This is a genomic window from Anaerovibrio lipolyticus DSM 3074 (assembly GCF_900141865.1).
GTDB classification, from domain to species: Bacteria; Bacillota; Negativicutes; order Selenomonadales; family Selenomonadaceae; genus Anaerovibrio; species Anaerovibrio lipolyticus.
Window position 1 is genome coordinate 57672 of sequence record NZ_FQYW01000005.1, and the last position, 57671, is coordinate 115342.

Annotated in this window: 53 protein-coding genes and 1 pseudogene (1 of these 54 only partly in view); 6 read left to right on the top strand and 48 right to left on the bottom strand. The window is 43.5% G+C overall.

What is annotated here, in order from left to right; translation table 11 throughout:
• The 14 genes and pseudogenes from B6K08_RS02480 to B6K08_RS02545 form a co-directional block, all read right to left on the bottom strand.
• A pseudogene (locus B6K08_RS02480) lies at positions 1-896 on the bottom strand (TIGR03960 family B12-binding radical SAM protein); it reaches 1676 nt to the left of the window's first position.
• Between the two features lie 35 nt (positions 897-931).
• On the bottom strand, positions 932-2041 hold the full coding sequence (gene rodA, locus B6K08_RS02485) for a rod shape-determining protein RodA (protein WP_039207112.1): 1110 nt from the start codon (positions 2039-2041) through the stop codon (positions 932-934).
• Between the two features lie 128 nt (positions 2042-2169).
• The gene (gene minE / locus B6K08_RS02490) at positions 2170-2430 is read right to left on the bottom strand and encodes a cell division topological specificity factor MinE (RefSeq protein ID WP_080325274.1); all 261 of its coding nucleotides are present in this window, start codon (positions 2428-2430) and stop codon (positions 2170-2172) included.
• 19 nt (positions 2431-2449) lie between these two features.
• Positions 2450-3247, bottom strand: coding sequence for a septum site-determining protein MinD (minD, locus tag B6K08_RS02495; protein ID WP_080325275.1), 798 nt, complete (start codon positions 3245-3247; stop codon positions 2450-2452).
• An 11-nt stretch (positions 3248-3258) separates the two neighbouring features.
• A complete protein-coding gene (gene minC / locus B6K08_RS02500; protein WP_039207105.1) occupies positions 3259-3906 on the bottom strand; it encodes a septum site-determining protein MinC in 648 nt (215 codons plus the stop codon).
• A 48-nt stretch (positions 3907-3954) separates the two neighbouring features.
• Positions 3955-5898, bottom strand: coding sequence for a penicillin-binding protein 2 (gene mrdA, locus B6K08_RS02505; RefSeq protein WP_080325276.1), 1944 nt, complete (start codon positions 5896-5898; stop codon positions 3955-3957).
• A 20-nt stretch (positions 5899-5918) separates the two neighbouring features.
• Positions 5919-6413 (bottom strand): rod shape-determining protein MreD, encoded by a 495-nt coding sequence (gene mreD / locus B6K08_RS02510; RefSeq protein WP_080325277.1) that lies wholly within the window; start codon positions 6411-6413, stop codon positions 5919-5921.
• A complete protein-coding gene (gene mreC, locus B6K08_RS02515) occupies positions 6413-7345 on the bottom strand; it encodes a rod shape-determining protein MreC (protein ID WP_052212589.1) in 933 nt (310 codons plus the stop codon). Before mreC ends, mreD begins: the two co-directional genes overlap by 1 nt.
• Before the next feature lies 1 nt (position 7346).
• Positions 7347-8384, bottom strand: a complete 1038-nt coding sequence (locus B6K08_RS02520) for a rod shape-determining protein (RefSeq protein ID WP_027396376.1) — start codon at positions 8382-8384, stop codon at positions 7347-7349.
• A 101-nt stretch (positions 8385-8485) separates the two neighbouring features.
• Positions 8486-9172: a RadC family protein gene (radC, locus tag B6K08_RS02525; protein ID WP_039212055.1), complete on the bottom strand. Its 687-nt coding sequence runs from the start codon at positions 9170-9172 to the stop codon at positions 8486-8488.
• Entirely contained in the window at positions 9144-9731 is a 588-nt protein-coding gene (locus B6K08_RS02530; RefSeq protein WP_039212052.1) for a Maf family protein, read from the bottom strand. Before B6K08_RS02530 ends, radC begins: the two co-directional genes overlap by 29 nt.
• Positions 9732-9741: 10 nt before the next feature.
• Positions 9742-10002: a DUF4321 domain-containing protein gene (locus B6K08_RS02535; protein ID WP_039212049.1), complete on the bottom strand. Its 261-nt coding sequence runs from the start codon at positions 10000-10002 to the stop codon at positions 9742-9744.
• Positions 10003-10094: 92 nt separating this feature from the next.
• Entirely contained in the window at positions 10095-11207 is a 1113-nt protein-coding gene (locus B6K08_RS02540) for an acyltransferase family protein (protein WP_159446669.1), read from the bottom strand.
• A gap of 8 nt (positions 11208-11215) precedes the next feature.
• A complete protein-coding gene (locus tag B6K08_RS02545; RefSeq protein ID WP_080325279.1) occupies positions 11216-11923 on the bottom strand; it encodes a TVP38/TMEM64 family protein in 708 nt (235 codons plus the stop codon).
• Positions 11924-12260: 337 nt separating this feature from the next.
• Between B6K08_RS02545 and B6K08_RS02550 the strand changes: the two genes are divergently transcribed.
• Genes B6K08_RS02550 through B6K08_RS02560 form a run of 3 tightly spaced genes read left to right on the top strand, consistent with a single transcriptional unit; the run spans position 12261 to position 13651 of the window.
• A complete protein-coding gene (locus B6K08_RS02550; protein WP_027396370.1) occupies positions 12261-13214 on the top strand; it encodes a magnesium transporter CorA family protein in 954 nt (317 codons plus the stop codon).
• A 17-nt stretch (positions 13215-13231) separates the two neighbouring features.
• A complete protein-coding gene (locus B6K08_RS02555) occupies positions 13232-13462 on the top strand; it encodes a hypothetical protein (protein ID WP_080325280.1) in 231 nt (76 codons plus the stop codon).
• Between the two features lie 15 nt (positions 13463-13477).
• Entirely contained in the window at positions 13478-13651 is a 174-nt protein-coding gene (locus B6K08_RS02560) for a type II toxin-antitoxin system Phd/YefM family antitoxin (protein WP_027396368.1), read from the top strand.
• Between the two features lie 54 nt (positions 13652-13705).
• Here the strand turns inward: B6K08_RS02560 and B6K08_RS02565 are convergent, their stop codons facing one another.
• Both B6K08_RS02565 and B6K08_RS02570 read right to left on the bottom strand, forming a co-directional pair.
• On the bottom strand, positions 13706-15787 hold the full coding sequence (locus tag B6K08_RS02565; protein WP_080325281.1) for a hybrid sensor histidine kinase/response regulator: 2082 nt from the start codon (positions 15785-15787) through the stop codon (positions 13706-13708).
• 281 nt (positions 15788-16068) lie between these two features.
• A complete protein-coding gene (locus tag B6K08_RS02570) occupies positions 16069-16461 on the bottom strand; it encodes a hypothetical protein (RefSeq protein ID WP_080325282.1) in 393 nt (130 codons plus the stop codon).
• A 247-nt stretch (positions 16462-16708) separates the two neighbouring features.
• Between B6K08_RS02570 and B6K08_RS02575 the strand changes: the two genes are divergently transcribed.
• Positions 16709-17779 carry a GGDEF domain-containing protein gene (locus tag B6K08_RS02575; RefSeq protein WP_080325283.1) on the top strand — a complete coding sequence of 357 codons (1071 nt, stop codon included), beginning with the start codon at positions 16709-16711 and terminating at the stop codon, positions 17777-17779.
• 44 nt (positions 17780-17823) lie between these two features.
• On the opposite strand, the gene B6K08_RS02580 is transcribed toward B6K08_RS02575, so the two are convergent.
• From B6K08_RS02580 to cobI, 17 genes are all read right to left on the bottom strand, one after another.
• Positions 17824-18222, bottom strand: coding sequence for a 3D domain-containing protein (locus B6K08_RS02580; RefSeq protein ID WP_234985164.1), 399 nt, complete (start codon positions 18220-18222; stop codon positions 17824-17826).
• A complete protein-coding gene (locus B6K08_RS14040; RefSeq protein WP_234985166.1) occupies positions 18219-18413 on the bottom strand; it encodes a hypothetical protein in 195 nt (64 codons plus the stop codon). The genes B6K08_RS02580 and B6K08_RS14040 overlap by 4 nt, the downstream gene beginning before the upstream one ends.
• Positions 18414-18571: 158 nt before the next feature.
• Positions 18572-20458 (bottom strand): type I glutamate--ammonia ligase, encoded by a 1887-nt coding sequence (locus tag B6K08_RS02585; protein ID WP_080325284.1) that lies wholly within the window; start codon positions 20456-20458, stop codon positions 18572-18574.
• A 191-nt stretch (positions 20459-20649) separates the two neighbouring features.
• The gene (locus tag B6K08_RS02590) at positions 20650-21681 is read right to left on the bottom strand and encodes an HlyD family secretion protein (protein ID WP_080325285.1); all 1032 of its coding nucleotides are present in this window, start codon (positions 21679-21681) and stop codon (positions 20650-20652) included.
• A gap of 69 nt (positions 21682-21750) precedes the next feature.
• Positions 21751-22386 carry a hypothetical protein gene (locus B6K08_RS02595; RefSeq protein WP_080325286.1) on the bottom strand — a complete coding sequence of 212 codons (636 nt, stop codon included), beginning with the start codon at positions 22384-22386 and terminating at the stop codon, positions 21751-21753.
• A 91-nt stretch (positions 22387-22477) separates the two neighbouring features.
• Positions 22478-23470, bottom strand: a complete 993-nt coding sequence (locus tag B6K08_RS02600) for a nucleoside kinase (RefSeq protein WP_234985168.1) — start codon at positions 23468-23470, stop codon at positions 22478-22480.
• Positions 23471-23554: 84 nt separating this feature from the next.
• A complete protein-coding gene (locus tag B6K08_RS02605) occupies positions 23555-24550 on the bottom strand; it encodes an inorganic phosphate transporter (protein ID WP_080325288.1) in 996 nt (331 codons plus the stop codon).
• Complete coding sequence (locus B6K08_RS02610) at positions 24543-25172, bottom strand: DUF47 domain-containing protein (RefSeq protein WP_080325289.1); 630 nt, start codon at positions 25170-25172, stop codon at positions 24543-24545. Before B6K08_RS02610 ends, B6K08_RS02605 begins: the two co-directional genes overlap by 8 nt.
• 146 nt (positions 25173-25318) lie before the next feature.
• On the bottom strand, positions 25319-26560 hold the full coding sequence (locus tag B6K08_RS02615; protein ID WP_080325290.1) for a pyridoxal phosphate-dependent aminotransferase: 1242 nt from the start codon (positions 26558-26560) through the stop codon (positions 25319-25321).
• 226 nt (positions 26561-26786) lie between these two features.
• Positions 26787-28016 (bottom strand): aspartate kinase, encoded by a 1230-nt coding sequence (locus tag B6K08_RS02620; RefSeq protein ID WP_027396359.1) that lies wholly within the window; start codon positions 28014-28016, stop codon positions 26787-26789.
• A 206-nt stretch (positions 28017-28222) separates the two neighbouring features.
• Entirely contained in the window at positions 28223-28717 is a 495-nt protein-coding gene (ruvC, locus tag B6K08_RS02625; RefSeq protein ID WP_027396358.1) for a crossover junction endodeoxyribonuclease RuvC, read from the bottom strand.
• A 60-nt stretch (positions 28718-28777) separates the two neighbouring features.
• Positions 28778-29509: a YebC/PmpR family DNA-binding transcriptional regulator gene (locus tag B6K08_RS02630; protein ID WP_027396357.1), complete on the bottom strand. Its 732-nt coding sequence runs from the start codon at positions 29507-29509 to the stop codon at positions 28778-28780.
• 362 nt (positions 29510-29871) lie between these two features.
• Positions 29872-31095, bottom strand: a complete 1224-nt coding sequence (gene tyrS / locus B6K08_RS02635) for a tyrosine--tRNA ligase (protein WP_080325291.1) — start codon at positions 31093-31095, stop codon at positions 29872-29874.
• Positions 31096-31146: 51 nt separating this feature from the next.
• A complete protein-coding gene (locus B6K08_RS02640; RefSeq protein ID WP_080325292.1) occupies positions 31147-33231 on the bottom strand; it encodes a transglycosylase domain-containing protein in 2085 nt (694 codons plus the stop codon).
• Between the two features lie 63 nt (positions 33232-33294).
• Complete coding sequence (locus tag B6K08_RS02645) at positions 33295-35670, bottom strand: endonuclease MutS2 (RefSeq protein WP_080325293.1); 2376 nt, start codon at positions 35668-35670, stop codon at positions 33295-33297.
• Positions 35671-35690: 20 nt separating this feature from the next.
• Positions 35691-38195: a U32 family peptidase gene (locus B6K08_RS02650; RefSeq protein ID WP_080325294.1), complete on the bottom strand. Its 2505-nt coding sequence runs from the start codon at positions 38193-38195 to the stop codon at positions 35691-35693.
• 251 nt (positions 38196-38446) lie between these two features.
• Positions 38447-39145, bottom strand: a complete 699-nt coding sequence (gene cobI / locus B6K08_RS02655) for a precorrin-2 C(20)-methyltransferase (protein ID WP_080325295.1) — start codon at positions 39143-39145, stop codon at positions 38447-38449.
• Between the two features lie 178 nt (positions 39146-39323).
• Here cobI and trxA point away from each other — a divergent pair, with 178 nt between their 5' ends.
• Positions 39324-39641 (top strand): thioredoxin, encoded by a 318-nt coding sequence (gene trxA, locus B6K08_RS02660; protein ID WP_027396351.1) that lies wholly within the window; start codon positions 39324-39326, stop codon positions 39639-39641.
• A 91-nt stretch (positions 39642-39732) separates the two neighbouring features.
• Here trxA and deoD read toward each other — a convergent pair whose 3' ends face one another.
• The 10 genes from deoD to B6K08_RS02710 all read right to left on the bottom strand — a co-directional run bounded on the left by deoD (position 39733) and on the right by B6K08_RS02710 (position 50748).
• Positions 39733-40449 carry a purine-nucleoside phosphorylase gene (deoD, locus tag B6K08_RS02665; RefSeq protein WP_027396350.1) on the bottom strand — a complete coding sequence of 239 codons (717 nt, stop codon included), beginning with the start codon at positions 40447-40449 and terminating at the stop codon, positions 39733-39735.
• A gap of 26 nt (positions 40450-40475) precedes the next feature.
• Entirely contained in the window at positions 40476-41123 is a 648-nt protein-coding gene (locus B6K08_RS02670; protein WP_080325296.1) for an HAD family hydrolase, read from the bottom strand.
• Between the two features lie 249 nt (positions 41124-41372).
• Entirely contained in the window at positions 41373-42578 is a 1206-nt protein-coding gene (nrfD, locus tag B6K08_RS02675) for an NrfD/PsrC family molybdoenzyme membrane anchor subunit (RefSeq protein ID WP_039205937.1), read from the bottom strand.
• Positions 42579-42580: 2 nt separating this feature from the next.
• A complete protein-coding gene (locus tag B6K08_RS02680) occupies positions 42581-43366 on the bottom strand; it encodes a 4Fe-4S dicluster domain-containing protein (RefSeq protein ID WP_080325297.1) in 786 nt (261 codons plus the stop codon).
• A 15-nt stretch (positions 43367-43381) separates the two neighbouring features.
• Entirely contained in the window at positions 43382-44872 is a 1491-nt protein-coding gene (locus B6K08_RS02685; protein WP_080325298.1) for a [FeFe] hydrogenase, group A, read from the bottom strand.
• A gap of 197 nt (positions 44873-45069) precedes the next feature.
• Positions 45070-46290 carry a [FeFe] hydrogenase H-cluster maturation GTPase HydF gene (gene hydF, locus B6K08_RS02690; protein WP_080325299.1) on the bottom strand — a complete coding sequence of 407 codons (1221 nt, stop codon included), beginning with the start codon at positions 46288-46290 and terminating at the stop codon, positions 45070-45072.
• A gap of 1 nt (position 46291) precedes the next feature.
• Positions 46292-47710, bottom strand: a complete 1419-nt coding sequence (gene hydG, locus B6K08_RS02695) for a [FeFe] hydrogenase H-cluster radical SAM maturase HydG (RefSeq protein ID WP_080325351.1) — start codon at positions 47708-47710, stop codon at positions 46292-46294.
• A gap of 5 nt (positions 47711-47715) precedes the next feature.
• Positions 47716-48738: a [FeFe] hydrogenase H-cluster radical SAM maturase HydE gene (gene hydE, locus B6K08_RS02700; RefSeq protein ID WP_080325300.1), complete on the bottom strand. Its 1023-nt coding sequence runs from the start codon at positions 48736-48738 to the stop codon at positions 47716-47718.
• Positions 48739-49047: 309 nt separating this feature from the next.
• Positions 49048-49488, bottom strand: coding sequence for a hypothetical protein (locus B6K08_RS02705; RefSeq protein WP_159446670.1), 441 nt, complete (start codon positions 49486-49488; stop codon positions 49048-49050).
• Between the two features lie 153 nt (positions 49489-49641).
• Positions 49642-50748 carry a hypothetical protein gene (locus B6K08_RS02710; RefSeq protein ID WP_080325302.1) on the bottom strand — a complete coding sequence of 369 codons (1107 nt, stop codon included), beginning with the start codon at positions 50746-50748 and terminating at the stop codon, positions 49642-49644.
• A gap of 201 nt (positions 50749-50949) precedes the next feature.
• Here B6K08_RS02710 and B6K08_RS02715 point away from each other — a divergent pair, with 201 nt between their 5' ends.
• Complete coding sequence (locus B6K08_RS02715) at positions 50950-51183, top strand: helix-turn-helix domain-containing protein (RefSeq protein ID WP_192828008.1); 234 nt, start codon at positions 50950-50952, stop codon at positions 51181-51183.
• Positions 51184-51278: 95 nt separating this feature from the next.
• On the opposite strand, the gene B6K08_RS02720 is transcribed toward B6K08_RS02715, so the two are convergent.
• The 5 genes from B6K08_RS02720 to B6K08_RS02740 all read right to left on the bottom strand — a co-directional run bounded on the left by B6K08_RS02720 (position 51279) and on the right by B6K08_RS02740 (position 57577).
• Entirely contained in the window at positions 51279-52586 is a 1308-nt protein-coding gene (locus B6K08_RS02720) for a purple acid phosphatase family protein (protein WP_080325303.1), read from the bottom strand.
• 158 nt (positions 52587-52744) lie between these two features.
• A complete protein-coding gene (locus tag B6K08_RS02725) occupies positions 52745-54058 on the bottom strand; it encodes a (Fe-S)-binding protein (protein WP_027396336.1) in 1314 nt (437 codons plus the stop codon).
• A 1-nt stretch (position 54059) separates the two neighbouring features.
• Complete coding sequence (locus tag B6K08_RS02730) at positions 54060-55445, bottom strand: FAD-binding oxidoreductase (protein ID WP_080325304.1); 1386 nt, start codon at positions 55443-55445, stop codon at positions 54060-54062.
• Between the two features lie 221 nt (positions 55446-55666).
• Positions 55667-56164 (bottom strand): nitroreductase family protein, encoded by a 498-nt coding sequence (locus tag B6K08_RS02735; protein ID WP_080325305.1) that lies wholly within the window; start codon positions 56162-56164, stop codon positions 55667-55669.
• Between the two features lie 72 nt (positions 56165-56236).
• Positions 56237-57577 (bottom strand): pyrimidine-nucleoside phosphorylase, encoded by a 1341-nt coding sequence (locus B6K08_RS02740; RefSeq protein ID WP_200810379.1) that lies wholly within the window; start codon positions 57575-57577, stop codon positions 56237-56239.
• Positions 57578-57671 lie beyond the last annotated feature (94 nt).

Genomic DNA, 57671 nt, shown 5'->3' on the forward strand with positions numbered 1-57671 from the left:
TTACGGGCCAATTCCCGGAGATATTCACGACTTCTCTCGCGTATAGGACGATATGAGGTACCCGCCTGACAAAAACGGCACCCACGGGTACAGCCTCTAAACAGCTCCAGCATAATTCTGTCATGAACTATGCCAATGTATGGCATTACAGGCTTTTCCACGAAATGAACACTGTCCAGATCCTTAATCACTCGTTTATAAATTTTGGCCCTTGCCTCAGGCTCTTTTGGTTCTATAGAGGAAAAATATCCTTTTTCGTTATATTTGACATTATAAAAAGAAGGTACATAAATACCCTCCAGCTTTGCAACTTCCTTTAAAAATCCTTTTCTGCCACCTGGCTTCCCTTCCCTTTTCCATTTCACAAAGGTTTTCGCCACTTCAGAGATAACTTCTTCTCCTTCTCCCAAAATGAAGAAATCAAAAAAATCAGCAATAGGCTCCGTATTATAAACGGTAGGGCCACCGCCTACTATAAAAGGATCTACGTCACTACGGTCCTTGGTCCAAATTGGAATCCCGGCCAAATCCAGCATATTAAGAATATTGGAATATATCATTTCATACTGAAGAGTAAATCCCAGAAAATCGAATTTCTTAATTTCAGTAAAGCTCTCCAAGGAAAATAAAGGTATGCTTCTTTCCCGCATGATTGCTTCCATGTCGGTCCAAGGAGCATACACTCTTTCACAGGCAGTATCCTGACGGTTATTCAACACCTCATAAAGGATTTTCAGTCCAAGATTGGACATACCCACCTCATAGGTATCGGCCATGGCCAGGGCGAAGTGACAATCCACTTCGTCCCAGTCCTTATGTACAGCATTTAACTCATGACCTGTATAACGGGCAGGTTTCTCAACGGCCTGCAGGATTTCAGGTTCTAATTTAATCATTGCTCAAGCTCCTCTATTGATTCAAAACAGAAACCTTAAAATTGGAGTTTTTGGTTTCTCAGATAAATATTAAGTAAAATGGCCACAGCGAACATATTGGTTGTAAGGGCACTGACACCATAGCTCATAAAAGGCAGTGGTATACCGGTTACAGGCATAATACCAGCTGTCATGCCCACATTAACCAGCACATGGAAGGCCAGCATGGAGGTTATACCCACAGCCAACAGCATGCCAAAGCTATCCTGGGCCTGCTGTGCTATTTTGATACCCCGCCACAGCACCACAAGATATAACAGAAGTAAAATAGTCGCTCCTATAAAGCCCAATTCTTCTCCTACTACAGCGAAGATAAAATCAGTGTGGTTCTCCGGCAAAAAATTAAGCTGACTCTGGGTACCTGCAAATAGGCCCTTGCCAAATAACATTCCGGAGCCTATAGCAATTTTTGACTGAATAATATGATAGCCCGATCCCAATGGATCCACATTAGGGTCCATAAACACCATAATTCGCATTTTCTGGTATTCCTTCAGCACAAAATGCCACATCAACGGAGCACAGGCCATGGCTACACCAAACATCCAGGCCAATAGCTTCAAATTAACTCCACAGGCAAAAATCATACCAAGAAAAATAGCCATAAACACCAGAGATGTCCCCAAATCCGGCTGCTTCAGTACCAGTAAAAAAGGAAGCCCCACATAGCCAGCCAAAGGGAGTAAATCAGACCACTTGTTTATCTGCCCTATCTTATCCTGAAAGACAGAGGCCATACAGATGATCATAATTATCTTTGAAAACTCCGATGGCTGAATAGATATTGGTCCCAACTGAATCCACCGCTGGGCACCTAAAGCAGACTGTCCCAAAAACATTACGGCCAGCAGCATTATTATGTTAAAAATATACAGCTTCTTGCCATAAGCCTGTAGTGCCTTATAGTCAAAATTCATAAAGAAGAATATAACTCCTACATTCAGGAGGGTGAATATGCCCTGTCTAAGTACATACCAATATCTATCCTCAGATGGGGTATTTATATGAGTGGCACTACCAATGGTTATAAGGCTCATAATGATTATACCAGCTACCCCGGCAATAAGCTCCACATCTATTTTTCTAAATTTTTTATTTAAAATCAAGGATCCTTCCTCCAAATTTAAATTCTAGTATAGCTTATATATGTTATCACGAACCATGTGAAAGAACAACCAAATATAGCAAAATTAAAAGAAAACTGCCACACTGATGCGCAGCAGTTTCGTATTTCTTATTTATGATGTCTCATGTTCTGTACCGGAATATTGGCCACCAGTGCTACAGAATCATCAACACTCTCCAAAGAAATTTCCATGTCGGTCTTATCAATAACCATATACTTAGATATAACCTGAATAATATCATCCCGCAGCTTTGCCATCACCTCTGGCGACACGCTGGCTCTGTCCTGAATGAGAACCATCTGCAGGCGCTTCTTGGCCACCTTGCCGGATTTCTCATTACCGAATATACGCTTTAATGAATCAAGCATCTGTAAGTCCCCCTCAATATCAGTCTTTGGAAAGCTTGAAGGCCTTCATAAGTTTCTTGAAGAAGCCTTCCTTTTCAAATTCCATGAACGGGATATCTTCACCCAGGAGACGTCCCACAATATTCTCATAAGCCTTGCCAGCCTGGGAATCATTATCACCAACAACTGGCTCACCGCGGTTAGCGGAGGTTACAACCTTGATATCATCCGGAACCTGACCAATACACTTGATGGCAAGTATATCATTGATATCATCCATATCCATCATCTCACCGCTATCTACCATAGCAGGTCTGATTCTGTTAATAATGAGTTTAATATTATCCTTTTCAGAGCGGCCCAGCTCACCAATAATCTTATCAGCGTCACGAACAGCGGAAACCTCCGGCATGGTAACTACAATAGCAGTATCCGCACCAGCAATTGCAGTCTGGAAGCCCTGTTCAATGCCTGCTGGGCAGTCAATAATCACAAAATCATATTCCTTTCGAAGCTCATCACAAAGAGCCATCAAATCGGCAGGATTTACCGCAGATTTGTCCTTTACCTGGGAAGTAGGCAAAAGCTGCAGATTTTCATATTTCTTGTGACGTACCAGAGCCTTCTTAATCTCTACACGGCCCTCAACCACGTCAATCAAATCGTACATAATGCGATTTTCAAGACCAAGGAGCAAATCCAAATTACGGAGGCCGGTATCGGTATCAATCAGAACAACCTTCTTACCACGCATAGCCAGACCCACACCAAGGTTTGCGGTCGTGGTGGACTTGCCTACACCACCCTTACCGGAAGTAACAACAATAACCTCACTCATTCTTATAAATCCTACCTTTCTATCGGTTCAATAATAATTTGTCCATCTTTAATGTATGCCCTTTCGGCAAAATCACTTTTCTCCATTATATCAGGAGAACGGGCAATCATATTAGCTATACGAATCTGCGTTGGCATAAGCCTGTCAGCAATAACCACGGCACTAATATCTCCCCAGGCACCGGCGTGAACCATGCCACGACAGGTCCCCCGCACATCTATACTGCCCCCGGCAATAATCTGAGCACCAGGGTTAACATTCCCCATAACCAGCACTGAGCCCTGGCTGGTGACCTCCTCACCACCACGGACAGTGTGCTCCACCACAGTCATTTCCTGGGCTTCCACATTGCCATCATGCTGAATGAAATACTGCGGTGGCATCTGTGATTGTTCATCTGTTGCTGGTGGCGGATCCTTCTTTACAGACAGCTCCACACCCAAGCCACGCTGACTTAATATTTGATTAATCCCCTTCTTGACGGAACGGTCCAAGTCAGCTACCTCCAGCTCAAACTTGGTTCCCTCCGGGAAAAAGCCTGGATTTTCGTCGAGCTTCTTTTTAATTTCAGCTTCGATTTCCTCCATGCTGGCTGAACTATCTACCAATAAACGGAAGCCATCCTTGCCCCCCTTTATGGTTACCAAATCCCTGCTCATATTCTCCCCACCTATCTTATATTAAGATAAAATGATAAAACAATAAATTTATTTTTTGCCGTTTGCAGCACCATATCCCTTGCCTGCCCCTGGGGCATTATTTACAACAGCGGGCTGCTCCTGGGCCTTGTTATTGGAATTGGAATTATTCTTCTTGTTCTTATGGGCCTGCTCTGCCTGTTTTCTCTGACGCTCCAGCTCCGCCTGCTTGGCAGGGTCCGGAATATTGAAGGCCGCCTCCAGAATTTTTCTGCCGATTGGAACCGCTGAAGCAGCACCATAACCGCCCTGCTCCACGATAACTGCCACAACAACACTTGGATTATCAAACGGTCCATAGGCCACAAACCAGCCGTGATCACGGCCATGAGGGTTCTCCGCAGTACCGGTCTTACCAGCAATTTCAATAGGAAAGCCTCTAAAAACAGATGCCGCAGTACCATATTTCGTTACGCCCTTTAAGCCCTGCTGAACCAGTCTTATATGTTGAGGCTCAACTTCCAGTTGCCCCACTACTTCCGGCTTGAATTTCTTTACGGTTTTGCCATCTGGATCCACAATTTTATCCACCAGATATGGCTTATACCGCTTGCCGTCAGCAGCAATTTCGCCCATTACCATGGCCGCCTGAATAGGCGTAACATTGTTAAAGCCCTGTCCAATGGCAGCATCAAAGGTTTCCGCCAAATACCAGTCTTCATCAAATACTTTGCGCTTGTACTCCTGAGACGCCACCAGCCCCTCTGCCTCAAACAGCAGATTTATGCCAGTAGGCTTTCCAAGGCCAAACATGCGGGCATATTTTTCAAGGCGATCAATACCGAGACGGTTACCCATCTCGTAGAAATATACATTATCGGAGTGGGCCATGGCCTCTTCAAAGTTGATATAACCAAGAGCCTCTCCGTCTGCATTTCCCTTATCTACTATCCAATGCTTACCAGAGTCAAAGATTTTTTCCTCCGGGGTAACCACATGCTCTGCCAAAGCTGCAGTACCAGTGACAATTTTAAAGGTTGAGCCCGGTGGATATTCACCAGTAATAGCCTTATTGTCCATTGGATGATTTGGATTATTATTAATGGCATTCCAATTTTTAGAGGAAATACCACCTACAAACAAATTAGGGTCAAAGGATGGACGGCTGACCATGGCCAGCACCTCTCCAGTCTGTGGATTCATAACCACCACAGCTGCTGCTTTGGCACCTACAGCCACCAGTTGTTCATCCACAGCCTTTTCTGCGGCTGCCTGAATATCCTTGTCAATGGTCAGATAGAGATCAGAACCAGGAACAGGATTTTTCTTACCAAGGATTTCCACAGGCTTACCAGTAACATCTACCTCCACCTGCTCGCCGCCGTCTTCACCGCGCAGCTCCAAGTCATATACCCGTTCCAAACCGGCCTTACCAATGATATCACCCATCTTGTATTTGTGAGGAGAATCTTTTTTGGCCTCCAGCTCAGCATCGTTAATTTCACTAACGTAACCAAATACGTGTACAGCCTGTTCCTTGTAAATATATTCCCGGATTGGCAGAACCTCCACCACTACTCCGGGATAAAGATCCTTCTGCTCAGCGATAATACTGAGTATTTCAGGACCTACATCTGTCTTTATACGAATAGGATCAAAGCCTATATGGGCATCAATCTTTTCATTTATAGTCCCCTTGGGAACCTTCAGAAGCTCTGATAGGCGATTTATAACATCATCAGAAATTGGCTCCGTCAATGGCAGCAAGGACACTGCAAAACCAGGTCTGTTAGTTACCATCATATTGCCATTTCTGTCATAAAACGTTCCACGGGGAGCTACTGCAGGCACTATACGAATGCGGTTACCATCAGCAAGACTTGCATAATGGTCACCATCATATAGCTGCAAATAACCAATGCGGCCTATCAGCACTGCAATAACCAGCACAATAATATAGCCAATTACCCGCAGGCGGCCGCCAAACTCTATATTATTTGTGTTTGTGTTCACTCAAAAAACTCCCACACTCGTTATTTCTTATCTGCTGTTTTCTTATGCAGCCATCTTACGGCACAATGTATCGGCCAAGCAAACACTATATTATAACAAATAAGAGGACCAAGCTTAGTATATAAATGTGTGAATATATTAAACCGGTACCCCAACAGCAGCATTATAGCCTCAGTCATAAGGAAAACTGCCGCCGTATTCAGGACTGATGCCGTAACTGGCAGTCCAAAGCTGTCCTTTAGCACCCTAGTGGAAAAAACGCCACATACATAACCTACAATGAGCTTGGTAAAGGCATTTAATCCAAAAAAAGTCCCTGTGGCCAGATCTTCAAAAAGACCCAGTAGAAAACCAGCAAAGCTGCCTACTTTTTTTCCATTGAGGAAGCCTATAGAGCTGGTCATCAATAATATTAAATCCGGCCCAATACCATAAAAATACACCAATGGCATAAAGGCGGACTGAAATGCATAAACTACTAAAACAAATAATAGCCAGGCCAGAAAATTCTTCATCAGTTTCCATCCCCACCTATTGGATTGCCATCCTTGTCAGTCTCCGTTCCAGGGGTCTGTTTAGGAGCAGTCAATGGCTCTGGTGGTGCTTCACGGGAGGCTGTAATGATAAGTACATCCTCCAGCTTCTGGAAATCTACAGCTGTGTAAAGATAAGCAATCTCCAAAAGGCCACCATCATCATTCTGAATATTAGCTACAGAGCCTATAAGCAATCCCTTTGGATAAACGCCACCAAAGCCTGAGGTAACAATAACGTCCCCCTCAATTACATCTGCATTGCGGGGAATGTTGATCATCTGAGGAAGCATAGGATCACTTGGATTGCCTTGAACAATACCGGCAACCCTGGACTCCGGACGCTGCACCAAGGTACCCACAGATGAGCGTGGATCAAGGATTAACTGAACCTTGGAGGCATTTGGAGAAACCTCAGTAATCACACCTACAAGGCCCTTTTCCGTTACCACAGGCATATTTTTTGCTATACCATCAGAGGAGCCACGATTAATTACAATCATACTGGTCCAAGTGGAAGACTCCCGACCAATAACCTTGGCCGGCATCAAATCAAATTGAACAGCTGTAGTCTTGTAATTAAGCATTTCCCTTAGACGCATATTTTCAGCTGCGTATTCATACGCCTGAAGATTCTGCTGGCGAAGGGTAATAACCTCTTCACGCAACTCCTTGTTCTGATAATATACAGTTGCAACTTCCCATACAGTTGTAGCCACACCGTTGACCTGGGACCCAGCCCAGGAAATGGCCCGCTGAAACGGAGCCAAAGCCGAAACTACAGCAGGACTGGTCAAAACAGGTGTCATACGGCCACGGGCGGCGAAAAAAATAATCACAAAGATACTTAGAGCTACCACCACGAGCATCCAAGTTGTCTTTCGTGCATTATTATCCCGTCTAATCCTGCTCATCTTATCTCAACTTCTTTGTAGTCATAACAACACGCTTCAGGAGCTCAATGTTCTCCAAGGAACGGCCGGTACCTTCACCAACGCAGGAGAGAGCATCCTCGGATACCAATACCGGCATACCAGTCTCATTGCTAAGGAGCTTGTCCAGATTACTGAGGAGAGCGCCGCCACCAGTCATCATAATACCATGATCCATTACGTCTGCTGCCAATTCAGGTGGAGTCTTCTCCAAAGTACCCTTTACAGCATCAATAATCTTGTATACAGGCTCACTGAGAGCATCACGAATTTCACTTGCTCTGATGGTAAGATTTTTAGGAAGACCGCTTACCAAATCACGGCCACGGATATCCATGGTCTTATCAGCATTTGGATTTACGATAGCAGAGCCAATAGTAATCTTGATCTCTTCAGCAGTACGCTCACCAATCATCAGATTATATACGCGCTTGATGTACTGTATAATCGCAGAATCCATCTCGTCACCACCGATACGGATAGAGCAGCTGGTTACAATACCGCCAAGGGAAATTACAGCGATTTCAGTAGTACCACCGCCGATATCAACTACCATGGAGCCAGTAGCCTCTTCAACTGGAAGGCCTGCACCAATAGCCGCAGCCATAGGCTCCTCAATCAGATATGCCTCACGGGCACCAGCCTGCTGGGCAGCATCGATTACAGCACGCTTCTCAACCTCGGTAACGCCGGAAGGAACTCCTACAACAACGCGAGGACGAACAAAAGACTTGGTGTTCATTGCCTTGCGGATAAAATATTTCAACATAGCCTGAGTTACATCAAAATCAGCAATAACGCCATCCTTCATAGGACGAATTGCAATGATGCTGCCTGGAGTACGCCCCAGCATGCGCTTAGCATCATCACCTACCGCCAGTACCTCACCACTATCGCTCTTTATCGCAACAACAGATGGCTCACGAAGAACAATACCCTTGCCCTTAACATGTACCAAGGTGTTTGCAGTACCCAAATCAATACCCATATCATGGGATAAACCACCAAATAAACTCCACATAAATAAATAACTCCCTTCAATATAAGTGGTAGGCATTTCGATTAATTCAAAGGCCTATATATTGTTTCTTTTAATTTGGCCCAAAAATAATGAGCCACATGTCATTGTATCATACCTTCCTCTTTAAGGGAAATATATTTATTATCTCCCAGGACAATATGATCTAGTACAGGTATATCCATTAGCTTTCCAGCCTCCATTAGCTGCCTGGTAATGTTCAAATCCTCCTTGCTGGGAGAGGGATCTCCGCTGGGATGGTTGTGAACCAGTATCATAGCCGCCGCAGAATTTTGGACAGCTGCCTTAAACACCTCCCGTGGATGAACCACTGAAGCTGTCAGACTGCCTATGGATATAATTGGCATGGACAAAATATGATGTTTGATATTCAACAGTATGATAGCAAAATGCTCACGTTGCTGAAAACGCAGCCTGGGCATTGCATAATCCGCCGCATCAGCGGGACAACGCACAACAGGTTTTTGAACTGTGGTATTTAACCCCAGTCTTTTACCAAGCTCCACCGCTGCAGCCAATAATGTGGCCTTAGCTGAGCCAATACCCTTGTACTCCATCAGCTCCTCTACAGACATTGTAGCCAGAGCCAATACCCCGCTCTCACGATGCTGACTCAGAATATCCTGAGCCAACTGCATTGCCGACTTTTCCTTGGATCCACTTCCTAGCAATATTGCCAGAAGCTCAGCGTTGCTGAGAATTCCCGGGCCATAGGCCATAAGCCTCTCCCGTGGACGGTCATCAACTGGAAGATCCTTCACCATTGTCATATAAATCAATCCCCGCTTTCCGGGCAAGACCATCAAGACAATGGAGCGGCAAACCTACGACATTGGAGTAAGAACCTCTGATTCCGTCTACAAACACAGCCGCCCTGCCTTGAATAGCATAGGCTCCAGCCTTATCAGCCGGCTCTCCAGTGGCTATGTAAGCATCAATCTGATCTGCGGATAAAGGAGAAAACACAACCTCTGTCGTTTCCCATGCCTGCCAGAACTTACCCTTCCATGCAAGAACAATACCAGTTATAACCTGGTGAGTTCTTCCGGAAAAAGTTTTTAGCATTTCTCTGGCATGCTCCTTATCCCGAGGCTTACCATATATATGTCCATCAAGGCTTACAACTGTGTCTGAGCCCAGCACCGGATATTCCGGATGCTCAGCTGCCACAGCTGCTGCCTTTAAATGCGCGTTTTGTACTACCAGCTGGTGAGGCTCCAGACCGGCATCTGTAATTTCATCGGCGTTGCTTGTTATAACCTCAAATTTACAGCCGATTTGCTCCAAAAGCTCCCGCCTGCGGGGAGATGCTGACGCCAATATTATCATCATGCACCTCTTAATAACGGCGGAACAAAATAATAGCAATTACCATACCTAAAATACTCATAAGGTTTGGTGTAAAAGACAAGCCAACAGTCAGCTTGATCACATAAAGATTCAATGTGGCCGGAGTCATATCCAGCACCGGATATGTATGAACCAGGTAAGGCATTACGCCGGACAAGGCATCCACTCCTGTCAGCAAATCGCCAATTATGCCGCCAAGAATGGCACCAATTATTACAAACACGATTAACGTGCCATAGCTTCTTTTCATTCTGTTAATAAACCTCCATTACACAATTCTCCGCTAATAATTATACAGAGTAATACAAAGCAAAATCAAGATTTTTCAAAGGTCTGGCCACGTTATTTCTTAATGGCGAAGAAAGGAAGCAGCATCAGTATTCTTCCTACCACATAGGTAACCACCAGGCCCAATATACAAGCAAAAATGTATTTTACATACACTGGCAAAGCCACCCCCATAAGAGCCCATACCACCAGCATAACCAATCCCATGTGGCTGTAGTACATAGTATAGGAATTATCACTAACCGCCTTCAAAAATCCATTGGTATAATCCAGCTTGGACTGGAACAATGCCAACAAACCAAATACAGAGGCCATGGCAAACAAGCTATGAAGGGCTGACTTAATCACCATAAATGTTACAGGAGAAGCTGTCAGCTGACCGAACAAGGCATATCCAGTATAAAATACTCCCGTAAAAATAAAGGCCGGTATCCAGACAGTGGGATCCAGTCTGAACCCCTTTTCCGTGAACCACTGCTTTCTCCAGGCATATACGCCGGCAAAGAAATATATTACATAAAGGGAAATCCTTGTGGGCTGATAAAGGAAAATTGGCCATACCTTTGACCAATTATCGTTGTTGCCACCCACCAAATAATAAGCTCCCACTGTCAAGGTGTACGACAGTATGGCAATTATCAAAAAGAACGCCTTCCCCGGAGCAGCTGGTGTGAGTTTTTCCTTAATAACTGGCTTGATTTTTGCCACAACAAACAAAAGAATATAGAGATAAAACAGAGTCCCCAAAAACCAATACTGAGTGTGAGAAAAAAGAGGTCCGAAGAAAAACACCTTATTCAAAAATTCCATAAAAGGAAGTGGCACATGTCTGGTCAAAAAGATTAGATACGTAACAGCAGGTGCCAGTATAATAACACCGAGCACCCAAGGAATAAATATCCGCATCAGCTTTGATGTCCAGAATTTTTTTGCTGGTTGTCGGGAAAGGGACATGATGCCAAAATAACCGGAAATAAAAAACATAACCGGCATTATAAAAATGTCCGCCCAGACGACAAACACAGTAAAGGACATTTGTGGATCACTTTTATCCACTGCATACCACCATTCAGGGGCATACTGCATATAGCTCATGGCTATATGAAACACTATCATCAGGCAAATAATAAATGCCTTTAAATTATCCAGAAAAAATATTCTTTTCATGATTCGTATCATTCCTCAACATTCTGCTGTTTTTTCTTGCGCTTTTCATAAAGGAGAAAAGAGCCTACCACCACCACAGCCAGCACAATATTAAATACCAGGCGATATGGATTTTCACTGGCAGTTACCGCATCATGACCAATCATGGCCTCAATGGCAGTAGATGGCAGCTTGCCGATAAGGGCCGCCAGCGTGTAATCCTTTAGCCTCATTTTACTGAGAGCACCCACTGCATTAAGCAAACCCGATGGAAGATATGGCACCAGACGGGCAATAAGCATTATTTTAAAGCCCTCCCTGCCACTCATATCATCTATTTTCTTTAAATAGGAATATTTGGCAATAACTTCCTCTGCCGCATCCCTAAATAAAAATCTCAACAACAAAAAGCTGATAACCACTCCTACTGTTTCAGCCAACCAGGCCAGAATAATTCCCGGTACAATGCCAAAAATCAGTGCATTTGCCGAAGAAAAAATAATGGCTGGGGGAAATCCTATGGCATTGACGCACAGCACCAACAGAAAGCTGAACACCATGGCCCAGGGGCCAAAGGAATTTATATAATCTGCCACCTGCTTCATATCACCGCTGAGACATACTCCCCACAGCTCATTAAAGAAGGCGGGATTTATCAGGTATATTATCAAAAACAGAACCAGCATTATTAACACTGCACCTATTTTTATAGTGGATGCAGAACGTTTCCTTTGCATAAAATTCCTCCTAAACATAACTCAACCGATTTATTATAACGCCATTGTTAAAATTTTGCTACTGGCAAAATATTATTATAAAGCAAACCATTGACGAAAGCCGACTCTGGTAGTAATATTTTAATGGTCTTTAAATATATTAAATATATATCATAAGATTCAAAATAAAATGAAAAGTTGGTGAGGAAAAATGGATACTGATTATCCTAGTCCGGAACCCCCGGGTGAATTAATAAAAAATACTGAGACCGTATCCCTTTTCTCCTGCCATTATTTTATAAAATAACAGTATTCTGCAAGGGCTTATGGTCTCTTTCAAATGGAAAGGAGTACCATAATGCTCAAAATTTACAAATCACACGAGAATGGTCCTCTCACTGAATTAAGTCTGAAAACCTTGGAAAACGGTGCCTGGATTAACATTGTTGCCCCTACACCATACGAATTGAAAGTGGTAGGCAACCTTACCGAGGTTGAGCCTGATTTTCTCCGTTCAGCACTTGATGATGAGGAACGCTCCCATATTGATATTGAGGACGACAGTGTCATGATTTTGACCAATGTTCCTGTCATTCGGGAAGAAGGCGGCTACGATACTCTGCCTTTGGCCATTATTGTCACTGAAGAATATATCATTACCGTATGTCTGGAAGAAACCCCTGTGCTTTCATATTTCAACGAAAAGAATGCCCGGTTCTTCCGCACCTTCAAAAAGACCCGGTTCCTGTTCCAGATTCTTTATCGGTCTGCCACCTTCTACCTTAGCTATCTGCGACAGATAAGCAAGCAGTCCGATGAAATTGAGCGCAACCTACGTCATTCCATGAGAAATCAGGAAATTCTGAAGCTCCTGGAATTACAAAAATCACTGACATTCTTTAACGCTTCCCTGCGATCCAACGGTGCGGTGCTGGACAAGCTCATGCGCCTAAGGACCAACTCCACCATGCAGCCTATGCTGAAATATTACGAGGAAGACGAGGATTTGCTGGAGGACGTTATCATCGAGAATAAACAGGCCAAGGAAATGGTTGAGATGTACAGCAAAATCCTTGCCCGTCTGGCAGATACCTTCTCCTCTATTATTTCCAACAACCTAAATCAAGTCATGAAATTCTTGGCTGCTGTCACCATTTTGTTGGCAATACCAACGGTTATATCCAGTTTTTTCGGCATGAATGTGCCTGTGCCAATGTCAGAAAGTACTTGGGCTTTCAGCTATATCTTTGGCATTGCCGGTATATTGGTGGTTATCTGTGGCTATTTGCTGTGGAAACGGGATATGTTCTAAAATAAAGGAGGTTCACCATGGCCACAATGACTGAATCACAGCTTAGGGCTGGCGTAATCTTCGGTGACAATGAAACGGCAGAATTCGTCTACATGCCTGCCAGTGAGCTTGGCGTGGAGCATCCCATATGCGTATATGAGTACGAGGCTGCCAGAGAGGATATGGACCTTGAGGAAGCCATCAAAACCATTCGCCTCAGAAGCCTGCGACCTACCAGCCATCCAAGGCTTGGAAAAACCTCATGCTAAAAGGAGGGGTTATATATGATAGCTGTTCCATCATCTGATTTTTTGAAGGAATTTACCATCTATGCTGATAAAGCCACAGATGAAAAAGAAACAATTTTCGTACAGCGCTCCAATGACAAAAATCTGGTGGTTATGTCAATGGATGCCTACAACGAAATACAGAAAAAATTATACGAAACGCAAAAATAGACTGCAAAAGCAGTCTATTTTTATTGGAATATTTTAATATTATACAGATAAATCTTAAACAAGCAGAGATTTCAGTATAGCAAACAATCTCTCCACGTCAATAGGCTTGGCAAGATGCTCGTTCATACCACAGGCAAAAGCCGCCTGACGATCCTCAAAGAAGGCGTCTGCTGTCATAGCAATAATAGGCACATCCTTCTTGCCTTCCTCCTCCAGAGAGCGAATCCTACGGGTGGCCTCATAACCATCCATAATAGGCATCTTTATATCCATAATGATTACGTCATAATGCTTTGGTGGGTGATTCGTAACCTTGGTTACTGCCACTTCTCCATTTTCAGCCAGATCCACAAAGAACCCTGCTTCCTCAAGAATGGTAATGGCAATCTCCTGATTCATCTTGTTATCCTCTGCCAACAGGATGCGTCTGCCCATAAACTCTTCCAAAGCAATGGAATGTTCCTCTGTATCCGTATCACGCATGCTCATAGCACCCTTAATGGACTTCTTCACATCCGACAGGAACAGAGGCTTTTCTATAAAGGCAGAAGCCCCAGAGCTGTAAGCTGCTTCCTCAACACCGGAATACACACCATCTGTTATAATGAATATTGGTGCAGCGTTGCCCACCAGCTGACGAAGCTGCTTCACTATCTCAAGGCCGCCAACTTTATCATCTATACGCCAGCTGACAAAGTATGCATCGAATTCCTCGCCCTTATCCTTTGCCTGTTCAGCGAGAAGCAGTGCTTTATCCCCGGACATGGTACTCTCAACTCCGGAACCCAAGGTTTCAAGGATTCCCATAAGGCTGTGGCAAGTATCATCGGAATCAACCACAATAAGAGCCTTTTTCCCCACCACTTCTGGCAGTTGTTCTACATCGCCATCCACATATACATCGCTTTGCAGCTTCATATCCAGATGCAGCAGCACCTGAGTTCCTTCTCCCTGGGTACTGTTAATAACTATATCGCCACCCATGAGATCAATTATATTTTTGGTAATGGCCATACCAAGACCAGTACCCTGAACCACATTACTTGCGGTATTGTTTTCGCGCTCAAAAGGCTCAAAGATATGCTCCACAAATTCAGGACTCATACCAATACCGTTATCCCTAATCTCAAAATCAATGGACACATGGTCTTCCTTGTGGGAAGGAACCTCACTGATGGTAACAGTTACATCACCACCCTGGTTGGTATATTTAACAGCATTGCTAATTAAATTCAAGAGCACCTGATTAAACCGCAGCCGATCACAGAAAATCCGCTCATGAACTACACCAGCGGTTTCCATCAAAAAGTTTATTTCCTTGGCAGCAGCCTGACCCTGAATGATATTCTTTATATCATTCATCATATCGCCCAAGGACTGTGGCAGCTCCTCCAAATGAACCCGACCATCCTCAATACGGGTAATATCAAGTACATCATTAAATAGGCTGAGAAGATGCTTACTGGATGCAGTAATCTTATCCAGATAAGCCTGGACACGTTCAAACTCCTGAAGATGACTTCCTGCCAGCGTTGCAAAACCGATAATTGCATTCATTGGGGTGCGGATATCATGGGACATATCATATAAGAACTGCCGCTTGGACTTATTGGCATTTTCAGTGCGAACCAAAGCATCCTTCAGATGAACATTTTCAATCTGAAGGGCAAAAATCTTACCTACCTTGGAAAGGGAATTCTTATCCTCATCAGACCAGATACGGTTCGTATTATGGATATCCATAACGCCAACAAGGCCCCATAGCTCATCCATAACCACAACAGCATAATAAAGAACAGAATTGTTAAAATTCTCCCCTAAAAAGGACAGACCTTCAGTACCAACGGAGTTTTCATCCAAAACCTGAATGAGATTTTTGGCTTCCTGGCTGTCAACCTCAAACTTAGCACCGCTTAGCTTGTCATCGCCGGCCTCAAAGCTTACCTCCGCCACTGAAATACTATCACCAGCCGAGTTTCTGGTCATCACAAAAGCAAGACCGCAGTCCATACTTTCCCGCAGAGCTTTTAGCAGCTCCCTGTTGTGGGACTCAGCATTATCCTTTCCTTCGGTAAACCGCCATAAGTATTCTTTTAAGCATGTATCAAGAGCAGATACCCTTTCCGCAACACCCATAAGGCAAGTGCCTCCCCTAAACTAATGTAAATTAAAACATAGTTTTACTCTTATACTATATTTTCCTAAATTTTCCTCCTATAGTCAAGGGAAAATAAAGCGTGGAAAAAAATAGAGCCCATAAAAAGGCTCTATCTTTCTTATAACGCCATTGTTCAAATTTTTCTTCTTTAGAAGAAAAATCTTCCAATTAGCGTTTCAACGAGCTGGGAGATATGCTCGCCAGCTGTTGTAGTTTGTTTTCCCCCCACCTAAAGAGGTGGGGGACATCTTAAAGCTCGTTATAATATATCATCAATGGTAAGACGCTTCATTTTCTCCCGAGGAATGGCAATGCGCTTAGGCATAGTACGGCTCATAACATACTCATTATCGTCAATTTCTACAATAACACCCGGGTGTTTTTCCAGTACCTTATCTATCTTGGCAAAAATATCCAAAATCTCTTGTTTACACCCATACACTCGATTAATCATATAAATAGTTTCAGGCTTTTGAGCATAGAATATATGCCCCTTCTCATCTTCAAGAAGCACCAACAGACGACGTAAAAAACTTTTTGGAACAGCATTACCTATAGACCGTACATCATAACTATCACGAACAGCATCTGAAATACTGGCAAATGGAAGCAATTCCGTTTTGTGATGAACCTCCTGTAAATATGTATACATACAATCACTCGCTTTCCTTTTCACAAGAACAATAATATAGCGTTCAAAAGTTATATTATCAATTTATAAATATCAAATTAAAAAAATTATAAAACTTTACATATTTTTTTAAGTATTATACTATATAGTACCTATTATCGTATAGAAAAATTTTATAAAATTTTTCTTTGGGACCTTATGCTTACTTCTATTATTTATTATTATTTCATGATATAATACTCAAGGATTGTTTTTTAGGAGTATCAAAATGTCTTTTTATTCAACAGTTGTACTTATTACTATTGTGCTTAGCATAATAATGATTGTACATATCAACAATTCAAATATAGTTACAGAGAATGCACGAAAAGGTTTTTGTATTAGCTTTACCATTATCATCTTCGTTTCTTTTTTGGAATGGCTTACATATTTTGCTGATGGTAAACCGCTATTTCCTATATGGCTTCATACTCTATTCAGTGCAATAGAATTCAGTATTGCCCCCAGCCTAGTGGTGTTGTGGGTATATGCCATAGGTAATATAAAGCATAGTCGTATTGTTATTATGTTCCTGCTGCTCCATGCATTGATAGAATTTTCCTCTATCTGGACCGGCGCCATATATTACATTGATGAGGGAAATCATTATTGTCGTGGTGAGTATTACTTCATATATATAATCTGCTACACCACAGCCATTGCAGTAATGTTCTTTGAGGCATACTATTTCTCACGGAAATACCAAAACCGTAATCTCAGTTCTCTCATTGCAGCCTTCAGTTCTCTGTTTATTGGTATTGTTGCCAATACAATGGACGGCGACGTAAAAACGGCCTGGCTATCCGTAACCACCTGCTGCGTGCTATTTTATATCTACTACATTGAATTGGTGGTTCAAAGTGATGGCCTGACCGGACTGTTAAACCGTCGTTCCTATGAGAACCATTTGGCTAACCTGAACTATCGTACAGCCGTTATAATCTTTGACATAGACAAATTTAAGAGTGTCAACGATACCTATGGACATGCCTATGGGGATACGGTATTGAAAAAGATTTCCAAGGCTATTATACGTTGCTACCTGTCTCGGGGATTATGCTACCGTATTGGTGGAGACGAGTTCTGTGTAATTCTGAACAAAAACAGCTTCCACAGCGAGTCAACTGTCATTAAACTTAATAAACGCTTTAATGCTCTTCTGGATGAGCTACGCCGCAAGGAGCCAAGCCTTCCTACTGTATCAGTTGGCTATGAAATCTTTAATACTGAAAATGAAGTAGCCGACATAATACATAATGCGGATACCATGATGTACACCAATAAAAACAGCAACCGCTGATATTCTTTAGCAACTAAAAATGCGACCCTTCAGGGCCGCATTTTTTATTCTAAAATATAAATCTCAATATCCTGTCTACCAAAAGCCATTGCTTCTGCGTGTGTATCAAATGCAATATCAATAATGTTACCAACTATGTTACCACCACAATCCTCGGCTACAGCCTCACCATAACCAGGAATATACACCTTGGTCCCCATCGGAATAACATTTGGATCCGAAGCAATTATTCCCTTTCTTACCGCGGTGCCCAATGCTGTTACGCCACTGGTTTCCTCGGGACTGTATGCTGTTGCGTGAACAAACACAGCCCGTCCCCCTTCAATGCCCCTATCAATATCTCTTTCCTGAGCATAAGGGTCCAAACGTTTATAGGTCTGTGGACCACAAATACCATCTACTACCAGCCCTTCAGATTTCTGAAATGCTTTAATTGCCTTCACCGTTTCCGGTCCACAAATGCCGTCTTCTTTACCAGAAAAAAACCTTTTTCCTTTAACAATGCTTGTACTGTTACCACATCTGCGCCAGTTGAGCCTTCCTTGACTAAAATACCGGACGCCAGAGCTGAAGCACAAAACAGCATAACCATTGCACAAATCAATGTGCAAATACTCAGCTTGCCAAATCTCAAAAAATCACCTCTCTTTTCAATTAAAACACAGACTTATTCTATCATATTCCTTATAATTGCGTCAAATTTTCAGACAATTCAAGGGTCCCCAATAAAAGGACCCCCATACCGAAGAATAATCTTCATAATATGGGGGTCATTAAGGTGGTAAAGGACTCTTAAATTATATTTTTAACATAAGCATCATAGAGAGACTTAAGCTCCTCGATACGGTCGTACATTTCCACCTGCAGGCCGGAGGCCATTTCATAATCGCCCTCGTTAAGAGCATTAATCAGCAGAGTGAAGAGGGACTTCTCATCAATACTGTCCTTGGCCAAATAATAACGGAGCTCATTGATCTTGTTCCAATTATAAGCATCCTGGTCAGTAACATACTCGGACTTAATCTCCTTGGCAGCGCGAACAATGTCACGGTTCTCAGGAATAATACGGGCAATCAGCTCAGTCTTCCAACGGATAAGAGCACCCTCCTTGAAGGCCTCAATGATTGCATCAGTAAAGGCACCAGAAGAAGTAATTGCTTCACGCTTGTCAGTGTACTTATCGAGAGCAGAAAGGTTGTCCCATACAGTTGCAGGTGGAGCACCAAAGAGGCGGTTGCGTTCTTCAGCGGTATAATCCTCAAATACATCCTCCTCAGAACGATATGCCCTATCCTTCTCCAGATAATCAGCTTCCTGTCCAGCTTCCTTGGAAAGCTCAGCAAGAAGTTCCTTAGTGGTCTTTGTGACAGAATAGCGAACACCATCCAATACTGCAGAATAGATAGCTGACAATACCAGATAAGTATCAGTATAAGGGTTGCAGGCACGAAGCTCAAAACGGGTAGCTGCCGGATTGGTAACGTCACGAACCAGGCCTGCCAAAATAGTACGATTACGGGATGGAACCTCAGGAGTATGGCCCAGGGAAGTAACGATACATACAGGTGCCTCAAATCCTGGCTTCAAACGGTTAAGGGAATCATTTGTAGCAGAAACAAAAGGATTAATAACCTCATAGTTCTTCAGAAGGCCCATAATAGCGCCATAACCAACAGCACTCATGAAATCAGCTGTCATTTCCTTTGGTGCAAAGAGATTTACGAAGGAACCATCCTCCATAATTGCAGCCAGACCGATATGTGTATGCTCACCGTTACCAGCAACACCAATCATCGGCTTTGCCTTAAAGCTAACCTCTAAGCCGTTGAGACGGAAGGTCTGCTTAATAATAGTACGGGCCAAAAGCTCGTTATCAGCTGCCTGAAGTGCATCATCAAAGCGCCAGTCAACCTCAATCTGCTCACAAACAGAGGTCATATTGCCACCCTTATCCATCTGAGCCTTGATACCGCCAACTTCCTTGTGTCCCATCTCAACATTAAGGCCATAATCATCAAGACGCTTTACAGTCTGCTCCAAAGCAGTACGAACAATACCATGGGTTCTCTGCCAATACTGCTCCTGCATAACCTGGGAGGCAAACATTTCATCCACATGCACATGGGAAAGAGGAGTCTTTACCCAAAATTCCAGCTCTGTGGCAGAAGTAAAATTGATGTCCTTAATCTTGCTGCAATCAATGTGCTCCAAGCCGGAAACCTGTGGATGCTTGTGGAAAATATCCAGTAATTCCTTTTTTACAAAGGTCAGTGTATCAGCTAAAACTGAACGAGAATCTACGCGCTTGCCCTCGTGGATAAGAAATGCTGGAATGCGGAGAGTACCTACTGGGAGGCCAGTCTTCTCATCGTAATTTTCAAAATTGTAGTCAACGAACCAATTTACGCTAGGATCAATTGGCATATCAACCTTGGCATTATTCAAGGTAGCAATACCGGAAAGAACTACGGAAGAACCATCAGTCTGTACGGCACGACCAGAATAGAAATCATCCATATCCTTCAGGAAAACCCGCATAGGAATTTTCTCATCAGTATCATTACCAGCAAGATCAATACCTACCAAAGATACATACATGATTTCCGGATGAGCCTTTAATGTTGCAATGATTTCTTCCTTCTTGGAATTTGCTGGGATGACAAATAATAAATCTTCCATAACCTTTACCACCTTTTCATAAATTAATATTTACAATAGCCTCAATACAATAGTTATCTGTAAACAAGCAAAAAAACCACACAGACGACAAAATATGTAGTCTGTGTGGCATCATCGCCATAAAATATGCAATTTGTTTACAAGACAGATATTAGCATAATGAAATCATTTTTGCAAGGATTTTTTTGATTTTATTTGCTGAGTCTTAAATCCACATTGTTACCAAAATGAATTCCATCCTTTGCTTCCCGCGGGATAGCTATTTTCACCACGATCTTTCCGGACGGATATGGGCTTGTATAACCTGCTTCACTGTTGGCGGTATTACTATCCTGAGATTCTCCATCCCCCTCCGGAGAAATCACCTCAACAATAGTCCCCTCATATTTCTTTCTATCCACAAAGAAATATGCCAACTGTCCCAAAACAGCATAATCACTTTCATCAGGATTCAGATAAGCCTCAACCCAAATATCATTATCGTTACCTACGAAGGCGACCACATCTCCGGCCTTTATTTCTGTGCCGGTTTCAATGCCATTAAGATACACCACACCATCCACGGGAGCTGTAATCTCTGTAGCACTACTGCTGGTCTTGGCCTGTTCTAAAGCCATACGGGCCTGATTTACCTGAAGCTCTGCCCGTCTTACAGCCTCTTCATTTGGTGGCTGATATGAGGATTCGTAAGTAACAGAACTGGAACCGCCACCACGGGACAATACTGCCTGATACTGAGCTGCAGCTTCATCACGCTGAATTCCACTTACAGCCCCCATTTCATAAAGTCTGTTCATCTGATCCAGCTTGTTTTTGGCATTTTCGATTTCAGCAGATGATGCACCACCACCTCCTGAATGAACCACCGGACGCTGAATCATAACTCCCTGCTTTATCTGAGCCAAGTTCTTTTCTGAGAGCTCCAAGGTCTGTTCCATCTGCCGTATCTGCTCATCAGTAACTGTTACCTCAATGCGGGCAATTACATCTCCAGCCTTTACCGTATCTCCATTATGAACCATTACCTCAGTAACGCTTCCAGGGGCACCGGCTCTGGCCCCTACCATATTTCCGGCAATCTTGGCATCATATATATCCAGATTTCCCCAGCAGTACATTATGTACCACACCAGGCTGGAACATAGTAGAGCCAGGGCAATAACCCCAGCCAATCCGTATTTAATAACTAATTTTGCTTTATCAGTAACATCTATTTCTGCCAAAACAAACCTCCAAAATAAATGGGAATCTGTGACTATACACAGACTCCCAATATATGTACAAAACTAATATCAAAGGCCCTCAAGCTCACAGCCTATAAGCTGTTTTGCCACATCTGTCCAAGTATTACTTATGGTCTTATGGCCCATAACGGCCATCACATCAATACCCGATTCCTTGGCCAAACGACTTGCCTTGACTATATCCATAATTTTATACCGCTGCTCAATGAGTGCAGCCACCGAAGCCCTATCAACACCATATCTTTGGTTTATTCGGTCAATAAGAGCATTGTTACGGTATACCCTCACCAAATCCTCGGAAATTCCCAGAGCTTCAGATACATCAATCCATGTATTATCATTCGTTTTCAAATCAGCAATGCTGTCAAAGGACTTATCTGTCAACTTGGCCATAAAGGCGATTCGACAGGCATCCTCAAGGCATCCGTTCTCATTGCAGTATTTCATCACAGCACCATAAGGCACACCATAATGATTGGCGATAGTAGCCGCCAGCTCATTTCTGTCAGCCCAACGCCGCGGCACCTGATAAAGCACCCTGGTCTGGGTCTTTTCTGCATGAATACACTTACTATCCGCAGAGGCCTCAACCTGCTGACAAAAACCTGATATAAATACCAAAGAACTTACGAGCAATAATCCAGATAAAAACCTAACACCATAATTACGATTCAGCTTTACCATAGGAGTCACCCCTCTACGCCTTTCTTTATATTATACCACGCAGACAGCAATAAGTCCTTAAATAAAAATTAAAAGCTAAAAACTGGATACATTAACTTACATCAAAACAGGAACCGCCTATAAATTCCCGTATAAGGGAGTTGCACGGAATATCCCGCTGATCATATATTGATTTGAAATTACGGCAAAAAGCCAGAAGCTCCTGCCCCTTTTCATATGATTTTTCCTCCGGGGATATTTCCGACAGCATATACATAACATGATGACGCAAAGCTCCCAGCTCATAAATCAGCGCAGAATTAAACATGACATCTGCATCGTCCTGATACGGAAAAATATATTTTTCCTCACCCGCCCTGACGCCAGCCCACAGGGAAATAGTACTGTCAGCCGTACGCCCCCGTGTGCGGAAATCGCGGACTATACGACGCAAAAGACGTACCCTGGAGGTGGAAATTCTGGTATTCTCATCCATATTCAGCTGATTTAAGGCACTTACATAAATTTTAAACTTGTGGTCTCTAGGAATGGCACTGGTGAGCTTTTCATTAAGTCCATGAATTCCCTCTATAATAATAGGCTGGTTCAATGCTATTTGCCGTACATTGTCCGGATTCATTTCCCTTATACCCTTTTTGAAGTTAAAGGTTGGTATAATTACCTTTTCACCATCCATAAGGGAGGTAAGCTGTTTATTAAAGAGCTTTATGTCCACAGCATCTATGGACTCAAAATCGTAGGAGCCATCTGGCAGCTTAGGTGTATCCTCCCTATTGACAAAATAATTGTCAATTGAAAGGGAAACTGGCTCCAGGCCCATTACTCTGAGCTGAACTCTAAGCCGTTGGGCAAAGGAGGTTTTTCCCGAAGATGATGGTCCGGCTATTAAAATAAGCCGATTGTTTTTTAAGTCTCCGGTAATACGGTCTGCAATATTGGCAATCTTCTTTTCATGCAGTGCCTCTGATACGCGAATTAAATCGCTGATACCGCCATTTTCAATTATTGCATTTAAATCAGAAACGTAGGAACAATGCAAGATTTTTGCCCATTCCTTTGCTTCCTCCAATACTTCCTTAAACATAACCCCCACCATCCTTTAGTCTATATATACAAGAAAAGTGACCGCTTGTGACAGTCACTTTACATCGTTATTCTCATGCCGGAATCATTCAAAAAGTACCATCAAAAGGCCATAGCAAATGGCTCCCATGGCAGCAGTACAAGGGATAGTAAGTACCCAGGCCATAACCATCTGCTGAGCTACACCCCAACGGACAGCCTTAATTCTCTTGGCCGCCCCCACACCCATAATGGAGCCTGATACCACATGGGTGGTACTTACAGGTAAATGAAGCAACGTGGCCGTAAAAATAGTAATAGAAGAATTCAAATCTGCTGCAAAGCCGTTTATAGGCTCCAGCTTAATAATCTTACCGCCTACAGTTTTAATTATACTCCAGCCACCTACGGAAGTACCAACAGCCATAGCAGTAGCACAAAGCACCTTTACGATAAGAGGAACCTCAAACTCCTGCAGTACTCCACCGGAAACCAGCGCCAAAGTGATAATACCCATTGATTTCTGGGCATCATTGGAGCCATGGGAAAAGGCCATGGTAGCAGCAGTAATAATCTGCATTTTCTTAAAGCGGTGATTTACCTTGGATGGGCTGGAATTCTGGAAAAACCTGAACATCAGGTTCATGATGATATAACCAACCACCATGCCCACCAACGGAGATGTTACCAATGCAATAACAATTTTTCCGATACCCGCAAAATTAAGACCTTCCATGCCCATATCAGACATGAGAACGCCGCCAATAAGTCCACCCACCAACGCATGGGATGAGCTGCTCGGAAGACCAATCTTCCATGTCAGCAAATTCCAGATAATAGCACCTGTCAGCGAAGCTATTATAATAGGTTGGTCAATATGTCCCACCACTATATCGCCACCGATGGTTTTGGCTACGCCAGTGCTGACCATAGCACCAAAGAAGTTCAGTACTGCAGCCATCATAATGGCACGGCTTGGTGAAATAGCCCGGGTGGACACAGATGTGGCTATAGCATTTGCAGTATCGTGGAAACCATTTATAAAGTCAAATGCCAGGGCCAATAGAATAACTATAATGATAAAAGGATGTAAATCAAGCATACTTCATTACCACGCCTCTAAGCAAATCTGCCATTTTCTCGCAGTGATCCAAGGTATCCTCCAAATCTTCAAGTAAATCCTTCCACTTGATAAGCTCGATAGGATCCTTTACCTGAGCAAAAAGATAAGCCAGCTCACTTCTAAATATATGGTCACCCTCACTTTCAAGCTTGCTGACTTTACTGGTCAGGCTGAGAAGCTCATCCTGATTCTTGCTGATTTCCGGCAACAGCTCAAGCACCCTTATAATTTTCTGGGTACACTCAATAAGAAGCTTTGTCAATCTGATGGCCCCCTCCCGAGCCTCACCAGTATGATAGATAACAATACGCTGCAAAATGCCCTGCAACAGGTCTACGCCATCATCCAGGCCATTGGCAATGGCATAAATATCCTCACGGTCAATTGGGGTAATAAATGTCTGATTCAGCTTGTCAATTATCCGATCATTGACTCTGTCCGCCTTATGCTCAATATCATTTATCTCCTTGACCTTTATATCAGCTTTACGGTGATCCACCATAACCTCATCCATCAAAAGTGAGCCCTGATAGAAAAATTGCGCACTTTCCAAGAAAAGATCATAAAATTCGGAATCACCTTTTCTGTTGAAATTAAACATAGTAACCTCCCTAACCAATCCCAATCTACTATAACTATAACACATAACAGAGCCTTTTAACAATAATTTTCCCCACAGCAAAAGAGGAGATACCCCACGATATCTCCTCTTTATTAGTGTCATAATTAGGGATTATGGTCCTATGATTATCCCTCAACAGCCTTTAACGCTTTCAGCACCTTTGCAGCCATTCCGTACATTTTTGCTTTTGGAATGGAGCAAACAGCTATACGAACGCCCTTCTTCAATGGAACAGCAAAAATCAAATCCTCATGCATCTTCTCGCACACTGCAGCAGAGTCCTTTGCAGGAACAGAGATAAAGAAGCCAGCCTTATATGGCAGAGCCTTTAACCCGCATTCCTCAGCTTCCTTCATAAAGATGGCCGCTCTGTCGCGAATCACACTGTAAAGCTCATCACGCTCTTTTTCAAACTGGGCCAGCATTGCACTATCCTGCTGAATGGTGGTGAGCAGGGTCTGGGCACCACGGTTAATATTGGACCAAGTAGCACGACCAGTAAACTTGGTAACGTTCTTAAATTCCTCAATAAGCTCTGCACTTGAAGAAAGTCCAATAAGAGCACCAGTACGCTGACCATACATGGTATACCCCTTGGACATGGAGAAGGCAAACATTACAAAGATGTTTTCCGGAAGATTGCTGAACTGCTTCATAAAACGACGGGTTTCATTCTTCTCCCCGGCATAATCGATATAGGCGATATCCACCATCAGATTAACCTTCTTGCCCTTGGCAGCCCATGCCTTGGACATATCAATAACCTTTGTCCACTCCTCATCAGTAAGGCTATAGCCAGTTGGGTTGTGGGCAGGAGTATTGATAATCAGCAGCAAGGAATCCTGCTTTGCAAACAACTCCTCCACCTTGGCTTCCAGAGCCTTAACATTGTAATTCATATTTTCGTCAAACAGCTGATAGGTAGCAAGGCTACGGCCAGCCTCCTGGCAGAGAGGATTATAGGTCCCCCAGAACCAGTCAGATGTCAACACCTGGTCTCCGATTTCAGAATAATTCTGGATAGCCATATGCAGTGCTCCTGTTCCACCAGAAGTAGCACACGCGGCAATATGGCCCTCAGGCTTATTATCAGCGAAGGTCAGGCCGATAACAGCCTCCAGATATGCTGGAAGTCCGGCAGGTGGTGCATAAGCAGCCACATCAGAAATCTTCAATCCTCTAAAAGCCTTTTCCATAGTAGGGAGACAGGCCAGCTTGCCATCCTCACCTATTATAGAACCAACAGTGGCATTGGTAACCTTTTCAGCACCATGAACCTTAATAGCTTCGTTGCAGGCACCACTCGCGCCAAAAATAACGTCTACCAGCTTTTTACCAACCCGATGTGAAGCAACCTGTGAACTCATACATTATCAGCCTCCTTAAAATAAAAAATATTATTACTCTTTTAAATCATTATACCACTTTTATTCTATTTTTCCTTTATTATATTTAAAATAATATATATTACCTATTAAACATTTTTATACGTAATATGTATCATTTTATATATATGCCATTCAACCCGCAAAAATAGGAGAATGTCCATATAACAGACATCCTCCCTTCTTATATTCAAAAGCCGTATTTTTTTTACTTCTCAGGGAAAAATTCCTTGTGAATTGCATTGGCTGCTTCGCTCAGCTCGGACCCCTTAATAAGGCAGCTAATGCTGATTTCAGAGGTACTTATGGCATCAATGTTAACATTGGCATCAGCCAGTGCGCCAAACATTCTTGCAGCAATACCTGGGTTACCCAGCATTCCGGCACCAACAATAGATACCTTTGCCACATCCTCCTCAATGAGAACAGCAACTGCATGGAGCTTTTCTGCTACAGCATCCACAGTCTTTTTGGTCTCTGGAAGATCATCAAGAGTGGTGGTAAATACCATATCAGTAACATTTTTCTCAATGTTTCTGATACTCTGAACAATCATGTCTACTGCTATATTTTTGTCTGCCAGAGCAGAGAAAATTTCCTTTGCGATACCTGGATTATTAGGAACGCCAAGAACTGCAATTTTTGCTACGTTTTTATCATGAGCTACGCCACGAATCAAGAAATCCTTCTCTTCCATTGTATATGCCTCCCTAATCATTGTGCCTGGTGTGTTTGTAAAGGTTGAACGAACATGAATTGGAATATTAAAGTATTTACCCATTTCCACAGAGCGTGGCTGCATAACGCCAGCTCCTAAACGGGCCATTTCCAACATCTCGTCATAAGTAATTTCCTGCATTTTTCTGGCATCAGGAATAAGACGGGGATCAGCTGAGTAAATACCATCAACATCAGTATATATTTCACAGGAATCTGCCTTCAGGGCACCAGCCAAAGCCACAGCAGAGGTATCAGAGCCGCCACGTCCCAAGGTTACAGGGTCTCCATGCTCATCAACCCCCTGGAAGCCGGCAACGACAACTATATTGCCCTTATCCAGCTCTTTCTTTACTCTGGCAGGCTTAATATCAAGAATCTTGCCCTTGGTATGAACGGAATTTGTTTTCATACCAACCATCTGACCCGTAAGGGAAATAGCCTTCTGTCCCAATGTGCGGAATGCCATGGTAAGAAGGGATATAGAAACCTGTTCACCAGTGGTCAGCAGCATATCCATTTCACGGGTATACTGATATGGATTTGGATTAATCTGTTTTGCCAGTTCAATCAACTCATCTGTAGTATCGCCCATTGCAGAAACTACCATAACAATCTGATCTCCCGGCTGTTTTTCGGCGATGATTCTCTTGGCCACATTAAGGATTTTTTCAGTGGTTCCCACTGATGAGCCGCCAAACTTCTTAACAATAAGAGCCATATTTACCTCCTATGATTCAAAGCAAACATCGTAAGTAACGGAATTAGCAAAATCCGCACTAAGTAGACATTTGTTTTGTAAATTCTCATTAATACACTCAAACAACAAGTATTATAATATATTTATGTGTTCCAGTCTACAGAAATCCCCAATAAAAAGTGTATACTTTGTATTTTTTTATGTACAATCCACTATTCTATGTAAACCTAAATTTTATTTCTATAAGTAAAGCTATTTAAAACATGGGAGGTACAAATGGCAACCGCCAAGGCATCTGCCACATCATCCGGTTTTGGTGGCTCGGGAAGATTCAGTAGCTTGGTTACCATATAGATAACCTGTTCCTTGGTGGCCTTGCCATATCCCGTTACAGACTGTTTTACCTGAAGCGGTGTACGCTCCACCAGCTCCAAGCCATTCTTGGCAGCCGCCAAAAGCACTACCCCCCTGGCCTGTCCTACTGGAATAGCCGTAGTGACATTGCGATTAAAAAATAACTGTTCCACCCCCATGACATCTGGCTTGTATTTTTTTATCAGCATATCCAGCTCATCATATATCTTTGCCAGTCTGTCCTCAGGTCTGGCCTTGGCACTGGTGGTTATGGCACCATATTCATGGGCGATAAGGCGACTACCGTTGGATTCCACAAAGCCATAGCCACAAATTGCCGTTCCCGGGTCAATACCCAATGCAAGCATTTTATTTTTCTCCCCTTAATAATATGTAAAAAATAAGCGGCCCGCAGGCCGCCATATTTTTTATTCTTCGTCCATTTCGTAGTTGCCATATACTTCCTGTACATCATCATTGTCATCGAAAGCATCCAGCATTTTCTGCATATTTACAACGTTCTCACCCTCAACCTTAACGGTGTTATCAGGTACCATTGTAATTTCTGCAGAAGCAGTTTCAATTCCCTTGTCAGTCAACGCCTGAAGAATATCATCAAAAGCATCAGGCTCGCCAGTGATTTCAAAAGCATCATCTTCAGCCACAAAATCATCCGCACCAGCTTCAAGAACCAGCTCCATGAGAGCATCCTCATCGTCAAAGGCTTCCTTTTCCACTACGAAAACAGCCTTCTTGTTGAACATCCAGGATACACAGCCATTAGCGCCCAAAGAACCGCCATACTTGGAGAAAATATGACGCACATCTGCTGCAGTACGGTTGCGGTTATCGGTGAGGATATCCAGCATGATTGCAGTACCGCCAGGGCCATAACCCTCGTAGGTCATCTCCTCATAGTTGCTGCCATCAGATGCGCCCAGTCCCTTCTGAATTGCACGGTTGATGTTATCCTTAGGAATATTATTGGCCTTAGCCTTGCTCAGTGCCAGCTTAAGACGCATATTACCTGTTGGATCGGAACCACCCATACGAACCGCTATGGTAATCTCACGGCCTATTTTAGTGGTAATCTTACCGCGGATAGCATCGTTGGCACCTTTCTTTCTCTTAATATTAGCCCATTTAGAATGTCCTGACATTACTGAAAACTCCTTTTATTACATTTTCTTGGGGACAGTACCCAAGGTATATTTCACAGATAGATAGTATAACACAAATGGCAAGTTTTAGCCACTTTTACATATGTATCATTGGAAGTACCGATATGCCCATAATCGGGAACTGTGCACTTACGCTTATATATGGTTTATTTGTCTATAAAAATCATAGAAAATCCGATATAACTGTAATCGTAAAGGCCGGATAGGGGTACAAAAGGGGACATATTTTGCCTTGGTACTTAGCGAATGCAAGCTGAAACGCACAGCATGAGCTTAGTACCGCTAGGCAAACTAGAGAGCGCGAGCGTTCCCCGTTGTACTCCTACTTGGACTATTGATGTTTACACCTTTAATAAGCGGTAAAACTTTTTCTTGCCCTTCTTAACAATTGCCTCTCCGTCAGTGAAATTGCCCTCTGACAGTGTATAATCTGGGTCAGTCACCTTCTCGTCATTGAGAGACAAACCATTCTGCTGGATGAGACGACGGGCCTCACCCTTGGAGCCGAATACCTCAGCTGCCACCAGCACATCTACCAGCTTCTTAGCAGCATCCTCAGCGGTAAGCTCAACTGTAGGCATATTCTCACTGGAGCCGGAGCCACCGAATACAGCTTCCGCAGCTGCCTTGGCCTTATCAGCCTCCTCCTGACCGTGAACCAGCTTGGTTACTTCGTAGGCAAGAATCTTCTTGGCTTCGTTAATCTCCTGACCCTCAAGAGCACCAAGACGGCGAACCTCCTCCATTGGAAGGAATGTCAAAAGAGCCAGACAACGCTCAACATCAGCGTCATCCACATTTCTCCAGTATTGATAGAAGTCATAAGGAGAAGTCTTTTCCTTATCCAGCCACAGAGCACCGCCAGCAGTTTTACCCATCTTCTGGCCATCACTCTTGGTTAAGAGGGTGAAGGTAAGACCATATACAGCATCACCGGTTATGCGACGTGTCAGCTCAACACCACCAATGATGTTTGACCACTGGTCATCACCGCCCATTTCCAGCTTAAGATTATAGCGACGATGGAGCTCCAGGAAATCATAGGACTGCATAATCATGTAGTTGAATTCCAAGAAGGTAAGACCCTTTTCCATGCGGTTCTTGTAGCACTCAGCTGCCAGCATACGATTAACAGTGAAGTGGGCACCAACCTCACGAAGCAGATCAATATAATTCAGCTTGCGGAGCCAGTCACCATTGTTTACCATCAGTGCCTTGCCGTCACTAAAATCAATGAAGCGTGCCATCTGCTTCTTGAACTGATTGCAGTTATACTCAATATCCTCATCGGTGAGCATTTTGCGCATATCACTGCGGCCAGAAGGATCACCTACAGTACCAGTACCACCACCTACAAGACACACTGGTCTGTGACCAGCCTTCTGAAGATGGGACATAACCATAAGCCCCAGAAAATGGCCTACATGAAGGCTGTCAGCTGTTGGATCAAAACCAATATAGAAGGTAACCTTCTCATTCTCAAGCATTGCACGAACTTCATCTTCGTTAGTACACTGGGCTATGTAGCCACGCTCTTTCAGCACATCAAAAACACTTATTGACATTATTGTATTTCTCTCCTTAAACCTGAATACAGGGTATTTGTATGTTAGATTTTAATTTGCCGTTTTCCCGGCAGGTGCAGTTGGGGAAGGTGCAGGAGTACGGGATGGGGATGGGGCAGGGCTAGGCTTAGGCTTGGTACTTTCAGTATTGGCTGGCTTTTCAGCGCCCTTCTTTTCTGTACCTTTTTTATCCTTGTCCTTAGTTTCCTTCTCCTTGGTATCATCCTTTACAGGGGCTTCCACACTGGTAAGAACAGCACCATCAAACTTCTTGACTGGCATTCCTGCCATAGCCTTGGTCATAAAGGCCTTCCAAATTACCGCAGGAGTGGTACCACCTGTCATGGTGCCCATGCGCTGGTTATCATCAGTACCAACCCAAACGCCTACTACCAAATCCGGAACATAGCCCACAAACCACGCATCGTGGTAATCACTAGTAGTACCAGTCTTTCCGGCTGCGGGGCGGTCAATCTGCGCTGCGGTACCAGTACCACGGACCACAACTCCCATCAGCATACTGGTCAAATCATTGGCTGTAGCTTTCTTGAGGACCTGCTTGCTTTCGGTTCTATCCTCCTCCAGCACCTTGCCATTGCGGTCAAGGACCTTGATGATAGCTGTATGCTTTACATGAACGCCGTCATTGGCAAATGTACAGTAAGCACTGGTAAGCTCCAAAGGAGTTACACCACGGGTAAGACCACCAAGGGAAGTTGACAGATTACCATCATTCTGAGGACCCTCAGTTACGAAGGTGGAAATTCCCATTTCCTTGCCCAAATAAATAACCTTATCAATCCCAACCTCCTGTGCCACGCGAACAGTTGGAACATTTAAAGACTGCTCTGCAACGTAACGCAGGGAAACCTTACCATTAAATTCACGGCTGTAATTCTGAGGTGACCAGCCATTAATATCAAGTGGCTTATCCTCAATAATGGTTGACGGAGTAAAATCAGACTCCAAGGCTGCCGCAAAAACAAAAGGCTTAAAGGCAGAACCAGGCTGTCTTTCCGCCAAAACAGCACGATTAAACTGGTCAGTACCACGTCCGCCCACCATGGCTTTAATATAGCCTGTGTGTGGATCAATGGCCACCAGGGCCCCCTGTGGCTGCTTAATACCGTTGCTTTCGGACATATCAGGAAGATTCTTCATAGCTTCCTCAGCAGCCTTCTGCATATCGATGTCCAAGGTGGTATAAATCTTCAGGCCTTCCTTATATACAGCATCAGCACCATATTTTTCAATCATGGTCTGGGTCACATAATCAATAAAGTAGGAAGCCTCGCCTCCTGCCTTGGAGGAAGCCTTAACCAGACGCAGCTCCTCGTTCTTTGTTTTGTTTGCAGTAGAAGAACTGATATAGCCATATTTGGCCATCTGATCAAGCACAGTAGCCTTACGCTGCTGAGCCGCCTGCAAATTATTAGTCGGTGAATAATAGTTAGGACTCTTTGGAATACCAGCCAACATAGCACATTCACTAAGGTCCAGCTCCTCCACATTTTTGCCAAAATATGTCTTGGATGCTGCCTGTACGCCATAAGCACCGTTACCAAAGTAAATCTGATTCAGATAAAGCTCGAGGATTTCCTCCTTGGTATACTGATGCTCAAGCTGAATGGCCAGGAACATCTCCTGTATCTTACGCTTAAATGTACGGTCCTGTGTCAGATAAGCATTTTTAGCCAGTTGCTGAGTAATAGTGGAGCCACCTTCCGCTACGCCCTTGGAAGTAATATTAGACCACATGGCACGCAAAATACCACGAGGGTCAACACCAGAATGCTCATAAAATCTGGCATCCTCAACAGCTACGAAGGCATTTTTCAGATTTTCGGGAATCTGATTCATCTTAACCGGAACCCGATTTTCATCAGCATGTACATTGGCAATCTCATTACCATTTATGTCATAAATCTGTGAAGATGCCGGCGGCCTCACATCAGCAAGGTCAGCCTTTGTATTCAATGTGGCTGTAAGAAATCCGCATCCAACACCAATAATCATTACAACCATTATTGAAGCAAAAATTATCAGGATTCGACTTGCAGTGCTACCGCCAGAGGACTTCTGAGGCTTCTTCGCCTGTCGAGCCCGCTGCTGAGCCGCACCTGTACGTTTTTCCATGATAGACCTCCTTATACACATATACGCTAACATTTTACCATAAATGTTGCGATTTAGCTAAGTTTATTTAAGAGTTACCAATGTTGCACCGGTACCACCTTCGCTCATGTCTGCAAAATTGAAGCCTGCCACATTTCTATGATGCTTCAAATACTCGTGTACACCCTTTCTAAGGGCACCTGTCCCCTTACCGTGAATGATAAGCACCTGAGACAGTCCCGCCATAATGGAGTCATCGATGAACTTGCCTAAAACGACCTCGGCTTCATCCACCATCATGCCGCGAATATCAATATCACGATGGGCCTCCTGGGTTTTGGATATAAAGCTGCTGCCTCCCTTGGATTTTCTGCCGGTTAAAGTTGCTGGTTGTTCCTTTTTACCCTTTTCAACAAATTTGCAGGCAGAAGCCTTCATGGTGGTCTTCATAGCCCCCAGCTGAATTTCCAATTCTTTGCCATGAACCCCCAGAACTGTGCCCTTCTGGTCCAGCTTGGTAACATAAATTATATCCCCGACCTCGATGGTTTTTAAATCAACAGGCTTTCTAAATGCCTTGGCAGAAACAATACCCGGGCGGACACGGCCTGCTTCCTCATTTAACTTGTTTCTGGCATCCTGAATAGCCTGCTGGCGCTTCTGGATGCCCATATCATTAAACTGCTCCTTCAGCTGCTTAATGATTTCCTCAGATTCCCTACGGGCACGACGAACCAGGGCAGAGCCTTCATCCTTGGCCTTGCGGATAATATCGGCCTTTTTCTGGGACAGCTCCGTACGCATGGCCTCAGCCTTGGCCTCCATCTTCTGGGCTCTCTGGAGCTTGGCCTCGATATCGGCATTCATCTGCTCATACATCATCTTTTCTTTTTCCAGCTGATTAATAACCTTCTCAAACTGGGCATGATCTGCCTGTATCAGCTGCTTTGCCCTAATAACCAATGCCTCGCTAAGTCCCAGGCGACGGCTGATGGCAAAGGCATTACTTGCCCCAGGAATACCAGTCAGCAATCTATAGGTTGGTCTAAGAGTATTTACATCAAATTCCACGCAGGCATTTTCGATGCCATCACGACTAAAGGCAAAGGTTTTCAGCTCGGAATAATGTGTAGTAGCCATAACAGTAGCCTTAATATTCAGGAGCTGTTCCAGTATAGCCATGGCCAAAGCCGCACCTTCCTCGGGGTCAGTGCCTGCTCCAAGCTCATCCAAAAGCAAGAGATCGTCTGATTCCACCTTGGCCAAGATTTCCACCAAATGGGTCATGTGAGCAGAGAAGGTACTGAGGCTCTGCTCTATGCTCTGCTCGTCACCAATATCTGCGTAAATATTATTATACACGGCAATCTGAGAACCGTTTTCCACAGGAAGGAACAGTCCCGCCTGAGCCATAAGCACCAAAAGTCCAAGGGTTTTCATGCTGACGGTTTTACCACCGGTGTTTGGACCGGTAACCAGCAGCATATTGTAATCAGCTCCAATGGAAATATCTATTGGCACCACCTTATCACTGTCAATAAGTGGATGACGGGCTGATAATAGGGAAGTAGCTCCATCCTCACTGACAACAGGCTCCACAGCCTTCATTTCACGGGCGAGACCAGCCTTGGCAAAGGTGAAATCGATAAAGGTCAAAATATCACAATTTTCCATAAGAATATCATCCTTACGGCGAATCTGGTTGGAAATATCTCTAAGGATACGTTCTACCTCATGCTTTTCCGCTGCCACCAGCTGCTTGATATCATTATTAAGATTAACCACGGCCATTGGCTCCACAAATACGGTGGAACCACTGGCAGACTGATCGTGGACAATACCTGGAAAATACTGACGGTATTCCTGTTTTATAGGTACCACATAACGGTCACCGCGCATGGTGACAATGGCATCCTGAAAATATTTCTGGTACTCCGCAGAGTGAAGAATGTTATTCAAATGGTCCTTGATACGGGCCTGAGATATCTTCACCTCGCGACGAATACGCTTTAATTCCACACTGGCATCATCACGGAGATTACCATGCTCATCCACAGTATTTTCCAAATTGCGTTCCAATTCACCCAGAATCTCCAGACCACGAGCCCAATTTTTGAGAATAGGGGCATCCAGCTCCAATTCCTTGAAGAATTTTTTTACCCCCCGCATAGCGTACATGGTAGTGAGCACATCCATGATTTCAGAGGTTTCAATAATGGCACCAATACCAATTTTCTTCATCAGCTCACGAATATCACGGATACCACCCAAAGGTGGATTAGCCATTGAAGAAACCATAACTGCCTCTGCAGTCTCCCGCAGCCTTTCCTTGACCTCGTCTATATCGCTACTAGGCTGCAAGCCTCCTGCCAGTTCCTTGCCTAAAATAGAGCCCGCCTTATTTTGCAGACGCTCCAATATTTTTTTATATTCTAAAACTTTAAATGAATCCTGTTCCATCTATAACCTCAAAAAATATATTACTCCACACCTCTAAAGTAATGACCTCGAGTGATATTATCCCCCTCAAGGACCTCCGCTGCAGCCTTTTCCCTGTCGCTGAGCTCCCCATCAAAGGCCATATACTTCTTGTAATTGGCAATAGTCTTCTTTAACTGAGCAGCACTCATGTAACGTGCCTCTATTCTCAGCTGGCTGATACCCATAGCACCAAATTTCATGGCGTGAGGCAGCATACTGAGCCGATTGCCGTTTAATACGTGCATATGGCAATACTGATCCATCACAAGAGGAAACTTAACATCCTTACGATCCTTTAAAAAGAATTTCTTACCGCTATTTACACATGGAGCACTGCACTGACCTGCATGAAGCCCCCCAATGAAGCTGCCAGTGGCACAATATTCTGATACCATCAGCTCCATGTTACCATCCACTATACATGAAAGAGGCATATCACTTTCCTTGGCCAGCTTTTCCACCTGAGCCAACGTAAGCTCAGGAGAAAGCGTTACAGCCTCAACTCCCAGCTCCACTAAGTTCTGTAATGTCTTAAAGTTGTAAGAAACCAAGGAATAATCTGCGTGAACCGGGATATCGGTAAGCTCTCTTACAGCCGCCAATGAGCCTATATTATGTACATTAATTGCATCTGGCTTATAGGAAGCCACAGTTCTTAGCCATGTATGGAATCCCTGTAATTCATGGTTTCTTATAATTCTGGGGGTATTAAAGGCAATCTTTGCCCCAGCTTTATGAGCCATATATACAGCCTTTTCGTACTGCATAGGTATAATAGCATCATGATGATAGGATTCACCGCCAAATACAACCCAATCTGCACCTGCAAACAGTGCGGACTGCAAAAGCTCCATGGTATCCACCACAGCAGTAATGCCAGCCTGAACCCTTTTCCTTGTTTTCGGCTTGTTTAAAGCCGTAGCATTATTCGGAATAGGCTTTCTTTTATATTTGGAAAGTCTTTGACGTTCCAGCATTTCCACTGCTTTTCTTCTGGCCTCGTTGATTTCGCTTATGGGAACCATAACATTGCCTTCAATGTGACATTCCAAATTTCTTAACTCAAATATGGAAGTACCTAAACGGGACACCTGCTTATGAATGGTTTCCTCGCTTAATGGCCGTTTAATGGCCTCCTGACCAATAAACTCTGTCCTGCCTTCCCCTTTATGTCCATCGCCATCTATCATGGAAATGACAAGAGACTCACCCACAGCAGCACTGACACTCACATCCACCGGCACCCTGCGTACTGGGGAACCAGTATTGTAAAAGCCCTTGGCCCATTCCATAAGGGGTGCATCATACACTTTAAAAGCTCTGTCATGCTCAAATACCCTGGACTCCACCGGGAAGCTCACCACAGATCCTGACTGGGCCTGATCTACGGGAACCATATTGCGGTTTTTGCCGTTCTTTACAATATTAAGTTCCTTAACGGTGGCGGTTACACGTCCCCCCACCTTAACCCAAAAATCTACTTGATCCCCAACAGATAAGCTATCCGACAGCTTCATGGTTACAAAACCGGTGGCACTGTCATATTCCATAACCCTTCCCAGCATTATGCCACGATTATTCGGACGGCGGTCACTCATCATATTGCGGCCCTGCTTCTTTTCCAGAAAAGCCGTAGTAAAATCACGATTAAATACCTGAGCCAAATCGTGTCGCGCCTTATCCGTTACATGGAACTTGCCGGCATAATGGCTGTCAATAACCTTACGATAATTATTTACCACAATACCTACATACTCCGGGCGTTTCATACGGCCCTCTATTTTAAGGGAGGCCACACCAGCATCAATAAGCTGAGGAATTAAATCAATAGCATTCATATCCCTTGGGCTGAGGAGATATTTTCCCGCAGTATCCTTCAGCATATCGTTGTCATGCTCATCCACCAAGGTATATGGCAAACGACAAGGCTGGGCACAGCGCCCCCGGTTTCCGGAACGTCCACCGATCATGCTGCTCATCAGGCACTGGCCGGAATAGCAGACGCACAAAGCACCGTGGATAAATACCTCTATTTCCACATCACAGTTATCAATTATGTGCTTAATGGCTTCCAGAGAAACCTCACGGGAAAGCACCACGCGGGTAAAGCCCAGCTTCTGGAGGGCCAATACGCCATCAAGATTATGCACCGTCATCTGGGTGCTGGCATGAAGTGGCAAATCTGGTACTATTTCCCGGGCCAGCTTGGCCACGCCTAAATCCTGAACCAAGATAGCGTCTGCACCAGCTTCATATAGAAAACGAAGATAATCTGCCAGCTGTGGCAGCTCCTGATCATCTACAATGGTATTAACGGTAACATTAATAAGGACATTGCGCAAATGGGCTATTCTGATAGCCTCCCGCATGCCTTCTTCGTCAAAATTATCTGCATAGGCTCTGGCTCCAAACATATTGCCAGCAAGGTAAATGGCATTGGCACCACTTTCTATTGCTGCAATGAGGGCCTCCTTACTGCCGGCCGGGGCCAACAATTCAACCATAACTGCATCCTCCAAATCTATGTAAAAAACAACTCAAGCTATAAAATCACATCGTATTATTATACCTTAGTTGTTCCTTTTTTGCCATATATAAATGAGCGTTGGGACAGTGCCTTTCACAATGTCACGATACTAAAATTTCTTAACGTATCGTGCCAAACTGTTCAAGGCATCTGTCCCAACGCTCCATATAAAAATTAAAAGAACTGCCGGGAAATATTCCCAACAGTTCTTGATGCCCTATTACGCTTTTAATCTCGCTTTGTAAGAATTGTGGACAGGTAATTCAGCTTCTTGTCCTTACTGGCTGCCACATCAGTGATAATTTCCTCATCTGGAAGGCCGCAACGACTTACCAGAGTGGCATTCTTCAGCATAGAGGCTTCATCCAAATTATCGACCACCTGGGAGAAATTCTTGTACACCTTCATAATAACTGCGTTATCACAGGTAGCCAAAGCCTTCTTCAGCTTATCCTCGGAAACAGTGGCTGGAATAATGCTCAAGATGTCATCGCCCTCCACAATGGAACGGCCGAGATAGCTGGCAATAGCACAGAAGGCAGGAATACCAGGAATGGTTTCAATATTGGCCCCTGCTTCCTTAAGACGATTATATACATAAATGTAAGTGCTGTAGAACATTGGATCACCAAGGGTCAGGAATACAACCTGTTTTCCCTGCTCCAGCATGGCCATAATCTCTGCTTTATTTTTTTCCCAGGCAGAAGTGTCCTCAGAAAACCCCTTAACCATAGGATAAATCTGATATACTATTTCTGTATTTTCACCAATATAGCAACGGGCAATATCCAATGCTACACTGCCTTCCTTTTTCTCTGTTCGTGGTGCAATGACAACATCTGCCCCTTTAATGGCATTAACTGCCTTCACTGTCAAAAGCTCAGAATCCCCAGGGCCTACGCCTACACCAAACACTTTACCATTCATGTGTATATCACTCCTTAATGAATCATTCTATTTTCATAATCTCATAGTATATTATACCTAATATTTATCATAACTATAATAACACAAAACACTTTACAAGTAAGAATTTTTTCTTTAAATTAAAACTATAGTGAGAAAAATTTTAATTTGTACATAACTCTAAAGGAGGTAAACAAATATGGCAGAGGTAAAGGTTACCAAGGATAATTTTCAGCAGGAGGTTCTGGAATCTGATATTCCGGTTATTGTGGATTTCTGGGCAGAATGGTGTGGCCCATGCAAAATGATGGCACCTATCCTTAAAGAAATTGCCGATGAAAATGAAGGCTCCATAAAGGTGGCCAAAATTAACGTAGATGAGGAATCCTATCTTTCCTCCCAATATGGTATTGTAAGCATTCCAAGCCTGTACTTCTTCAAAAACGGCAAGGTAGTAAACCAGTACATCGGCTTCGTGCAAAAGGATTTCGTTCTGAAGCTGCTGAATGAATCATAATTGTAAAAAATTAACACTTAAAAACGCTATTATCTGCTGTGATATTCACACCACTGTGACTCAGCCAATAATAGCGTTTTTTCTTATGTAATTAAATTTTGGTCTGAATAATTGTTTCCAAAGCGATTTTTATCATGTCGTTAAAATTAGTCTGACGCTCCTCTGCAGGGACTGCCTCCTTGGTCAGCAGATGGTCAGATGCAGTAAAGATGCCCAAGCTCTGGACACGATATTTTGCCGCAAGGAGATACAATGCTGCAGTTTCCATTTCTACAGCCAAAATACCATAGCGACGCAGCTTTTCATTATCAATATCATCATCATAGAAACGGTCCACAGTGACGATGTTACCCACCTTAGTTGGAATCTTAAGTGACTGACCAACCTCCATGGCCTTGCTCATCAACTCATAATCCGCCAATGGGGCAAAATTAATCGTAGGTCCAAAAATATTACGGATTATTGAGGAATCTGTGGTAGTTCCCTGAGCAATTACAATATCGCGAAGATTGATATTTTCATGCATGGCACCGCAAGTACCTACACGAATCAGTTTTCTTGCACCATATTCCCTAATAAGCTCGGTAACGTAAATAGAAATGGATGGTATACCCATACCAGTACCTTGAACAGATACCGGAACCCCCTTATAGGTTCCGGTGTAACCAAAGGCTCCACGGATTTCATTATAGCACTTGGCATCCTCCAGGAAATTCTCTGCAATATGCTTCGCACGAAGAGGGTCACCAGGCAGCAATACTCTTTTGGCGATTTCACCAGCCTGTGCACCAATATGTAAACTCATTATAATCTCCCCTTTCAACTCTGCTTGTATTACACAACTATATCATCGTGGCTTTTTACTATCCTGTCTGCTCCAGATAAGTCCTGTGCTCCTGAATTAGGATTGTAGTAGCCAATACAATGCATTCCCGCCGCTCTGGCTGCAGTAACCCCTGCAAAGGCATCCTCAATAACAGTGCAGTTCTCTGGTTTTACCCCCAGCTTTTCTGCCACCGTAAGGAAAATCAACGGATCTGGTTTGCTCCGTGGCAATTCATCACCACTGACCAACACGCTAAAATATTCCTTCAGCCCAAACCGGCCCAGCACCAGCTCTATCATTTCCATGGTAGATGAGGAGCCGAGGCCAATAATATAGCCTGCCGCCTTTATGCGCTCCAAAAGCTCCCTAACACCAGGCATAGTCTTTACAGAATCATCCTCCACAAGCATTTTCTTATATAACACATGCTTGCGCCGGGCCAGCTCCTGCCATGAAACAGGACACTGGGGATTTTCCTTCACCATAGTACCATAAAAATCCCTGCTGCTGCGTCCCACAAAGGTGGCCAGCCGCTCATCGGAAATAGTTATACCGCATTCAGCCAGCACCTGCTTTTTGGCCTTGGCATGAATGGGCTCACTATCGTAGATAACCCCGTCCATATCAAAAATAAATGCTTTTTGCTCTTTATCCATTACAGTCAATCTGCTCCTAATGTTGATTACCTTAAAAGTATAACATATCCGCCATTCACTTAAAATATTATAGCAAGACTCTTTCCTTAATTTTTTTCATTCATTAGACTTGAGGTTCCACTTTGGCACCTCAAGTGACAAATCAACTGAACACGCTCCCATACTTGACACACTTAAAAGAGCTGCGCCAAAATCTCATCAATTTTGGCACAGCCCTAAAAGTCACATTATGAAATTACGCTACATCCATCAACGTCTCTTGGTACGAAGCAGAGCCCAAATAAGGTTCTTAATATCCTTATCCTTGTCAATTTTAACCTGAACAGCCCGTTCATTACCAATAATATTGAAGTTCTCAACCAAGAAGCAATAAATCAGAACACCCAAGGAAATAAGGCCAACACTTACGATAATTTCGCCAATACCTGGGAAGTAAGAGCCGGACTCATACATGGAGGTAAATACACAATTAAGGCGGTTAAGAATTACACCAAATACCGTAAGAGTAGCATAAGTGAGAAGGCCGCCCCGTTTCTTGCTGAGAGGACTGACAATTATCACCAGAGGAATCAGTATACCAAACAGCATTTCCACGCAATACATATTGCTCTGAAGAGTACCCTGGAATACATAATTCCATTCATGCTTTTCAAAGAGATCGTAGAGCTTCAGCAGGAGATACACAAACATCATGCCAGCACCTACACGGGTCAGCTTTAACATAATATTATGTGGAATCTCATGGCCATAAGCTGTCTTTGCCAATGTGGTTTCTATAGTAACCATGGCAGAACCGATAAAGAAGGAAGATAAGAGGAAGTAAAGTGGCAGGAATTCACTCCACCACAGTGGGAACATCCTCTCCTTCATAATCAGGAACAGGCCACCCAAGGAGGACTGATGCATTACTGGGAATATAAGACCGATTACTACAAGAACCGGCAAAATCTTCACGATATAACGATGCAGCTTCTTTCTGAGTATTCGCTCAGTAATAATCTCAAAGAACTCAATACTCAAAACAGTGGTATAAATGGAAATACACCAAAATACTTCAAAGAGTACCGATGTATAGCCCCAGGACACAAAAGGCCGCCAAAAGTTAAACCACTGACCGATATCCAGGAACAGACCAGCCATAACCAGGATGTAGCCAAGCAATGATGTAAGCAGGGCGCCGCGAGCCACAACGTGGAATTCCTTGTACTGGAATATACTTACCAGCAGGGCTGTGGAGTAGCCACCACCAGCAAGGGCAACGCCGCACATTACATCAAAGGCAATCCACATGCCCCATGGAGTCTCATCTGTCAGGTTGGTTACATACTGGAAACCTGTCAGAAGCCTAAGGACAACTGTGGCCACCATTAAGGCTACTAATCCTGTTAGTACAAATCGGACTGGAGTTATAGTGAAATCCCAGCCCAAAATTCTAAAACATTTATATACCTTCATGCTCAGCCCTCCTTATCCTGATCGTCATCATCATGGGACTTTCTGTTCTTATCCACACGATAATTGTAGAATGCGATTCCTGACAGGAACAATGCCCAGCAAGCGGCAAGGCCAGGAACCTTGGAGAGATAGCTCTTGGTATAGCTGGTAACAGGTACATTGGAGACATCCTTGAAGCCCAATTCCTCAAACGGAACATCTGATATATAGAGCCACTCGGCGCCACCAACCTCATGCTCACCATATACATGGTTAATATAACGACTATCAGAATTGATAATCTCATGGGCCTTTTTAAGCAGCTCATCCCTATCCCCTGACATAAGGGCACCAGTGGTGCAAGCAGATACACAGGCAGGAGCATCCCCCTTGCTTACCCGCTCCGAACACATCTGGCATTTTGATACCTGTGGGAACTGCTCGTTCCATTGGTACTTAGGAATAGAATATGGACAAGCCACCAGACAATAACGACAACCTACGCACAAATCCGGATAATAAACAACAGCTCCTGTTTTTTCATCCTTCTGAATCGCCTTGGAGAAACAAGCTGATGCACAGGCAGGCTCCTTACAATGGAGGCACTGCTTCTTAACGAATCTCAGCTTATCATTTTTTTCACCGTGGAACTCCTGAATAACAGTCCAACGATTGTCATCCAGCTCCACATTGTCATCATCCTTTACATTTCTTGGCTTTGCCTTGAAATTCAAATTGTTATATCGCTTGCAGGCAACAGTACAGCCTTCACAACCAATACATTTGGTAATATCTACTAATACAGCCATCTATCTCACCCCTCCTCAATCAAACAACCGGTCGTGCCGATTGACAAAGGTTGTATGCAAGTATTTCTCTGCCTTTTCGCTGAGAGGCTTGCCGAAGAAGTCCTTATAGATGGACTGAATTTCTGCATTATCATGGCTACAACGCTTTGTGGCCCCAGTGTCTTCCTTGTAGATGGCCTCAATGCGTTTTTTCTTGGCTTCCACTGCATCCATGGATTTTGGCTGACCACCGCCACCAATGCAACCGCCTGGGCAAGCCATGAACTCAATAAACTGCCACTTGCTGCTGCCCGCGGTCTTGATGCCATCAAGGAGCTGACGAGCATTTTCCAGTCCATGACATACTGCAATATTAACGGTGCCTACCCCCGGAATGCCGGCAACGGCTTCCTTCACAGATTGCATACCACGAACAGGCTTCCAATCCAGCAAATCAGCTGGTGGATTAGAACCAGTTGCCAAATAATAAGCTGTACGAACTGCGGCCTCAGTAACACCACCGGTGGCACCGAAAATACGGCCTGCACCAGTTGATTCACCGAGAACAGAATCATATTCCGCCTCAGCTACAGTATTTAAATCAATTCCCTTATGCTTCAACAATACTGCCAGCTCTCTGGTAGTGAGAACATAATCCATATCCTGCTGGCCATCAACCTCCAGCTCCTCACGGCCCACCTCAAACTTCTTGGCAGTACATGGCATTATTGAAACATTTACAATATTTGAAGGATCAATGCCCATCTTCTCCGCATAGAAGGACTTAATGGTGGCCCCCAGCATATTTTGCGGTGACTTACAGGTGGACAGATTGTGCATTAATTCAGGATAGAAATACTCACAGTATTTTACCCATCCAGGACAACAGGAGGTAAGATGCGGTATCTCATCCTTTTTCTTGGTGAGACGATGCACAAATTCAGAAGCCTCCTCCATAATGGTCAAATCTGCAGCAAAACAGGTATCAAATACTGAATCGAAGCCTGCTGCCTTTAAGGCGCCTGCCATCTTCTTGCCCACACTGGTTCCCTGTGGCATACCGAATTCTTCACCCAAGGAAACCTTTGTGGCTGGAGCAGTCTGAACTACTACGTGCTTGGTATCATCATCAAGAGCGTCCAGTACCTTGCGCACATGGCTCTTTTCCGTAATTGCACCGGATGGACACTGCATAACGCACTGACCACAGCCGACGCAGGCAATCTCTTGCTTAAGTGGCAATGGATAGTTTCCATATACACCCATCACATTTTTGCAGGCATCTACGCACTGACCACATAAAATGCATTTTTCGTCATCACGCTCAATGGACGGATTGGTTGCACTGATGGCCACGCGCCCCTTTAAATTTACAGGGAAATTACCTTTTCCCTCATACTGACTGGACACCCAACCATCGCCCCCGGATGGCTTTCCCTTACAGCCGGAAGCCATTACCCCAAATCCCAGGACGCCTGAGCCGGCCACAACCTTTAAAAATTTGCGCCGCGACATCTTGTTACTCATACAAATACTCCCCTAACGTCTACTCCACAAAAACACGTACACAATTGACGCAAAATTCGCACAATTATATCTATTTATTATTCTACCACTTAACGATAAATAAAAAAATATTTAGTTTTTATGGAATTATTAAATTTAACTATACACAATAAAGGAACTAACCCAAAATGTTCCTTATATGTTGAAAGTGTTTTACCTTACATAACAATTTTGTCCAATATTCCCGTCAAATGGGCAATAGCTACACCATAATTAGTCATAGGCACATTCATATCTTTGGCCCGTTGAATTCTGGATAGTATATAACGACGATTAAACATACACCCCCCGCACTGAATAACCAAATCATATTTTGTAAGGTCATCCGGAAAATCCGTACCACTGACCACGTCCACCTGCAAGCCTTCCCCAAAGCGTTTGCGAAGGAGACGTGGTATCTTCACCCTGCCTATATCCTCAGTAAGAGGTGCATGGGTACAGCACTCAGCAATCAGGACTCGGGATTTTTCATTAAGGCTGTCAATAAATCGAGCCCCCTCAACATAATATTTTAAATCCCCTTTATAAGCTGCAAAGAGCACGGAAAAAGAGGTCAGTCTGCTGTTCTTTGGCTTATGCTCATAAACGTATTTAAAGGCCTGGGAATCAGTAATAATTAGCTGAGGTGCCTCCTTTAATCGGGACAATGTGACTTCCAGCTTATCTGTTGTAGTGGAAACCACAGTACATTTTCTGTCAAGAAGCTCTCTTATAGTCTGAACCTGAGGAAGAATTAAGCGTCGTTTAGGAGCCTGAATATCCTGAGGCATTACTAACAGCACAAGATCATCTTCCCTTACCAGACTACCTGTAATAAATTCTTCATCATAATCCTCTGGCATCAATTTGGACAAGGCCCCTATGATGTTGCTTCGATTATCGGCCCCACCAGCTCCACTACAATCAGCCACCAGAAGTGCATTGCTGTCACCATGAAGCCTTTCGGATATTGTATCCTTTAACTTGTCTTCCCCCAAAATCTTCCCAAAGGAATTAACAAGACATAGGACAGGCACTTTTTCCTTTTGGAAGGTTTCCAGCAGCTTGTATTCTTCCCCGAACCCCCCGTGAAAGTTAGCCGCAAAAACCAGAATTGCCACGTCCGTCTTTTCCATGGCCAGCTTGGTCTTCTCCAAACGCTGTGCTCCTAAAGAGGAATTATCCTCTATACCCGGAGTGTCGATGATAACACAGGCTCCCAAAGGGCTTATTTCCATGGCCTTATAGACCGGATCTGTGGTAGTACCTGCCACCTCAGACACAATAGATGTTTTTTGCCCCGTCAGAAGATTTATCAAAGAAGATTTACCGCTATTTGTTCTACCAAAGATTCCTATGTGAAGTCTATTGGCATTTGGTGTTGAATTTAACTCTGCCATATTAAAACCTAAAGTCCCTCTTACCTTCACTTATTTCGGCTAAATGCTGGGCTGCAATCTGACGAACCTTTTCATTTGGAATTTTCTTCAGCTCCGACTCAATCATTGCCAGTCCCTTTTTCTTGGTGTCCTCACTGGCATAATCCTCCAAATACTCCTTTAAGGTCATAAGGGCATTTGGATGACAGCAATTCAATATCTGCTTGCTCTTGCAGAGGGACATAAAACGGTCACCAGTACGTCCTTCCCGGTAACATGCAGTGCAGAAGCTAGGCACATAGCCAAGGGTAATAAGCCAGTTCAACACCTCATCCAGAGTGCGTCGGTCACTTACATCAAACTGAGCAGAGTTATCATCCTCCGGCTCCTCCTCTACATAACCGCCAACACTGGTACGGGATCCACCACTTATCTGGGAAATCCCCAGCTCCAATGCTTTTTCACGGACAGTCTTGCCTTCACGGGTGGAAATAATCATTCCCGTATAAGGTACGGCCACACGAATGAGGGCAATAATCTTCTCAAAGATTTCATCACTGATACCGTTATCAAAGGCTTCCGGATCAATGTCATCTGCCTTCTTAACCCTTGGTACACTAATGGTATGCGGCCCAACACCATGAACTGCCTCCAAATGCTCTGCGTGCATCAAAAGTCCCGCAAATTCATAACGATATCCCTCAAGCCCAAAGAGGACACCTAAGCCCACATCATCAATTCCGCCCTCCTGGGCTCTGTCCATGGCCTCAGTATGATATGCGTAATCATGCTTTGGTCCCGTTGGATGAAGCTCCTCATAAGACTTTTTGTTATAAGTCTCCTGAAAAAGTATATATGTGCCAATTCCCGCATCATGGAGCTTTTTGTAATTCTCCACAGTGGTTGCCGCAATATTAACATTAACACGGCGTATAGCACCATTTTTGTGCTTGATATTGTAAATGGTATTAATAGACTCCAGTACATATTCAATAGGATTATTTACAGGATCCTCACCAAGCTCAATGGCCAGGCGCTTATGTCCCATGTCCTGCAAAGCCATTACCTCACGACGTATTTCATCCTGAGTCAGCTTCTTGCGGCTGATATGTTTATTCTTTGCGTGGTATGGACAATAAAGACAGCCATTTACACAATAATTGGACAAATATAAGGGAGCAAATAAAACTATACGGTTACCGTAATAATCCTCCTTAATCTGTCTTGCCAAATCATAGATCTCCTGGAGCTTTTCCTCATTGTCACAGGCCAAAAGCACCGATGCCTCACGATGGCTGAGGCCCTTCCCCAATTTTGCCTTGGCAATAATGGCATCAAGAACCTCCATATTATCTTTGTTTTCGTCAGCATACCTTAGAGTTGCCTGAATTTCCTCATCGGAAATAAACTCCTCAGCCTTCATAGATTTCATATCATACATTTGAATCACCTATAATCTCCCCGGTCACACACAACACTGCAACCGATTTTATCTACCCTTTTTTTTAGACACTCTATACACTCTGCCGCTTCTTCCCCGGTGCAGATTTTCTTGTCATACAGAGCGTATTTCTCTCTTACCCGCTTTGGAGAAAGATTTGGCATTACTACATTGGCTCCCGCCATAAGTCCCTTCTCCCGTCCCACAGGGTCAATGGTGCCCAAAGCTGTAGTTGCCGGCAATAAAACCCGTGGCAGCAATAGCCTTATAACAGCCAACAAGGTTACTGTCATATCCACCGTTCCCGTCTTCTCCGCAGCAAATGGGGTATCATGCTGGGGAATAAAGGGACCTATACCCACCATGTGAGGATTTAGTTCACTTAGAAACTGCAAATCATCATATAGTGTTTGTGTCGTCTGGCCTGGGGACCCCACCATAAATCCTGCTCCCACCTGATAGCCTATGTCCTTAAGATTATTTAGACATTCCTTGCGGTTAGCCAAGGATAATTCAGATGGATGAAGCCTTTGGTAATGGGTATCATTGGCAGTTTCATGGCGAAGAAGGTATCTGTCTGCCCCAGCCTCAAAGAAAGCCTTATAGCTCTCTCGCTTTTTTTCTCCTATAGAAAGGGTGACAGCACAATCCGGAAAGCTGCCCTTTATGGATGATACTATGCGGCAAATTTTCTCATCCGTAAAAAATCCATCCTCGCCTCCCTGTAGTACAAAAGTACGAAAGCCCAGGCCATATCCTTCTGTGCAGCACTCCATTATTTCCCCTTCTGAAAGACGGTACCTGTCAACATTCTGGTTATCACGACGAATACCACAATAATAACAGTTATTCCGGCAATAATTTGTAAATTCAATCAATCCCCGAATAAACACCTCATTGCCATAATGCTCCCGCCGTACTGCCAGAGCCCGCTCTTTAAGGTAAGCAGCCTCATTTCCATCAAGGAGATATTGAAGCTGTTTCAAAGTAATATTCTTTTTTGCCTCAACTTCATCTACAACAGAAATAAAACCACCCCAATATTTTAGACAGTTACACGTATATTATGTTATAACTTTTAGCTTATTTTATCAATATAAAGACTTTTATTATTTGTCTGACGTTTTCGCCAATATGGTGATTTTGAAGTAAATTGAAGTTTGTTTGAAGTTGCATTGAAGTAGTTATTGAAGTTATCTTGAAGTTGTATTGAAGTAACTAAAAAGAGAAGCCCGTCGACTCCTCTTTTTTAATATTAAAGACTTCAATATATGATACACAGAAACATCTTTGTCATTCTAGCATTAAGTTTAATACCATTGTTTTCATTAAGAAATTTATTCCCATACTTCAGATATTTCTTCTGCCTGATATGTATTTCGTCTGTCACAATACACCTTTATAGCTGTCCGATATTTTTCTTCACCAATAGACTCAGGGAATACAACTGCATAATCTGTTTCCAACGGATTGTCCGTCAAGGTCTCACTTACTTCTGTATCTCCCACTGCATCGTACTTTGCCACGGCCAACAAACAGCCTTTAGCCGTTCCACGGGCCAAGTTTCCCTTGTAGGCCCATTTTTCTATAGAATAAGTACCATCTTCATGTTCTATACGCCACCAAGAAACCAAGGCTTTACCTGACTGGGGGAATTTTACTATACTGGTACGAAAATTATCTATGCTATATACATCACCTTTATAGGTAAACACCTTACCCCATATAGATGCCTCACCCATATTAATACTAATATTTTCTACTAAAAACAGTATCATAACCGAAATAGCAATTCTGCATAATATTAATATCTGCCGCCTGATCATCACAATCACTCCCCCGCATTTTTAAATTTACAAGTCTAAAACATTATGAGGCTTTCACAAAAATGCAAAGCCTCATAAACAAATCATTTTATATATCACCCACTATTATTCTCTTGTATAAATTGGGTCTTTTTCGTTATGCACATACCCTGCTGGTAAATCTGCATCAATTTGATAGTCCACCATATGATCACCGCAGAAGGTCTTGTCATTACAGTGCTTTACGCAATGACGGTAATTTTTTCCAAACACCTTTTCCATACGAATTTCGTCTTGCCGCCTTGCACAATATGGATTATCGCAAACGGAATACTTGCCAATAGGCATGTGATCAAAGCTTTCTATCATAGAATCCACAATAGCACGACGCATTGCGCGACGCCAACTTGGACCTGATCCTAAATAACCTAATATAGGAAGCGAAAGACCTACTCCTCCAGAATATCCTCGTGAACGATATTCTCCCCGATCAATATATCGCCCCGTGGATACATCAATAGCCCGCACTGACAATCTAAAATCAGTCTGACGGCTTTTACCAAAAAGCTTTGTCTTCACATCAGATCTCAACGCTTTAAAATTAAACATGAGCAAATAGTCATATCCTGCCATCCCTTCTTCCTCTAGTTCCCTGACAAATTGTACATAATCGTCCTTAGGAAGAGTAGAAAGATGACCTGAAAAATCATACGAGTTACCATGTATACCTGAATTGTCACCATACGAATCACTAATATTTTCTGGTCCATTACTAGACCTATTATCCGTATGTGATGTATGTTTTATATGGTATAACTCTTCAAGTTTCTCAAACTCCTTGGATAACACATCATGGGCCTCTGTCAAAATAAATGTATCTCCTGTATTTCTACGTCCTTGATGAAAATGACCACCGACATTTTCAATCCTTTGTACTGGGTAACGAGTTCCTGGAAATTTGGTATGAAGCACACGACGTATGTAACCCATTGTCTCATTATCCAATAGAGCCTGATCATCACCAGTTACAATATAGCCAACCCTAACACCATATTGTGGCTCATACTGGAAATCATAATTTGTTGATTTATTTTCCATCTCCCTATGGTAAGCCACATCGTCCCGATCAATGTTTACTATAGTTGCAGCGTCAGCCACACCGGGTAAGCCAAATATCATGCCCGAACACAAAAGAAAAGATGCTATCCCTGCTGAAATATGATGTTTAAACATATCCCATTTCCTCCTATCCAAATAAAAAGGCTTCTATACCGACTACGGTCTTTATTCCACGCCCTTTACAAGTAAAACGGATATTATAATTTATATGGGTATATATCTACCCATATAAATATTACCATAATATCTCACCCATTACAAACTACCGATGAAAAGAATAAAATATATAGTAGTTTTGTTTTTATGGTGATAGGCATGAAAGAAATAAATTTTGGAGAAATCCGCATTAAGCTGGAGGATATACGAAAAGCGCAAAATATTAGTATAAATAAGCTGGCCTTTAGGGCTGAATTGCAGCGTTCTCAAGTACGGAGTTACTGCAACAATACAGTTCAAAGGCTGGATACTGCTGTATTGGCCAGACTGTGCTATGCGTTAGATTGTAAAATTACCGACTTAATTGAATACATACCACCTAATAATGAATAAAACAGCCAGCCGAATGGTATATGCCCAGATTCGGCTGGCTGCTTTAATTCACGCAATTGTATTCAATTTTCTATATAGCTTGATAATATGATTCCCTATTTCGTTACCTCAACCTCATCAATCTTCGTTCCATCAGGCAGAAAACAGCGAATAGCTATTACATTTCCCTCTACATCCATGGTCATATAATTATCTGTTTCCGGCTGTGGTGCCACCACCTCATCCAAAGCATGATCAGTCCACAGACGATCATATCGTACATTACCGGATAAGCCACACAAAATATACAGTGGACCATTAGGGTCGTGCTTTCCCTGTATAATATGTCCACGATTTCTATAGGTATGGAGATGCCCTGTTAATACAATATCTACATTATATTTTTCAAAAATAGGCATGAATAACTGCCCTTCCTCCGAAAAGCCCTCCTTGCGTTCTGGCATTCTGGCAATACGATATTGAAGGACATCCTTATGCATCAGGACGATTTTCCACGGCTTGGTTGTACGCTGCAAATCCTTCTCCAACCAATCCGCCTGCTCCTCCATTAATCCTGACTTAAAATTCTTAATCTCCTTTTCTACTGTTCCTAATACAGCAAAATGGACCTGACCATAATCGAAGGAATAGTAGTAGCGATTGAAGTCTTTACTGTTATTCTCAGGAACATTGAAAAAGTGCAAATAGGCCATAGGAAGCTGTTCCTTCCAATCACGGTTATAGCATTCATGGTTGCCCACGACAGGTGCAAATGGAATTTGGTCAATAATGCCATCAAGTGCACCGAACCAGGCTCGCCATTGACTGCTATCCTCTCCATTATCCACTAAATCACCCAAATTAGTGAAAATTTCCGCTTCAGGATGACGTTTAATGGCATTTTGAGCCACATTTCTCCAATCACTGTACTCACTGGACTGGGAGTCCGTGAAAATCAGCATGGAAAACTTACTTTTATTGTCTGTGGCAGTCTGTACTGGAAACCATTTACTGGCCTTACTGCCGTCTTCCACAGCAAATTCATATTTAGTATCTGGTTCTAATCTATCCAGCAGGGCGGAATATTGAATGTGATTTTCTCCATCATCAAAAAAGGAATCATCCTGAGCAGGAATGACCATTTCCCGTTTAGTATCATTTTGCAGACGCAGACGGATTTGAGGATTGCTCATATATTCCGAAGCCTGCCACATTATTCTGCGACTCCTTGTATTATCGGATGTCACCATCTGACGAAGGTATTGAAACTGTTTATCCTGTAAAAGCTCCCGGGCCTGATTTTCTATATCGCGGCCAAGGGAGGTTTTTCTCAAAGTAAAAATACCTCCACCAGCAGCCAATACACCAATTCCGGCCATGATTTTTATAAAATTCCGGCGTGAAATTTTGTTCTTTTCTGTCATTTTTCATCAATCCTATTTTGCATTACAATTTCTATCGTTTTCCTATTTTAACAGTTAGAGTAAGATATAAGTCAAGTCTTTTGATAAATTTTTTGCATTTAAAAAGCCAGCTGGAATTCTGGGTACATATCCCTCCAACTGGCTTTATATGATTTATTTTACTTTTGTTTACCCAGCTTATAGGACTCTGCCAAAAGCTGTATTGGATGATAAACTACCTGTGGCATTTTGTTCTGAACGATACCATCTGTTATATGCATACGACAGCTTGGGCAGCTGGCACATACATAGTCTGCATTGGTAGCCTTGATATTTTCACACTTCCTGTCATTAATCTGACGGGACAGCTCATAATGAGCCAAGCTGAAGGAACCACCAGAACCGCAGCAACGGTCATGCTCCTTCATTTCTACGAAGTTAAGGCCAGGAATGGACTTCAGAATCTCTCTAGGCTGCTCCGTAACATGAATACCACGAACCATATGACAAGGATCATGCATGGTTACGGTCTTGTTAATGGCACCTAAATTATCTGTCTTATAGCCAGTCTCCACCAGGAACTGGCTGATTTCCCGAACCTTATCGGCTATATTCTGAGCTCGTGCCGCCCAATCTGGCTCATCCTCCAACCATTTTGGATAGTCAAGCAATGCTTCCACACAGGAACCGCAGGCACCTACGATGTAGTCGCATTCATAACGTTCAAACACTTCAATATTGTGCTTGGCCATTTCGTTAGCCAGCTCAAAGGCGCCGGATACATGAACAGGGGTTCCACAGCAATGCTGAGCTCCCGGCAGTATAACCTCATGACCATTTTCCTTTAACACTTCAATAACTGCTTTACCCATATCAGTGTACATAAAGTTGATGGTACAGCCAGTGAAGAAAGCAACCTTATATCTAGGATTATCCACCTTGATTACTGGTGGGTACTCTGCCCTCAATGGCGTAGAAGCCAATGGTGCCGTTGCCCTGTTAGGATCCATACCAGGCATAGGCAGTCTGGAAAGAACTGCGTTTTTATCTGGAATATCCTTAAAGGTAAGCCAGCCAAACATACCACCCATGCGCAATACTGTATTAAACAACGGACGATTGGACAATAAGCTGAATACAGTCTTTTTTATTGGATTAAGGCCACGTGCCTTAATGGTTGCGTGACGACCACGAAGAATAAGCTCATCTGCCTTTACACCGCAAGGACAGTTGGCAGCACAGGTCTTACAGGTAAGACATTGAGCCATCATAGAGTCAAACTCCTTGGTAATTTCCAGCTTGCCACTAAGGATGGCCTGCATCAGGGAAATCTTGCCTCTGGCAACGGAGAATTCCTTGCGGGTTTCCCGATAAATTGGGCACCCGGCCTGACAGTTACCGCATTTCATGCAGTTGGCCAACGCATCGTCTATATCCTTCAGCAATGTGGCATCATGCTTATTAATTTCCTCTGCTGTGATTTCATTAGCCATATTAACACTCTCCTATCAGCTTGCCAGGGTTCAAAATCAGATTAGGATCAAGAGCCCGCTTGATAGCCTTCATGGCATTCATACCTTCCTTGCCGTGCTGGAGTTCCATCCAAGGGAGCTTACCAAGGCCAATGCCATGCTCTCCTGAAAGGGTACCGCCCAATTCCACAGCACCACGGAAGATAACGTCCATAGCCTTATGAACCCGCTCCATTTCCTCCTTATCACGAAGGTCACACACAATAGTAGGATGCATATTGCCGTCTCCAGCATGACCAAAGGTACCAATAGTTACATTGTAATCCTTGGCAGCCTTGGTAACAATCTTAAGGAACTGGGTCAACTTGCTTCTAGGAACTGTGGCATCCTCAACGAAGGTAGTAGGACGGAGCTTAGCCAGGCAAGGGAGTGCCATGCGGCGTGCAGTCCAAAGCTGTTCCTTGTGTTCAGGAGACTTTGCCAGGGTAACCTCAGCAGCATTGTTTTTCTTCAATACCTCAAGGACCTTTTCCTTTTCGTCAGCCACGATAACTGGATGACCGTCAACCTCCAGAAGCAAAATAGCAGCCGCATCCGTTGGCAAGCCTACATGCATAAAGTCCTCAACTGTACGGATGGAGGAATTGTCAAGAATTTCCATTGTTGCAGGAATAATCTTGGCAGCAATGATATCAGATACCGCATTACCGGCATCCTCCAAAGTATTAAATACAGCTATCATACTGGCCTGAGCCTCAGGCTTTGGAACCAGCTTAAGATATGCCTTGGTAACAATACCCAGAGTACCCTCAGAGCCTGTAAAGAGCTTAGTCATATCATAACCAGAAACATCCTTTACATTCTTGCCGCCTGTATGAATAATGTCACCATTGGCCAAAACTACTTCCAGCCCCTGAACATAATTCTTGGTAATACCATATTTCAGGCCACGGAGGCCACCGGAATTTTCACAGATAGTACCACCAAGGCTGGCAGTCTTTACAGTACCAGGGTCAGGTGGATAAATAAGGCCATGTGGTGCCACATAATCATTAATATCCTGAACCACAACGCCAACCTCGACCTCAGCAATAAGGTTCTCCAAATCCAGATCAAGAATTTTGTTAAAACGAAGCATCAGCAGCACGATACCGCCCTTAAGAGGTGCCGTACCAGCTGAAAGATTAGTGCCGGAGCCTCTAGGATAAACCGGAATTTTGTGCTCGTTGGCAAACTTCATAATAGCGGATACTTCTTGTACATTGCCAGGAGAAACCACCACATCAGGCATATAAATATGACCTGGTGTCGCATCATAAGAATATGCGTACAGGGCTTCCTTGGAATGAAGAACATTTTCTTCCCCGACAATTTTCTTCATCTCGGCAATCAATTGATCTTTTTCCATACTTACTCTCCTTTATAATAAATCAAAATAACACCGATAATGTCCTATTATGAATTTGTTCGACAAATCTGAATATATTCCTTCTTTTGAAAATAAAAAAATAAAATATTTTATGGCAATAAAATATTAGGTTTTATGAACGCAAAAAGGATTCCTACCACAAACGACATTATGGTAGAAACCCTTTTATTTTTTGTATTACGTCTGACAATTAATTATCATTATTTAATATAATGAACCCGTGACTCGTCATATCGGTCCTGCTGAGGATTTTTCTTGGCAGGATAACCAAATGGCACAACGGTAAATACATCCAGATTTTCTGATAAATTCAAAGCTCTGGAAACCCTTTCCATTCTGTCAGCAAAAGGAGCTATTCCCAGCATAACGCCGCCCAGGCCCTGTTCCTCAATCTCCAGCAAAATATTTTCAGTAGACAGTGACAAATCCACCTGCACCAAATCCGGCACTGGTAAATTCTCCTTGCGCCCACACACCACTATTGCCACAGGGGCACCTTCCACCATACCGGTGTAAGGACTGGCCTTAGAAAGCTCCTGCAAAACCGACTTATCTGTTACCACATAAAACTCCCAAGGCTGCTGATTCATGGCGGAAGGAGCCGCCATAGCCGCCCGCAAAATCTTTTCAATTTTACTAGCCTCTACTGGCTTTTCCTCATAGCTGCGCACACTGGTACGGGAAAAAATTGCATCCATAATTTGCCTCACCTTTCTTACTCTTACTTTAATTACTTCGGCATTTTTAGTTTTCCTTTTGAAATATGGTGCCTAGAGTTTTTTTACCCCATTTTTGTCCACCACGGCATACACCAGCTTGGACTGCCCCGGTGTCTGCTGACTGTAGGTCAGAGCTTCAAGATACCGCTTCACTGCCGGTGACAGCAGCTCCTCCCTGGAGGTATGGAATACAGCCAACACATCTCCGACATGTACCTTATCCCCGGTTTTTTTGCATATTGTGATACCAGCGGTTGGATCAATAACACTTTCCATGGTCTCTCGCCCTGCACCAAGCATAGTTGATGCTATACCAATAGCCTCAGTATCCATACTAGCTATATATCCATCTCTATCAGCCTTGACTTCGTAGCACACAGCCGCCTTGGTAAACCCATCAAGATCATCAAATACAGAAACATCACCGCCCTGAGCCTGCACCATTTCCTTAAATTTATTCATGGCCTGGCCATTCTTTATGACCTCTTTTACCATGGCAAGGCACTCAGAGTGACGCCCCTTGCCAGCCATCATCAAAAGGGTGGCGGATAATTCCTCGCACTCCTTGGTCAGGTCCTCCGGCCCCTTACCATTCAGTACATCGACGACCTCCTTTACCTCCAAGGCATTACCAATATTTTGCCCCAGCGGCATATTCATATTGGTGACATAGGCCATGGTTCTTTTCCCGTTGTGCTCGCCAATGGTCACCATTTTTTCTGCCAAGGTAACCGCATCCGCCACATTTTTCATAAAAGCTCCACTGCCACACTTTACGTCAAGCAAAATGCAATCCGCCCCGGCAGCCAGCTTTTTGCTCATGATTGAAGATGCTATAAGGGGAATGCTAGGCACACTACCCGTTACATCCCGCAGAGCGTAAAGCTTTTTATCAGCCGGAGCCAAATTGCCGCTTTGGCCGATGACACTGGCCCCTATTTCATTCACCTGATTAAAAAATTCATCCTTGTCCAGCACAGTACGGTATCCCGGTATGGATTCCAGCTTATCCACTGTACCTCCGGTATGTCCTAATCCCCGGCCACTCATCTTGGCAATTTTTACATCACAAGAGGCCACAATAGGGGCCACCGCCATGGTGGTTTTGTCACCAACACCACCGGTAGAGTGCTTATCTACCTTGACGCCTTTAATAGGTGACAAATCTATCATTTCTCCGGAATGGGCCATTGCCATGGTAAAATCGGCCAGCTCCCGGTCCTCCATTCCCTGGAAATAAATAGCCATCAACAGGGCCGAGGTCTGATAATCGGGAATAGAACCATCCACGCAGCCATCAATAAAATACTGTATTTCTCCCTTGCTTAGGCTGGCTCCATCACGTTTTTTGCCGATAATATCCACCATTCGAAACTGTTTTTCCTCTGGCATATAATCTGTTCCTCCCCAATCAGCTCCCTTATTCTCTTTATGAAGGCCAGTACTGGCAATGCATACTGACGATACTGAAACCATATAAATAACT

Bases quoted from the DNA above. Each gene is read 5' to 3' on its own strand.
- minC (WP_039207105.1), bottom strand. From the start codon at position 3,906: ATGAGCAGGGATTTGGTAACCATAAAGGGGGGCAAGGATGGCTTCCGT.
- B6K08_RS02565 (WP_080325281.1), bottom strand. From the start codon at position 15,787: ATGGGTGTTGCGGAAAGGGTATCTGCTCTTGATACATGCTTAAAAGAA.
- B6K08_RS02710 (WP_080325302.1), bottom strand. From the start codon at position 50,748: ATGTTTAAACATCATATTTCAGCAGGGATAGCATCTTTTCTTTTGTGT.
- B6K08_RS02650 (WP_080325294.1), bottom strand. From the start codon at position 38,195: ATGGTTGAATTGTTGGCCCCGGCCGGCAGTAAGGAGGCCCTCATTGCA.
- B6K08_RS02595 (WP_080325286.1), bottom strand. From the start codon at position 22,386: ATGGTAAAGCTGAATCGTAATTATGGTGTTAGGTTTTTATCTGGATTA.
- ruvC (WP_027396358.1), bottom strand. From the start codon at position 28,717: ATGCTTGCATTGGGTATTGACCCGGGAACGGCAATTTGTGGCTATGGC.
- hydF (WP_080325299.1), bottom strand. From the start codon at position 46,290: ATGGCAGAGTTAAATTCAACACCAAATGCCAATAGACTTCACATAGGA.
- trxA (WP_027396351.1), top strand. From the start codon at position 39,324: ATGGCAGAGGTAAAGGTTACCAAGGATAATTTTCAGCAGGAGGTTCTG.
- B6K08_RS02570 (WP_080325282.1), bottom strand. From the start codon at position 16,461: ATGTATACATATTTACAGGAGGTTCATCACAAAACGGAATTGCTTCCA.
- B6K08_RS02620 (WP_027396359.1), bottom strand. From the start codon at position 28,016: ATGGCTCTTATTGTTAAGAAGTTTGGCGGCTCATCAGTGGGAACCACT.
- B6K08_RS02720 (WP_080325303.1), bottom strand. From the start codon at position 52,586: ATGACAGAAAAGAACAAAATTTCACGCCGGAATTTTATAAAAATCATG.
- minE (WP_080325274.1), bottom strand. From the start codon at position 2,430: ATGCTTGATTCATTAAAGCGTATATTCGGTAATGAGAAATCCGGCAAG.
- B6K08_RS02545 (WP_080325279.1), bottom strand. From the start codon at position 11,923: ATGCAAAGGAAACGTTCTGCATCCACTATAAAAATAGGTGCAGTGTTA.
- tyrS (WP_080325291.1), bottom strand. From the start codon at position 31,095: ATGTCAATAAGTGTTTTTGATGTGCTGAAAGAGCGTGGCTACATAGCC.
- B6K08_RS02640 (WP_080325292.1), bottom strand. From the start codon at position 33,231: ATGGAAAAACGTACAGGTGCGGCTCAGCAGCGGGCTCGACAGGCGAAG.
- B6K08_RS02615 (WP_080325290.1), bottom strand. From the start codon at position 26,560: ATGAGTTCACAGGTTGCTTCACATCGGGTTGGTAAAAAGCTGGTAGAC.
- hydG (WP_080325351.1), bottom strand. From the start codon at position 47,710: ATGTATGATATGAAATCTATGAAGGCTGAGGAGTTTATTTCCGATGAG.
- B6K08_RS02740 (WP_200810379.1), bottom strand. From the start codon at position 57,577: ATGCCAGAGGAAAAACAGTTTCGAATGGTGGATATTATCGGCAAAAAA.
- B6K08_RS02680 (WP_080325297.1), bottom strand. From the start codon at position 43,366: ATGGCTGTATTAGTAGATATTACCAAATGTATTGGTTGTGAAGGCTGT.
- B6K08_RS02610 (WP_080325289.1), bottom strand. From the start codon at position 25,172: ATGTTTAATTTCAACAGAAAAGGTGATTCCGAATTTTATGATCTTTTC.
- minD (WP_080325275.1), bottom strand. From the start codon at position 3,247: ATGAGTGAGGTTATTGTTGTTACTTCCGGTAAGGGTGGTGTAGGCAAG.
- B6K08_RS02575 (WP_080325283.1), top strand. From the start codon at position 16,709: ATGTCTTTTTATTCAACAGTTGTACTTATTACTATTGTGCTTAGCATA.
- radC (WP_039212055.1), bottom strand. From the start codon at position 9,172: ATGACAATGGTGAAGGATCTTCCAGTTGATGACCGTCCACGGGAGAGG.
- B6K08_RS02705 (WP_159446670.1), bottom strand. From the start codon at position 49,488: ATGATACTGTTTTTAGTAGAAAATATTAGTATTAATATGGGTGAGGCA.
- B6K08_RS02630 (WP_027396357.1), bottom strand. From the start codon at position 29,509: ATGTCAGGACATTCTAAATGGGCTAATATTAAGAGAAAGAAAGGTGCC.
- B6K08_RS02715 (WP_192828008.1), top strand. From the start codon at position 50,950: ATGAAAGAAATAAATTTTGGAGAAATCCGCATTAAGCTGGAGGATATA.
- B6K08_RS02540 (WP_159446669.1), bottom strand. From the start codon at position 11,207: ATGAAAAGAATATTTTTTCTGGATAATTTAAAGGCATTTATTATTTGC.
- mreD (WP_080325277.1), bottom strand. From the start codon at position 6,413: ATGAAGAATTTTCTGGCCTGGCTATTATTTGTTTTAGTAGTTTATGCA.
- cobI (WP_080325295.1), bottom strand. From the start codon at position 39,145: ATGAATGGTAAAGTGTTTGGTGTAGGCGTAGGCCCTGGGGATTCTGAG.
- B6K08_RS02605 (WP_080325288.1), bottom strand. From the start codon at position 24,550: ATGCTTGATTTACATCCTTTTATCATTATAGTTATTCTATTGGCCCTG.
- B6K08_RS02555 (WP_080325280.1), top strand. From the start codon at position 13,232: ATGGCCACAATGACTGAATCACAGCTTAGGGCTGGCGTAATCTTCGGT.
- B6K08_RS02670 (WP_080325296.1), bottom strand. From the start codon at position 41,123: ATGGATAAAGAGCAAAAAGCATTTATTTTTGATATGGACGGGGTTATC.
- B6K08_RS02685 (WP_080325298.1), bottom strand. From the start codon at position 44,872: ATGAGTAACAAGATGTCGCGGCGCAAATTTTTAAAGGTTGTGGCCGGC.
- B6K08_RS02550 (WP_027396370.1), top strand. From the start codon at position 12,261: ATGCTCAAAATTTACAAATCACACGAGAATGGTCCTCTCACTGAATTA.
- B6K08_RS02645 (WP_080325293.1), bottom strand. From the start codon at position 35,670: ATGGAACAGGATTCATTTAAAGTTTTAGAATATAAAAAAATATTGGAG.
- B6K08_RS02520 (WP_027396376.1), bottom strand. From the start codon at position 8,384: ATGTGGAGTTTATTTGGTGGTTTATCCCATGATATGGGTATTGATTTG.
- B6K08_RS02530 (WP_039212052.1), bottom strand. From the start codon at position 9,731: ATGATAATATTGGCGTCAGCATCTCCCCGCAGGCGGGAGCTTTTGGAG.
- B6K08_RS02725 (WP_027396336.1), bottom strand. From the start codon at position 54,058: ATGGCTAATGAAATCACAGCAGAGGAAATTAATAAGCATGATGCCACA.
- B6K08_RS02560 (WP_027396368.1), top strand. From the start codon at position 13,478: ATGATAGCTGTTCCATCATCTGATTTTTTGAAGGAATTTACCATCTAT.
- B6K08_RS02535 (WP_039212049.1), bottom strand. From the start codon at position 10,002: ATGAAAAGAAGCTATGGCACGTTAATCGTGTTTGTAATAATTGGTGCC.
- B6K08_RS02600 (WP_234985168.1), bottom strand. From the start codon at position 23,470: ATGTTTAAGGAAGTATTGGAGGAAGCAAAGGAATGGGCAAAAATCTTG.
- nrfD (WP_039205937.1), bottom strand. From the start codon at position 42,578: ATGAAGGTATATAAATGTTTTAGAATTTTGGGCTGGGATTTCACTATA.
- B6K08_RS02585 (WP_080325284.1), bottom strand. From the start codon at position 20,458: ATGGAAGATTTATTATTTGTCATCCCAGCAAATTCCAAGAAGGAAGAA.
- B6K08_RS02730 (WP_080325304.1), bottom strand. From the start codon at position 55,445: ATGGAAAAAGATCAATTGATTGCCGAGATGAAGAAAATTGTCGGGGAA.
- mreC (WP_052212589.1), bottom strand. From the start codon at position 7,345: ATGAGCAGGATTAGACGGGATAATAATGCACGAAAGACAACTTGGATG.
- B6K08_RS02735 (WP_080325305.1), bottom strand. From the start codon at position 56,164: ATGGATGCAATTTTTTCCCGTACCAGTGTGCGCAGCTATGAGGAAAAG.